This window comes from Bifidobacterium sp. W8103, assembly GCF_016100775.1.
In the GTDB taxonomy this organism is placed as follows: Bacteria; Actinomycetota; Actinomycetes; order Actinomycetales; family Bifidobacteriaceae; genus Bombiscardovia; species Bombiscardovia choladohabitans.
On the sequence record NZ_JACFRV010000002.1, the window covers coordinates 288070 to 330421 of the forward strand.

Here is a 42352-nt window from a genome sequence, read left to right on the forward strand (position 1 = left end):
CTACAGGCTTTGCATACTGATAATCCTGCACGCGTCGAACCTGGTCGATTTTGACACTATCGGACTGGTCCACTGATACGGATGCATGGAATTGCACCTTGATCCGCGAGCCCACTCCCCCGGCTATCTGAATGGCATTCTGCAGGCTATCCGGATCCCCGATGGCCTTGACGACATAGGGACTGTGCAGCTTGGCGTGGTCGCACTGCACGCCGGTGCGGGTATCCAGCAGATAGGTGTTGGTGACCACCCGGACATCGTTGAAGGATATGACCTCGGCCCCGGCATTGCGCAACTCCTCGATCAGGTTGAACATGGTCGAGGCATCCACGCGGTCGCTGTCCTCAGTGACCATTACGACCACTCCCCTGCCCTGGGCCGGCAGCCGTCCGGACAGGATGCCGCTGCTCTGTTCGTTCTGCTGGGCGATGCGGGCGGCCTCCTTCTGCTTGTCGGCGGCGGACTTGATGGAGGTCAGCTGCTGGTTGAGCTGGCTCTTGCGCTCCTCCAGCTTGTCGACCTGGTTGCTGGTCTCGTCCAGCACCCGCACCAGCTCTTCCTCGGACAGGCTCTGGTAGGAGGACTGATTATTGCGCACCTGGACCGCGTACCCGAAGCCCAGCAGGGCGCACATAAGGGCCACCAGGACGCTGGTGACCAGCCTGACCCTGGTGGCGTTGGAGTTGAGTGTGCGCAGAGGCCGCCGACGAACCACCGGGAAAGCACCGGTCTGCGTGTCGTCGGATGGAGCCCTGACCCGTCCAGGCCGCCTGGGCGGAATGCTCTCGGGCATCTGTTCATCGCGCTTTTTCCTGAGGGTGTGTCTCATGTGCTCACCCCTTGAAAATGAACCGTCGGATAGCGGAGACGTTGGAGAAGATGCGGATACCCAGGACCACGATGACGGCCGTGGACAGCTGGGAGCCCACACCCAGCTGGTTGCCGAGGAAGACCAGAAGAGTGGCGGTGATCACGTTGGAGATGAAGGAGACCACGAAGACCCGGTCCGAGAAGCTGCGCTCGAAGTAGGAACGGACCGCGCCCATCAACGCGTCCAGGGCCGCCACCACCATGATGGGCAGGTAGGGCTGCAGGACGATGGGAATGTCGGGCTTGAGGAAGATGCCCGCCACCACACCTAGGATCAGGCCGAGAATTGCCGACATGTCAATGACTCCTTCCGGCATAGGACAGATTGGGCAGACCTACAGCGTTCAGGTTCAGGCGCCGCTGCTTGGTCACATTGACGGTGATGTTCGCATTCTTCAGGTCACGCAGGCGAGTCTGCAGATCGCTGCGAGCCATCAGATCAGACAGAGCACTCTGGTCGCCGATGGCCTCGATCTTGTAGGGTGCCTCGATGGAGGCAGTCCCCACCAGGATGGTCTGACCGGCCGTGCGCACGGAGGTCTGCGTTCCTATTCTATTGCCGTTGATGGCGATGGCCTCGGCTCCCGCAGACCAGAGCTTGGTCAGGAACCACTGCAGGTCCTGGTCCGTGACCAGTTTGATCTGATCAGCGTTGTCCCGGGAATCCTTGGAGGCTATCGGGTTGGCCAGGGTGATGACGATGCCCTGTCCCTGCACCTTGCTGGTGCCATTGGTCAGATCGTCGGCGGTCTGGGTGCTGTTCTGGCCTTGGCCGCCCACTTGACCCGACAGTGTGTCGATATTGCCGTTGAGGTCGGAAATCTGCCCGTTGAGGTCGTTGGCACGCTTGCTGACCGCTTCCACCTGGGTTATCAGCTTTTCGCGCACCTTCTGACGTGGGTCCCGGTGCAACACCTGAACTATGCCCGTGCCGGCCAATCCGACCAGCACACAGATGACGAAGACCAGGATCCTGTTGACCCAGACGCTCAGGGGCGACCTGCGCTCAGCAGGCAGCAGGCGGGCATCCTCGAACATGGGATCCATGGGACGGTTGGTCAGATCATCGATCAGCCTCAGGGACTCATCGGCCATGCGCCGACGAATGGACTCCTGGGCGGGCTCGGAGCTCTCCTGATCCACATAGTGACGGTCCAGACCAGCGGTGGAATGTGAAAAAGCCGCCCGGCGGTGAATCAGGGCACGGTCGGGCGGCACGGGGAAGGATTCAGGCGTCATCTGTGGCTCAGTCATGATGGCCGTCCCGACGAAGCAGTCCAATACCTTGACGTGCGTAGATCAACCCCGCCAGCCAGTAAAGCGCCACACCCCAGATGACGGCCGCAAGAGCCACAAGATGGAAGAAGCGGAAGAAGGCCGAAGTGCCCACATCCGCAAAGATAAGGGCAGGTATAGCCAGCATGAGCACGGCCGTCCCGGTCTTGCCAGCGAAGTGGACCGGCAGAGGGCCATAGTCGTGCTGGGCCAGCGCCAGAACCAGCAGGCCCATGAGCACATCCCTCACACCGACCAGGGCCAGAAGCCACCAGGGCAGTATGGAGGCGATGCTCAGGGCAAGGACGGAGCAGAGAATGAGCAGGCGATCGGCAACCGGATCCAGGATCTGCCCCAGCTTGCTGACCTGGTTGAACCTACGGGCAATGATCCCATCCACCCCATCCGACAGGGCCGAAATCAGCATGACCACCAGGGAGATGATCAGATGGCGATTGGCCACCAGGTAGGCAATAAGGGGTATGGAGAGGATACGGAGCATGCTGATCACATTGGGTACCGTGAGAATCACGGACCGCGGCTCAGGGCTGTACCTGCTGCGTGAAATTCGATCGATCAGTGCCATCCGACTACATTCTAGAAGCTTGAAGGGCTGTTACAAGGATGGCACGCGCACCAATCTCATAGAGCCGGTCCATGAGGTTGTTCACCTGGTCCCTGGGGACCATGGCCCTGACAGCCGCCCACTGCTTGTCATGCAGGGAGGAGACCGTCGGGGACTCGTACCCGGGCGTGATGCCTACAGCCATGGCTACACGCTCGACCGGGATGTCGTAATCCATCAGTACATAGCGGCGGGCTGTCAGCACACCCTCCAGTCTACGGGACATGACCGCCAACCGTTCATCATTCGGATCCAGGCGAGGCGACCTGATGAGAATCCCCTCCGACTTCAGAATGGGATCACCGAAGACCCGAAGCCCGGCGTTGCGCAGGGTGGTGCCGGTGGAGACCACATCGGCGATCAGGTCGGCTACTCCCAGCTGAACCGACGACTCCACCGCCCCGTCCAGGTGGATCAGTTCGGCCTTGAGCCCCTTGCTGGTCAGGTAGTCCTCAAGAAGCCGGTCGAAGGTGGTTCCGATCCGCTTGCCGTCCACGTCCGGCAAGGTGCTGATGGAGCTGGTCTCCGGAGCGGCGAATCTGAAGGTGGAAGCGCCGAATCCCAGCTGCGTGACCTCGACGGCACCGGTACCGGAGTTGAGCAGAAGATCACGTCCGGTGATGCCAAGATCGATGGTTCCCAGGCCGACATAGACCGCTATGTCGTTGGGCCTTAAGTAAAAGAGCTGGATGTCGTTGTCGACGTCATCGACCACCAGTTGCCGGTCGTTGGAACGCAGACGATAGCCGGACTCTGACAGCAGCCTCCATGCGGGCTGGGACAACATGCCTTTATTGGGCACCGCGACCTTCAACACGGTAACCTCCTAATTGCGGAAGCGAATCTACAGCGGGATGGGAACTGGGGTCACAGATACCTGTAGACATCCTCCAGGGTGATGCCCCGATCGATCATCATGACCTGGATGTGATACAGCAGCTGGCTCATCTCCTCGGCGGTCCGCTCCTTGCCCTCGTACTCAGCTGCGATCCAGGTCTCTCCGGCCTCTTCATTGATCTTCTTACCGATGAAATGCGTGCCCTTGTCCAGCTCGTCAACGGTCAAGGATCCTTCCGGGCGCTCCTTGGCCTTGGTCGTCAGCTCCTCAAACAACCCGTCGAAGGTCTTCATCTGGCTATCTCCATTCTTCCTGCGAAACCTGTCAGTCCTTGTAGCTTACCTGCGCGGCCTGCCTGATCTGGTCAATGGCCTTGGCCGGGTCGTCAGCACCGTAGACCGCGGAGCCCGCCACCAGAACATCGGCCCCAGCCTTTGCCACTATGGGAGCCGTGGTGGGGCTTACCCCGCCATCCACCTGAATGTGGGTCTTCAGGCCGCGAGCGGTGATCTGGTCACGTAGACGGCGGGTCTTGGGCATCTGATTGTCCAGGAACTTCTGGCCGCCGAAGCCCGGCTCCACGGTCATGACCAGAATCATGTCAAACTCATCGAGAATATCGAAGATCGGCTCCACAGGCTCGGCGGGGCGCACGGCCAGGCAGGCCTTGACCCCCATGTCGTGCAGCTGGCGGGCCAGACGGACCGGGGCATGGACGGCTCCGGTGTGGAAGGTGACGGAGGCGACACCCAGCTTTGCGAATTCAGGGGCCCAACGGTCGGGGTCCTCGATCATCAGATGCACATCCACCGGCAGGTCGGTCACCTGGCAGATGCGCTCCACTACGGGTTCGCCTAGCGTCAGGTTGGGAACGAAATGGTGGTCCATCACATCCACATGGACCATATCGGCATTGGCAATAGCCTTGAGATCCCGCTCCAAGTTGGCGAAATCGGCGGAAAGAATGCTGGGTGCTATCTGAATGCTCATAAAAATTATTCTATGTTGTACGGAAGACCGGTGGCGCCGGTTTGTGGCTCAATTGCACAGGTCCCGACCCTTGGATGGCCGACCCCTGTCCTACTTGCTCCGGGCCTCGGATTCCTGACGCACCTCGAGCTCTGTGATGGTCCTCAGCTTTTCGGACAGCAGGGAGGTCGGCTTGCCCTTGCGCATTATGAGGACGAAGGCTGCAGCCGCCAGGAAGAAGACCGTCATGGAAACCCAGACGTTGATCCTGACCCCGAGGAATTCGTGGGCGAAGTCGATGCGAAGGGCCTCGATCCAGGTGCGCCCCAGGGTGTACCACATGACATAGAGGGCGAAGAGGGATCCGGCCTTGAGCACGTTCACCGCCTTGTGGCCGATCCAGACCAGGAGGGCCGCGCCGATCAGGTTCCAGATCATCTCGTATAGGAATGTGGGCTGAAAGAGGGTGCCGGTCGGGCAGGTGGACCCGTCGTAGCACTGTTCGCTGCTGCCGATGGCGGAACCTGCCGCATCGATCTTCAGGCCCCAGGGCAGCGTGGTGGGAGCCCCGTAGAGCTCCTGATTGAACCAGTTGCCCAGTCGCCCGATGGCCTGGGCAACCAGAAGGGCCGGAGCCACGCTGTCGGCCAGCAGGGCCGTCGGGTAATTCTTGTGACGGCACCAGGCCCAAGCCGCCAGGGCTCCCAGGAGGACGGCACCCCAGATGCCCAGACCCCCACGCCAGATGCGCAGGATGTCCGCTGGGTTGCCATCAGCTCCGAAGTAGCGTTCCGGAGTGGTGATGACGTGGTAGAGCCTTGCGCCGACTATGCCGGCCGGTACCGCGCAGATGGCGATGTCCAGAATCTGGTCGGTCCGGCCACCCTCCTTCTTCCAGCGCCTGGCCGTGATCCAGGCAGCCACGATGATGGCCAGGAGCATGGTCAGCGCATAGAACCTGATGGTGACCGGCCCCAGTTGAAAGCTGGATATTCCCGGCGATGGAATGTAGGCAAGCGTCATAAAGCTCCAATCTAGCCCCTGGGCCTTACAGCCCCATTCACTTCCTGGCCTGGGATATGCCCCAGCGCAGGTCGGAGCAGATCTCGGCCAGGGCCTCCAGAGCCTTTCTGCGGTCCTTCCGCGGCCTGCCCTCGTCATCCAGAAGACAGTGCACCAGGGCCGAGCCGACGATGACCCCATCCGCGTAGGCGCCGACCTGGGAGGCCTGCTGGGCGGTCGAAACCCCGATGCCCACGCACACATACGGAGCTCCCGCATGCCTGACTCTCGCCACCAGGTTCTGAGCCGAGTTGGACATGCTGGTTCGCTCGCCGGTCACGCCCATCCGGGAGGTCGCATAGACGAAGCCCCTGGCGGCTCGGGAGGTGAGTTGCAAACGCGCATCGGTGGAGTCGGGCGAGACCAGATAGACCCGGTCAACGCCATAGCGGTCCGACTGCTCTATCCATTCCCCGGATTCGTCGACGATCAGATCCGGGGTGACCAGCCCGGACCCTCCGGCCTCGGCCATGCGCCGCGCAAAATCGGCTACCCCGTGATGCAGAATCAGATTCCAGTAGCTCATGACCAGAGCACTTGCACCGTCCGCCTGGACCTGGCGGACAGCATCGAAGACACCCTCGACCTTGACACCATTGTCGATGGCGCACTTGCTGGCCGCCTGGATGACCGGACCATCCATGACCGGGTCGCTGTAGGGCAGTCCGATCTCGACGATGTCGACCCCGCTTTTCACCATGACCCGCATGGCCTCCAGCGATGTGGGCACATCGGGGAATCCGTAGGGGAAGTAGCCGATGAAGGCCGGCCTGCCCTGCTGGCGAAGGGCCTGCAGCGTGGATGCCACCGGGCTGGCCGTGCGACTGAATCCCTTGGGCTGTGCGGGCTGGGCCGGCTGGACGGGGGCTTTCTGCCATTGCCATTGCTGGTTGACCATCAACGGGCCTCCTCTTCTGCTTGATCGCTCTTGCCGTGCCCGGCCTGGGCTTCCAGAGCGCTGGCCTCCTGCTCGGACAGGTAGCCGAACCATCTACCCGCCGTGGCCACATCCTTGTCGCCCCTGCCCGAGATGTTGATCAGAATGACAGGATTCCTGATTCCCTTGCGCAGAAGGTCCGTGGCCGCCTTGCTGGCTCCGGCCAAGGCGTGCGAGGACTCCAGGGCAGGGATGATGCCCTCGGTCCGGCAGAGGTCGCTGAAAGCCTGCATGGCCTCCTTGTCGGTCGCATAGTCGTACTTGACCCGGCCCATGTCGTGCAACCAGGCGTGCTCGGGCCCCACCGAGGCGTAATCCAGGCCGGCGGAGATGGAGTAGGTATCCATGGTCTGGCCCTGGTCGTCCTCCAGCAGATAGGACTTGGTCCCCTGGAAGACGCCGACCTGTCCTGTGTCTGGCGACAGGCGGATGGCGTGCTTGCCCGAGCTGGGGCCGTCTCCACCGGCCTCGTATGCGTAGAGGGAGACCCGGGGATCGTCCAGGAAGGTGTTCATGATGCCGATGGCGTTGGAGCCTCCGCCCACGCAGGCCACAACCCCGTCAGGATGGTCGATGCCATATGCGGAAAGCTGTGCGGAGGCCTCTTCGCCGATGATCTTCTGAAAGTCCCTGACTATGGTCGGGAAGGGATGGGGGCCGGCCACCGTGCCCAGCAGATAGTGGGTGGACTCCACGTTGGTCACCCAGTCGCGCAGGGCCTCGTTGATGGCGTCCTTGAGAATTCTGGTCCCGGTGGTCACCTCCACTACTTCGGCCCCCAGCATCCGCATCCTGGCCACGTTCAGGGCCTGCCTGCGGGCGTCGATCTGGCCCATGTAGATCCGGCACTTGAAGCCCAGGAGGGCGCAGACCGTAGCCGTGGCCACGCCGTGCTGACCGGCTCCGGTCTCCGCGATGACGCGTGTCTTGCCCATACGCTTGACCAGGAGCCCTTGGCCCAGGGCGTTGTTGATCTTGTGGGCGCCCGTGTGGTTCAGATCCTCCCTCTTCAGGAATACCCTGACCTGGCTGCCGACCCGATCGCTGATCAGCTTGGCGAAGCTGGGAGCCGGCGTCAGAGCCGAGGGACGCCCCACATAGACCCGGTTGAGCCTGTTCAACTCCTCGCGGAAGGCCGGATCGGCCTTGGCCTCCTTGTAGACGCGCTCCAGCTCGTCAAGGGCACCAACCAGGGCCTCAGGTACGAAACGTCCGCCATATGGGCCGAAATAGGGCCCGTCATGGGTCGACAGGGGCCTGGCCTCGGCGGCCTTGAAGCGGTGACCGGCCTGAACCAGCAAGCGGACGGTGCCCTCCCGGTCCTGGGAGGTGACCAGTCCTTCTCCTATCAGGACCGCATCGGCCCCGGCACGGGCGTACCGCTCCAGCTCGACCGTGCCGAACACTCCGGACTCGGCCACCTTGACCACGTCCTTGGGCAGGTTGGAGGCCAGCCGGGCATACTGGTCGATGTCGACGCTCAGGTCCTTCAGATTCCGGGCGTTGATGCCGATCACCCTGGCGCCGGCCGCAATGGCCCGCTCGATCTCCTGTCGATCATGCGTCTCGACCAGAGCGGTCATGCCCAGTCTCCCGGCCAGGTCGAGCAGGTGCTTGAGACGGGTGTCATCCAAGGCCGCCACAATCAACAGGATCATATCGGCCCCATTGGCCCTGGACTCCCAGACCTGGTAGTCGGAGACAATGAAATTCTTGTTGAGCACGGGAATGCCCACGGCCTGCCTGACCTGCCGCAGATCCTCCAAGGACCCCAGGAAGCGTCTGCCCTCGGTCAGCACCGATATGGCAGAGGCACCCCCGTTGGCATACTGCCGGGCCAGTGCGGCGGGATTTTTGATGTCGGCAAGATACCCCTTGGAGGGCGAGGCGCGCTTGATTTCCGCGATGATCGGAATGCCGACGCTCTCCCTGAGCAGTCGGCCGGCATCCAGGGGTTTGCGCTTCATACTCCTGACCTGTTGCTTGAGGCTTTCCAAGGGAATCTTCTGTACCCGGCCCCTGGCATCCTCCACGGCGCCGGCCACCAGTTCATCCAAGACGGTCATAGAGCCCTTCCCTCCAGTTTCCTGTATATTCCCTGCCACAACCTTAGCGTCTTTCTGCACTGGATTACCCTTCCTCGCTCTGCATTTGTGCCTGCGTACGGTTGCCCTGCACCGCCGGCAAGGGTCCTCCGGCCTCGAAACACGACCTGTGTCCGGTGTGGCAGGCCGCCCCCACCTGGTCTACTTCGATAAGCAGCGCGTCCCCGTCGCAGTCGATGCTGACTCCCTTGACGTATTGGACGTGCCCGGAGGTGTCTCCCTTGCGCCAGTATTCCTGCCTGGAGCGGGACCAGAAGGTGACCCTACCCGTGGTCAGGGTCCGTCTCAAGGCCTCCTCATCCATGTACCCGACCATGAGCACCTGACGGCTGTCATACTGCTGGACCACAGCGGCCACAAGTCCCTTGGCATCCTTCTTGAGCCTGGTCGCTATGCTCGGATCCAAACGTGCTTCCCGGTCCTTCGAAGACTGTGACATTGATCCTCGTTCTCCTGATTTGTTCGACATGACCTTGTCGGTTGATTGTCTATGGTATGGGTATGGTTCCCCGATGGCTGCCGACAGGGCTTACAAATGCCAAGCACCGTGCGGTGCCGAAATTATCTGCGGGATTGGTTCAGGCCTGCCATCGAACCGGATACCCGGCCGTATGAAGCGCCTGCTTGACGTCCTTGATGGAAACCTGGCCAAAATGGAAGACGGAAGCCGCCAGAACCGCGTCGGCCCCGGCCTTGACAGCAGGAGGAAAATCGGCGGCCTTGCCTGCCCCTCCACTGGCGATGAGCGGAAGTGATACGACCTTGCGCACGTCGGCGATCATCTCCAGATCGAAGCCCTGACGGGTGCCGTCCGCATCCATGGAATTGAGGAGTATCTCACCGGCCCCGAGCTCCTGGGCCTGCTTGACCCAATCGATGGCATCGATGCCGGTGGACTGGTGGCCACCCATGGCGGTCACCTCATATCCTGAGGTAATGCCCTGCGCATCAGATCGGCGGGCATCGACCGAAAGGACTAGAACCTGGCGGCCGAACCGCTGGGCGATGTCGCCGATGACCTGCGGATTGGCGATGGCTGCCGTGTTGATGCCGACCTTATCGGCGCCTGACCGCAGGAGGGTATCGACATCCTGCGGGTTGCGCACGCCTCCGCCGACGGTCAGCGGAATGAAGATCTGGTCGGCGGTGCTCTTGACCAGGTCCACCATGGTGGCCCGTCCGCTGCCTGAAGCGGTCACATCCAGGAAGGTCAGTTCGTCAGCTCCCTGGCGGTAGTAGGCCGAAGCCAGTTCGACCGGATCACCCGCATCGCGCAGATTCTTGAAGTGGACGCCTTTGACCACACGGCCCTGGTCGACATCAAGGCAGGGAATGACACGAACCGCTACCGTCATGCGACCTGCCTTCCTGCCTGAACCGATTTGTTTGACTCACGACCTTAGCTTCTGCAGTGTCCGAAGACCATGACATGTCCACACTATGGCATGACCACATTGCATAACGCTGAATCAGGCCTGAAGCTTGACGGCCTTGGCTGCCAGCTGCCCGCAGGCACCGTCGATGTCAGATCCGCGGGTGTCCCTCATGGTTGCAGTGATGCCGGCCTTGTGGAGGATGTCCAGGAAGCGCTGCTCGTCCTCGGGCTTGGATGCAGTCCAGCGAGACCCCTCAATCGGATTCAGGGGTATGGGGTTGACGTGCGCCCAGTCGTCCCCGTAGTGGTTGAGGCGCTTGGCCAGGAGGCGGGCATGCTCGGCCTGGTCGTTGATGCCGCGCATCAGGGCGTACTCGATGCTGACCCGCCTGCCGCTGGCCAGATAGTAGTCGTGGGCCGCGTCCAGGACCTGGGTGGTGTTGAAGCGGCGGTTCATGGGAACCAGCTCGTCGCGCAACTTGTCGCTGGGGGCATGGAGGGAGACGGCCAGACGGACCGGTATTCCCTCTCGGGTCAGCTTGCGAATGCCGGGGACCACGCCGACCGTGGAGACGGTGATGTTCCTGGCTGAGATGCCGAATCCCTTGGGCGGCAGGGCGCTGATCTGCCTGACTGCGGACAGGACAGCCCGGTAGTTGCCCATGGGCTCGCCCATCCCCATGAAGACGATGTTGCTCAGGCGCCCCGGACCTCCGGCAACCTGTCCGGACCGCATCATCCGGGAGGCGGCCCTGACCTGTTCCAGAATCTCGCCGGTCGACATGTTCCTGGTCAACCCAAGCTGACCTGTAGCGCAGAAGGGGCAACCCATGCCGCAGCCGACCTGGCTGGAGATGCAGAGTGTGGCCCTGGAAGGGTAGCGCATGAGCACGGACTCGATCCTGGACCCGTCGAAGAGCTCCCAGAGGGTCTTGATGGTCGTCCCCTGATCCGCCTTCTGAACGGTGACCGGGGTGATCAGCTCAGGAAAGAAGTGGCGTGCGGCCTCTTGGCGGCTGGCCGAGGGAAAGTCCGTGAAGTCGTCCGGGTTGGTGGACAGATGGTTGAAGTAATGGTTGGCCAGCTGCGAGACCCGGAATTTAGGCAGGCCCATTTGAGCGCAGACCTCCTGGCGCTCCTTCAGGTCCATGTCGGTAAAGTGGCGCGGCGGCTTGCCTCGTCGGGCATGGTCGGCCGCCAGAACGTCCCGGAAGGCGCCATCCTTGCCTCCGGGGGTGATGCCGGTCTCAGGCTCGGCACCGGTCAAATCGACATCTGTCATACCTCTACCTCATCCAGTATCAGTCATCCGACCATCAATCCCGGTCACAGGCCGGTGATCAAAAGGACCAGTGTGATAAACGGTGCGGACATGAGGATCGAATCCACCCTGTCCAGCACCCCGCCGTGACCCTTGAGCAGGTGGCCCATGTCCTTTATCCCAAGATCTCGTTTGATCAAGGATGCGCTCAGGTCCCCGAGGGTGCCTGTGGCTCCGACCATGATGCCCATGAGCAGGGCGACCCACCAGATCCGTCCCCAATCCGCCATGGGATAGGTAGCCGCAAAGATGACCAGGGCGCCGAGCAGGCAGCAGAGCATGGAGCCTGCCAGCCCCTCCAGGGACTTGCCGGGAGAGATGCGGGGCGAGATCTTGTGCTTGCCGAAGAGCGAGCCGAAGAGCAGTCCGCCGATATCGCTCAAGGCAGGCAGGAAAATCACCATGAAGGCGTGTGCGGCAGGATGCCCGCCGAAGGTGGTGGGCAGGGTTATCAGACAGGCCAGGAGGGTGATGTAGACAACGGTCAGGAGGGTGACGCCCACATTGGCCAGGCTGCTTGAACGGGGCTCCCCCTCTGCGGTGCCGTAGGATGCATCGGCCATGGTCTGCGCGTCCTTGCCCGACAGCTTGGCGTTCACCGCTTTGACCAGCCGACCGCCCAGGCGATGGTTGCGCGTGGCCGCAAGAGCCCCGACCAGGGCGGTGACCAGAACTCCAGCGGTCATTACCGCCACATGGTCAGGCGCGTAGAAGGAGGCCAGCATGGTGACCGCCGAACAGATCCAGAGCTCGACCACCGGTATATGCAGGCCCGCCGTGGCAAAGTCCACCCTGAGCTCCCAGAGCCCCAGGGTCATGAAGATCACGATCAGGTAGATGAATGCGTCGATGCGCACCAGGATGCAGGCCAGGATGATGACCACCAGAAGCGCGCCGGTGGCCACCGCCTGCGGCATGTTGCGTCCAGTTCGTTTGTTCAGGGTTGCGACGGCATCCTGACCTGCCTTCTCGGCTGAGCTTTCCTTAGTACTCATGAAGTGTGGATCCTCCCGAGGCGGGATCAGACCTCGAGGATCTCCTTCTCCTTGGCATCCAGGAGCTGGTCGATCGTGTCGTTCTTCTGCTTGGTGACGGTCTCCAGCTCCTTCTGCAGCCGGTTGCCCTCGTCCTCGCCCAGGTCGCCATCCTTGACCTTGGCCTCCAGCTCCTCCTTGACCTTGCGCCGGATGTTGCGGACGGCCACCTTGCCCTCCTCGGCCTTGTTCTTGGCCAGCTTGACGTAGTCCCGGCGGCGCTCCTCGGTCAGCTCGGGCATCGTGACCCTGATGACGTTGCCGTCACGGCTGGGGTTGACGCCCAAGTCCGAGTCGCGGATGGCCTTCTCGACTGCGCCTGCCTGTGAGGGATCGAAGGGGGTGACAGCCAGGGTGCGGGGCTCTGGGACGCCGATGGATGCCAAGGACTTGATGGGTGTGGGTGTGCCGTAATACTCCACCATGATGTCGTTGAGGAAGGAGGGGTTGGCACGCCCGGTCCTGATCCCCGAGAAGTTCTCCTTGGTCGCCTCGATGCTCTTGTCCATCTGCCTTCCGGCCTGGTCCACCACTGTGGTCATGATCTGCTCCTTGCTGTATGGACCATCCGCCTGTGCGCGCGAGGTCCGTCATTCTTATACTCTACGGCCATGGGGCCACAGGGGCCAAGCGGCACGGGGTGTGCCCGCTGCCGGTCACAGGGTGCGATCGGGACCGCCGTGGACCAGGGTGCCCAGGCGCCGGCCTTTGAGCGCTCCGGTCACGTTGCCTTCACCCTCCAGTCCGAAGACTCGAATGGGCATGTCGTTGTCACGGGCCATGGACAGGGCTGCCGCATCCATGACGGCCAGATTGTCGACCAGGGCCCGCTGGTAGCTCAGGTTGGTGAACATGCGCGCAGAAGCCTGCTTGTGCGGATCAGCCGTGTACACGCCGTCCACACCGTTCTTGCCCATCAGGACCTCGACACAATGAATCTCCAAGGCCCGCTGGATGGAGACCGTGTCAGTGGAGAAGTAAGGCATGCCTGATCCTGCACCGAAGATGACCACACGCCCCTTCTCCAGGTGGCGGATGGCCTTGAGCGGGATGTAGGGCTCGGCCACCTGGCCCATGGTGATTGCTGTCTGCACCCTGGTGGCCTGACCGTCCTGCTCCAGGAAGTCCTGCAGGGCCAGGCAGTTCATGACCGTGCCCAGCATGCCCATGTAGTCGCCGCGCGAACGCTCGATTCCGGCCTGGCTGAGCTCGGCTCCGCGGAAGAAGTTGCCTCCGCCAACCACGATGGCGACCTGCACGCCGCTCTGCACCGCCTGGACGATCTCCTTGGCCACGCGCTTGACCACCTGCACGTCGATGCCGACCTCGCCTCCCCCGAAGGCCTCTCCGGAGAGCTTGAGCAGCACACGACGAGGCGATGCTGGGTTTTGTGCTGAATCGGATCCGGTCATAAATGCCCTTTCTTCAAACATGATGACGGGCGGAGTACGCCGCCAACCAGAGTATCGAGGCTGGGCGACAACCCCTACCTGAGCAGGCCCTGGGAATTGACCCAGGACAAAGGAAGGGGAGCGACCACGAAGGCCACTCCCCTGCCATCAGTGCCGGCCGTCTGCCCATCCCTCAGACAGGATCGGGCGAGACGACCCACGACATTGCCGGACTACCGACTACTCCTCGTCGCCCTTGCCGACCTCGAGACGGGCGAAGGCCAGAGCCTTGCCGCCAGCCTGCTTGAAGAGGTCGCCAATGGTCTTGGAGGTGTCCTTGACGTACTGCTGCTCCAGCAGGACGGTCTCCTTGAAGAAGGCGTTCAGACGCCCCTCGACGATCTTGGGAATGATCTTCTCGGGCTTGCCTTCGGCCTGGGACTTCTCGGTGGCCACACGACGCTCGGACTCCACCACGTCGGCGGGCACATCCTCGCGGCTGAGCCACTTGGGGCTCATGGCGGAGATCTGCAGGGCCACCTCATGGGCCACCTGGGCGCCGGCCTCATCAGTGGCGATCATGGCCACGATGGAGGGGGGCATCTCCACGGACTTGCGGTGGGCGTAGATCTCCACACGGGGACCTTCGACCCGGGCCACCTGGCCGACCTTGACGTGCTCATGGAAGAGCGCGCCGGCCTCCTCCACAGTCTCCTTGACGGTACCGGACTTGGACGGAGCGGCATCGACCTGCTCGGCGTTGGAGGCATCAGCCTTGGCCACGTCGTCGATGACCTCCTTGCCGAACTCTATGAACTGAGGGGTCTTGGCCACGAAGTCGGTCTCGGAGTTGAGCTCGACGGCATAGCCGATCTGGCCCTGTCCGCCCTCGACGACGGTGGAGGCGATCAGGCCCTCCTGAGCCTTGCGGCCCTCGCGGGCGCCTGCGGCCTGGATGCCGGTGGCGCGGATGATCTCCTTGGCGCGGGCCATGTCGCCCTCGGCCTCGGTCAGGGCCTTCTTGACGTCCATCATGCCGGCGCCGGTCTGATCACGCAGCTCCTTGATCAGTGCAGCGGTGATTTTTGCCATGAAACTCTCCTATCTAGACGCCAGATTCAGGCGGCCTGATCGGCAGCGGGGGTCTCCTGCTGCTCTTGCGCAGGCTGCCCGGCCTGGGAAGCCTGGGCGGCATCCTGGGCCTGCTCCTGCGGCTGTCCGTCCTTGTTCTCCAGCAGGTTCTTCTCCCACTCGGCCATGGGCTGGTCGGAGGCTTCCTCGGTCTTGGCGGCCTTGCCGGAGCGCTCCAGCAGACCGTCGGCCACGGCATCAGCCATGAGCCTGGTCAGCAGCTCGACGCCGCGAATGGCATCGTCGTTGGCGGGAATGGGGTAGGTGACGAGCTCAGGATCCGTGTTGGTGTCCACCAGGGCCACGACCGGGATGCCCAGCTTATTGGCCTCGGAGACCGCCAGGGCCTCCTTGTTGATGTCGACCACGAACAGGGCCGAAGGGGTGCGGCTCATGTTGCGGATGCCGCCCAGCTGACGCTCCAGCTTGTCCTTCTCGCGCCGCAGGAGCAGGAGCTCCTTCTTGGTCAGCCCCGAGCCGTGCACGTCGTCGAAGTCCATCTCCTCCAGCTCCTTCAAGCGGCCGACCCGCTTGGTCACGGTCTGGAAGTTGGTCAGCATGCCGCCCAGCCAGCGCTCGGAGACGTAGGGCATGTTCACCCGGGTGGCCTGGGCCTTGATGGCCTCCTGGGCCTGCTTCTTGGTCCCCACGAAGAGCACGGTGCCGTTGTGGGCCACGGTCTGCTTGATGAAGTCATAGGCCTGGTCAATCAGACCGAGCGACTTGAAGAGGTTGATGATGTGGATGCCGTTGCGCTCCATCAGGATGTACTGCTTCATCTTGGGGTTCCAACGACGGGTCTGATGTCCGAAGTGGACGCCGGCCTTCAGCATTTCGCTCATGGTGATCTGTGCCATGTCCGTACCTTTCATTGTCGGTTATTGCCTGGCCATGTGCACCTGCGTGCAACTCCGGGGAGCCGACCGACACAGGACGTCGCGGACATGGCGCGAATTCGCGGCGTGTGTTCGGGAATACTTTTGGCGCGCCTGCCCACCCGTGACAGCGGACCTGCGCAATGACACGCCGAATTACCATGATACCCGAGGCCAATGACCTCGGGTATCATGTTCACCCTCTGCCTACCTGGCTGATCTCAGCTGCTGCATGGCCTTGCGGCGGACGTCGCTCTCCAGCCGATCCACATAGACATGGCCGTCCAGATGATCGCACTCGTGCTGGATCATCCGTCCCATGATGCCATGGCCTTCGAGGGTCACCGTCTTGCCATCCAGATCGATGCCGTGGGCCCGGGCGTAATCGGCCCGCCTGGTCGGATACCAGAGGTTGGGCAGGGACAGGCATCCCTCTTCGCCATACTGCTCGCCTGAGGTCTTGTCGATGACCGGATTGATGATGTAGCCCACCTTGCCGCCAATATTGTACGAGAAGACGCGCAGGCCCACGCCGATCTGGTTGGCCGACAGGCCTGCCCTGCCGGGATCGTCGACAGTGTCCACCAGATCACGCACCAGACTGCGCACAGCCGGGGTGATGCTGGTCACAGGATCGCAGGGAGTGCGCAAAACCGGATCGGGAACCACTCTGATTGTACGAATCGCCACTGCTTACTCCTCGTCATCCCGGCCGTCGCGGCCGTCCTTCTCGTCCTCTGGGGCCGCTTCCTCCTCCTGGCGGCCATCACGCTTGCGTCCGGTCATGCTGGCCAGGGAATCACTCATGGTGGTCCGTGCCCTGCTGACGATGTCGTTCTCCTTGGCGGCGGGCTTGGCCGGCGTCCTGGGCGCATAGAGGACCTTGTCCACGAGTTCGGCGTACTGGCGGAGCACCTCGGGGCGCACGACCTTCAGACTGGGGGTCAGGGTGCCGTCCTCCTGGCTGAAATCCTTGTCCAGCACCAGGAACTTGCGCACCGACTCGGCACGCGAGACGTTGCAGTTGGCCTTGTCCACATACTGCTGGATGAAGGCATGGATGGCATCGTTACGGCTGGCCTGCTCCATGCTCATGTCAGCGTCCAGACCCTGGGAGGTCAGCCAGGACTTGAGCATACCGGCATCCAGGGTGACCAGGGCACCGACGAAGGGCCTGCCGTCGCCCACGACCACGGCCTGGGAGACAATCGGGCAGGTGCTGATGACATCCTCCAGGGGAGCCGGACTGACGTTCTTGCCACCGGCGGTGATGATGACGTCCTTCTTGCGGCCGGTGATGAAGACGAAGCCCTGATCGTCGATCTGGGCCAGATCACCGGTGTGTAGCCAGCCGTCCTTATCGAGGACGGTGGAATCCAGCTCGGGCTGGTGGTAGTAGCCCATGAAGACGCTGGGACCCTTGACCAGAAGCTCGTCATCGTCGCTCAGCCTGACCGTGATGCCCGAGCCTGGTCGGCCGACCGACCCCACCTCGTTGGCATCCTCGAAGTTGACGATGCAGGGGGCTGCCGTCTCGGTCATCCCGTAGCCCTGGATGAAGGTGATCCCGTCGATTCCGTTGAAGAAGTGGGCCAGGTCGGCGTTCATGGGCGCGCCGCCGCAGGCCAGGTAGCTCAGGTTGGAGCCCAGGGCGGACTCGATTGTGTTGCCGACGGTCTTGGTGTAGAAGGCATGGGCCAGGCGGGTCAGCGGCGAGTGACCGCGCCCCTCCTGCTCATCCTTGGACCATTTGATGAAGTGCCTGGTGGCCTTGGCGAAGACCTTGCCGGCCAGACCTGTGCCCGCCTTCTGAGAGGCGGCGTTGTAGACCTTCTCGAAGACACGGGGCACGCCCAGCAGATAGGTGGGCCGGAAGGTGCGCAGGTCGGTCAGCAGGTGCTTGGCGTTGGAGACGTATCCGACCACACCTTGAGCACCGATGGCCACGTACTGGATGTAGCGGGCGAAGCAATGCGCCAGGGGCAGGAAGAGCATCAGGCGGGAGGGCGCTGCCAGCATGTGGTAGAGCACATCCCAGCCCACGAAGACGATGTGGACGAAATTCCGGTTGGAGAGCATAGCGCCCTTGGGCTCACCGGTGGACCCCGAAGTGTAGACGATGGTGGCCAGATCGTCGGCCTTGACCTGGGCGATGGCCTGGTCCAGGCGCTCGTCGTCGATCCCCTGGCCGAATTCGCTGACTGCGTTCAGGCCCCCGGCCTCGAAGTTGAAGACATACTTGAGCTTGGGCGAGGATCCCCGGACCTGCTCCAGGATCTGCGCATGCTCCGAGTCGCCGGCGAAGGCCAGGACGCAATCCACATCCTGAACGATCTTCTGGGCCTGGCTGGGCGAGTCGGTCTCGTAGATGGGCACCGAGACCGCCCCGATGGCGGCGCAGGCGAAGTCCGTGACCCCCCAGTCATAGCTGGTGGAGGCATAGATGACCACGGTGCTGCCCTTTTCCACGCCCAAGGCCATCATGCCCTTGGCCACGGCGCGAACCCGTGCGGACATCTGCCCGGCCTTGACATCATGCCAGTTTCTGGTCATGGGATCCTGCCACTGGGCAACCAGCTCCTCAGGGTCGCGGGCGGTGCGTTTTGCCAGGAGTGAATAGATGGTGTCCTTGTCCGTCGTCGGGTGTTGAAGCTCGACCGTATATTCACGCAACATACCCACCATCATATGGGTCAACCCGCCAAAGCCGACGCCTAGCCCATGTCGAAGCGCACACAGAGCCAGCGCGAACCGCTTCTGGCGACGATCAGGTTGGCCAGCACCGTGCGCTCGCCGACCAGGAATCCGATGGTGGTTTCGTAACGGTCGCAGTCCACCCGGTAGAGCTCGACCAGTTTAGGAACCAGCGGCAGATAGGCCAGGCCGACATGATCCGACGTGCGGACCATGCCCAGATGCCGATCACGCATAAGCCGGGCCAGCATAGCCAGCCGTTCCATGCAGACGCGGTTGAGCACACGGTCCAGGCCCTTCATCGGTAGACGACCCCGCAGCACATCAAAGACCCTGGATGCCAGGGCGCACAGGTTGACCAGAATTCGCTTGAGATCCCCCGTCAGACCCTCATGCCCGGCCGCATCCGCCGGTCGAACGAAGTTGACGGTTCGCACTGTCAGGTTGATGCCCCCAAGTCCCAGCGGCACCTGAACGCAGGTGGACGGCCACCAGCCGCCGACGTCCTGTCCTGCCGAGTCCCTGATTGCACGATCCCCATCCCAGGTCGGCGCCAGATCCATATACTCCGTCATACTTCTCCCCTCGCACTTCGATGTGCTTGTTTGCTTCCCCCTCTCATGCCGGCGAGGTGCACTGGGTGACCGACGCAACGACAGCGATTACGTCCAGAGTAAGAATGCCCTGAGGCAATGTAAAGGCCGGTTCAGGAATGTGGTCAACCTGAACCGGCCTTGATACGGATTGTGGATAAATACCTGCTCAGCAGCGAGGGGCGGGAGTCACTGCCACGCGGCACTTCTGGAAGTTCTTGACATCCACGTAGCCGGTGGAGGCCATGGCCCGGCGCAGGGCCCCGATCAGGTTCAGGCTGCCATCGGTGCGATCACTGGGTCCGAAGAGTATGCGCTCCAGACTCCCCACCTGGCCGACCTGGACCCTGCGACCCCTGGGCAGCTCAGGGTGATGGGCCTCGGCCCCCCAGTGCATGCCCTGACCGGGAGCCTCCGTGGCCTTGGCCAGGGGCGTGCCCAGCATGACCGCGTCGGCCCCCATGGCCAAGGCCTTGACAAAGGACCCCGAGGTGCCGGTCTCCCCGTCGGCGATGACCTGAACGTAGCGGCCGCCGGATTCGTCCAGGTAGTCACGACGCGCCTCCGCCACATCCGAGATGGCCGTGGCCATAGGAGCCTGAATTCCAATGGTGGCGGAGTCGGTAGAGGAGGCTCCCCCGCCGAACCCGACCAGCACCCCGGCGGCACCCGTGCGCATCAAATGCAGGGCAGCCTGGTAGGTGGCGGCCCCGCCGACGATGACCGGAACGTCCAGGTCATAGATGAACTTCTTCAAATCCAAGGGCTCGTGGCTGGTGGAGACATGCTCGGCCGATACCGCCGTGCCGCGGATCACGAACAGATCCACGCCTGCATCGACCACCGTCGTGTAGAACTCCTGGGTGCGCTGGGGCGACAGGGCCCCGGCCACCGTGACCCCGGCCTTGCGAATCTCCTGCAGACGGCGGGTGATCAGCTCCGCCTTGACCGGTTCCCGGTAGGCCTCCTGAATGACCCCGGTCGCCTGCTCCGGCGAGGCATGGGCTATCCGATCCAGCTGGGGACGCGGGTCCTCGTATCGGGTCCACAGTCCCTCCAGATCGAGCACGCCCAGTCCGCCCAACCGTCCCAGGGCGATGGCCGTCTCGGGGCTGGTCACCGAATCCATGGGCGCCGCCAGCAGTGGCAGGTCGAACTCGTAGGCATCCACCTGCCAGGCCGTGGAGACATCCTGGGGATCCCTGGTCCTTCTTGATGGGAGTATGGAGACATCATCGAGCGTGTAGGCCACCGTAGCCTTCTTGCCGAGACCGATTTCGATTTCCTGTGTCATGTCTGCCAGCCTAGCGCCTCATGATGACGCTCCGGCTTGCTACGAACGGGTTACGAGCCAGGGAACAGAGAGTAACAAACTTGGGATAGAACTGTTCGCGAGCGCAACTGCGGCACCGGGAGCAGGATCCGGCCCCCGACCCGCCCACTGTTAGGAGGCCGCCATGGAGAAGATCGCCGTGAAGGGACGCATCGTCGAGCTCGACGGTGACGAGATGACCCGGGTCATCTGGAAAATGATCAAGGAACGGCTGATTCTGCCCTATCTGGATGTGGACCTGGACTATTACGATCTGGGCATCCGCAACAGGAACGCCACCGACGACAAGATAACCGTGCAGGCGGCCCAGGCCATTCAGCGCGAGCATGTGGGCGTCAAGTGCGCCACCATAACCCCGGACGAGGCCCGTGTGAAGGAATTCGGTCTCAAGCGCATGTGGAAGTCGCCCAACGGCACCATCCGCAACATTCTTGGCGGAACCATCTTCCGCGAGCCCATCGTCATCGACAACATCCCCCGGCTGGTTCCCGGATGGTCCAAGCCCATCGTGGTGGCCCGCCATGCCTTTGGCGACCAATACCAGGCCACTGATTTCACCGTGCCCGGGCCGGGAAAACTGAGCGTCACCTTCACCCCCGAGGACGGGAGCGCCCCGGTGACCCGGGAAGTGACCGTCTACCCGGGTCCGGGCGTGGCCCAGGTGCAGTTCAACCTTGACGACTCCATCCGCGACTTTGCACGCTCCTGCTTCAACTATGCCCTGCAAAGGCGCTACCCGGTCTACCTGAGCACCAAGAACACCATCCTCAAGGCCTACGACGGCCGGTTCAAGGATATCTTCGCCCAGGTCTACGAGCAGGAGTACCGGAGCCGGTTCGAGCAGGAGGGGCTGACCTACCAGCATCGGCTGATCGATGACATGGTGGCCTCCTCGCTCAAGTGGCAGGGCGGCTATGTCTGGGCCTGCAAGAACTACGACGGCGATGTCCAGTCCGATGCGATAGCTCAAGGGTTCGGGTCCCTTGGCCTCATGACCTCCATGTTGATGACGGCCGACGGGCAGACGGTGGAGGCCGAGGCCGCCCATGGGACCGTGACCAGGCATTACCGGCGTTGGCTCAAGGGGGAAACCACCTCCACCAACCCGATCGCCTCCATTTTCGCCTGGACCGGCGGACTCAAACAGCGGGCGCGGCTGGATGATACGCCCAAGGTGGCCCAGTTCGCACAAACCCTGGAGTCAGTGGTCATCGAGACCGTGCGCTCCGGCCGCATGACCAAGGATCTGGCCAGCCTGGTCGGTCCTGACCAGCCCTGGCTCGACACCGAAGGGTTCATGGATGCCCTGGATCAGGCCCTTGCCGCGCATATGGCTTCAGCTGCGACAGAGGCCACAGAACACAAGGCGGACTAACCGATTGGACAGGGTATCATTCCCTGGCCAGAACAGGCCGCTGATCTGTCCGGTTCGGCCTTGACCGTCTGCCACTTGGCGAGAAGCTTGTGCGCAAAAGCGGGGAGACTCCATACGCTCCTGCCCGAGAGCCCATACAATGGTTGCTCGGGACCCGGCCAGAGTCGGGCTCTGTCGGAACGAAGGAGCGAATGTGAAGAAGACCGGCTTTGCACGGCATCTGTCCGGCTTGCTGGCCCTGCTGGCATGCCTGGTCATGGTGGCATCGGCAGGCGCCTGCGATCCGGCCATGGGCGGGGGGAAACAATACCCGAGCGCCCCGCAGAGCCCGGCGACCTCCACGACAGCTGCCGAAGTGCCCGGTCGGGTGGCCATTTTCACTCCCTCTGACGGCATCACCCTGTCCCAGCACACGCCCATCAACAAGTGGGCCGCCCTGGTTCCAGAGCTCAAGGCGGCACTGACCAAGGAGCATCTTTCCGGTAAGCGCATCGATGCCTACACCAGCGGGAATCTGGAGGACCAAAGCAAGGAACTGCAGGATTATGTGGTCAACCGCCTTTCGGAGCGCAAGGCCGGGAAGACCTCAGAACCGACCACACTGGTGGTGGCACCCATGACCTCGCCAGACTCCATTACCCGCCAGTATGGCGACTACATCAGCAAGTCGCTGGATGCCGATGCCGAAGACAAGGCGAGCGCACGCCTGGTCTCGTCTCTGCGCCTTGCTGCGGGCGCGGGCATGCATGTGGTGCTGCTGGCCAATCAGGTGCCGGGCATTCACCCGGATCTGTTCGTGCAGTTGTCCGATGCTCGGGCCATTGGGCAGATGCAGGCGAACAAGTTGGCCAGCAAGCTGGAGCTGGACAAGGCCAGCAAGAACAACCCCTGCCGCATCGAGGTTCTGCTGCCCAACCGCACAGCCGAGACATCCTCCTCTGATGCGTCATCCTCGGATACATCCTCTGCTGACGAGGATGCTGAAACCGGCCAGGCCGATCAGGAACGACATGAGGAACAGGATGAGCAGAGTTCTTTCCCCGCACAGGCCTTCGTCGGAATCTGGCAGGTGCTGGGTCCCTACTTCAAGGATGGGCGGGCTGTCAGCCCCTCAGGGCGTCTGAAGGCGGACAGCACCGAGAAGGACTGGCAGGCGGTCGCCTTTGACCCAGGCAAGGATGCCTCAGCTACAGGCAAAGAGCTGGCGACCCGCCTGTCCATGAACGATGACACCAAGACCCATACCGAGGTGGACGGCATTCTGGCCATGAACGACTTCATTGTTTCCGGTGTGGTCTCCGAGCTCGGGGATCTGGGTTATCGGGGTACGTCAGCGGACGTCAACCCGGAGATCTCCATATCAGGCATTGTCGGATCCATGGCCGGCCGCCAGGATCTGCATCGGCAGCGGGTGCCCAAACCCGCCCAGAGCCCTGCAACCCAGAATCCGACGGGGTCGGATGCGGATCCTTCACAGCAGACCACGGGCAAGACCGAAGGTTCCACGCCCTCGGACGACCACCCTGCCTGGCCCATAATCAGCGGATATGGCGCCTACGTAGACAACATCCCTCAAATCGTTGACGGACGTCAGTGGATGACCGGTCTGGAGGACAGGCTGGGGATCGCAGCTGATATCGCCAAGGCCTGCGTCGGCCTCAACAGCCAAGGCAAAGTGCCGGCCATGGATACGGTCCAGACCATCGACCAGAACGGCAAACAGTTGCGTCGCCTATCAAGACCCCTGGTCGCGGTCTCGGCCTCCAACCTCAAAGCGGCGCTGATCGATACAGGCTACATCAAGCCAGCCGACGCGGGTCTCTGAGCATAGATCTCCTGCTCGATCCGGTCCTCATACCGCTTGAGAACCTCCTGACGGCGGGGCTTGTATGATGCGGTCAGCAATCCGTTTTCACGAGTGAAGTCCTGGTCCAGAATCAGATAGCGACGGATGCCCTCGGCCCGGGATACCTGAGCGTTGGCCGCGTCCACGGCACGGTCGACCTCGGTGCGGATGATGGGGTTCTCCCCAGCTGCAGCTGCATCTTTCAGGGGCTCGGCGCCCTGGTCCCGCAGCCAGCGGTCGACCTGATCGGGATTGAGGGTGATCAGGGCCGAGATGAATGGCCTGCGGTCCCCGATGACCATGCAGTGGCTGATGATGGGCGAACGTTCGACAGCCGTCTCCAGCAGCGCCGGCGAGATGTTCTTGCCACCGGCAGTGATGATGATTTCCTTGCGTCGGCCGGTCAGCCGAACGAACCCATCATCGTCCAGACTGCCCAGATCGCCGGTCAGCAGCCAGCCGTCGCGAATCTGCCTGGTGGTGATTTCGGGATGGTTGTGGTAGCCCATGCAGACGTCGGGGCCCTTGACGCATAGCTGGCCCTCCTGATCGATGCCCACGGTGATGCCGGGCATGGGCAGGCCGATGGTGCCCAGCCGGTAGCCCTTGGTGGGGTTGACCGTCACCGGACCCATGGTCTCGGTCATGCCGTAGCCCTCCAGCAGGGGCAGGCCTATGCCGTTGAAGAAGTCCGCAATGTCCCTGTCCAGGGGGGCTCCGCCCGAAATGGCATACTTGACCCGGCCGCCCAGTGCCTCCAGGATGGGATCGTAGACGGTGCCCGTATACATGAGGTGCTTGGTCTTCAGCGACATGGGAACCCGGCTGCCGGTCTGCTGATGACGGGACCACTGCCTGGCCACTCCTGCGGCATCCAGGAAAATTCTGCCCCTGGCACCGGTGCCGGCCCGCTGGGAGGCGGCGTTATAGATCTTCTCGAAGATTCGGGGCACAGCCAGGATGAACGTAGGTTTGAAGGTCTGCATGTCCTGGAGCAGACTGCGGATGGACCCGGTTAGCCCCAAGGTGAGATCCGTAGCGATGGCGAAGAACTGCAGGCAACGGGCGAAGGCGTGGGCCAGGGGCAGGCAGAGCAGAAGCCGTCTGCCCTCACCAAGGCAGATGTCAGGGACTGCCTGAGCGCCCGACCGCACTGTGAAGACGATGTTGCTGTGGCTGAGCTCTATGCCCTTGGGCTTGCCCGTGGAGCCTGATGTGTAGACGATGGTGGCCAGGTCGGACCCATGTACCGAGTCGGCCCGGGCTTGGAAGTCCGCCTGGTCCACCGCCCGTCCGTAGGCGGTCATGGTGGTCAGCGCTCCCCTGGTAATCACATACAGGTCGTTCAGATAGGCGCACTGGGAACGAACCGCATCCACCCGGGCCCTCATGTCGTCATCCTCCAGAAAGGCCATGCCCACATGGGAGTCGTTGAAGATGCGCCGGATCTGATCGGGCGAGTCTGTCTCGTAGACCGGCACCGTCACCGCTCCAATGGCCAGGATGGCCATGTCCAGGGCAGTCCACTCCCATCGGGTGTGCGAGAGGATGGCCACCGAATCGCCACGCCCGACACCCCGGGCCATAAGCCCCTTGGCCAGCGCGACAACACGGTCCCGGAACTCACGGGCCGTGATGGTGCTCCACTCACGTCCGCTTCGGTATTCGATCAAGGGACTGTCCCCCAGGCGCTCCACCCTGTCTTCGAGCAGGGAAAAGACGCTTGCATCAGCATCTATCGGCTCCTCAAGCGGACGCGTGAATTCTTGCTGCATGTTCTGCATGACCACTCCCTGCTGAAACGGCGTTATGCATAACGATTCTAACCGCTCCCCCGGGCTGGCGATATACCCGGTCTGCAAACGCGCGAGTCCTGCAAGCGAAACCCACATTCCTACAGGGGCTTGAGACGAATGCGATGCCATCCGACCCTGGCACCGGGATCCAGATAACGGCCTTGACCGTCTTTCAGGCCCCAGTGCAGACACTCCTGGGCACAGTGGTCGGAGGCTCCCTGCACCCTTCCCCAGACTGTACCGGTCTGCAGCCGGGTCCCTACCGGCAGAGAGCTCTGTGCAGGTTCATAGGTGGAGACCAGGTCGCCGTGACGTATGGAGACCACGTCCTTGCCCGCTACGGAGCCTGCAAAGTCGATGACACCGTCTGCCGGTGCACGGATACTGCTGCCTTGCTCCGCCGCCAAATCCATCCCGCGATGACCGCTCAGCCATGGACGATCCGGAGGATCAAAGGGACTCATAACCTGCGGTGCGGTCTTACCGCCAGGCAGAGGTTCAAGGGGCCACAGCCAACCCCGGCGACAGGCTGTGGTCGACGAGGCAACTCGACCCTTCTGCGCCGGAGCTGCAGCCGAAGGCAGGATCGGCGCAGGCTGAGCCGTGACGGTTGCCGTAGGCCCCGCAGCCGACAGGACCAGTGCCAGTATCAACACCAGCAGGGTCCCGGGAAACCAGGGGGGCCGACAGCCGGAAGGCATGATGGGCATCCGGCCGGTAACCCGCCTGATGCCCTTGTTCTTATGGTCACGCGCACAGGCCATGGTCGCACCTTCATTCCGTCAACGTGGACGCCCGATTGAGCGTCCACCATCATGATGGATTGAATGCCAAAGCCACGTGAACCGGAAGGAGGCATGTGGTCGAATATGTGATCGTCCACATCCACATGGACCGTAAAGGCACCGTAATCGAAAATCCCCTATGGGTTCCCCAACCTAGATGCCTTTGGCGGCCTGTTTAAGCCAGATGTATGACCGTCCAGGAGACGGGAGGCAGTTGAAGGTCCAAGGTGTCCCCATCCATCCTGAAGTCTTTCCGGGCATGCATGACGACTCGTTCCTGGTCTTCAAGCGTGTTGCGTGCCGAGGGGTCGTCCTCGTGCAGGGTACTGACCGTGGCCTGCCGATGTCGATCCTGCTCGGGCAGGGCGATGCTGAAATCAACAGAACGGTCAAGGCTGCGGTTGACCGCGAAAATGCTGAGGGAGCCATCGGCACCTCTGACGGCCACTGAATCGGTCATCGGCACCTGGCCATAGCGGGATGTCTCATAGGTGTCGCCGCTCTGCAGGCTCTTGAGCACGCTGGCGCCCCGCGCATAACGGGCGGTCAGGGCGAAGGGGTAGAAAATGGTCTGTCTCCAGGCCGGGCCGCCGGGCTCGGTCATGATGGGGGCAATGACGTTGACCAGCTGGGCCAGGCTGGCCGCATGAACGACGTCGGCATGCCTGAGCAGGGTGATCAGCAGGTCGCCCACCACCACGGCATCCGCCGCCGAATAGACATCCTCCAGGAGCGGCGCGCCTACGGGCCAATTGCCGATGCCTTCGGGCGATCTGCTGGCCTCAGCATCCTGGTACCAGACATTCCACTCGTCGAAGGAGATGAAAACCTGATGATCACTGCCCAGCCGGGCACGCGAGGCGGCGATGGTGGCCGCCACGTCGGTGATGAAACCGTCCATGTCCACGCCTGAAGCCAGGAAGCTGGCCATGTCCCCATCCTTGGGCGCGTAATAGGCATGGCATGAGAGGAAGTTCACATTGTCGAAGCAGCGCTCCAGCACGGTGCGCTCCCAGAGGCCGAAGGTGGGCATGGTGTGCGATGAGGATCCGCAGACAACCAAATCCAAGTCCGGGTCGATCATCCGCATGGCCACAGCCGTCCGGTTGGCCAGATCGGCGTATTCCTCAGCACTCTTGTGACCGATCTGCCAGTCGCCGTCCATCTCGTTGCCCAGGCACCACATCCTGATGTTGAAGGGGCGATCATGGCCGTTGGCACGACGGCGTTCCGACAGCTCGGTGCCCGAGGGGACATTGCAGTATTCGAGCAGGTCCAGGGCCTCCTGCATGCCCCTGGTGCCCAGGTTGACGGCCTCCATGAGCTCGTTGCCGCCCAGCTTGTCCAGCCAGTCGCGCATCTCGTGCAGGCCGAACTCGTTGCTTTCGCCGGAGTGCCAGGCCAGGTCGAGACGACGGGGACGGCTTTCGCGCGGTCCCACGCCATCCTCCCAACGATAACCCGAGACGAAGTTGCCGCCCGGATATCGGATGGTGGTCACGCCCAGTTCCTTGACCAGATCCATGACATCCCGGCGAAAACCCTGTTCGTCTGCTGTCGGATGACCCGGCTCATAGATGCCCGAGTAGATTCCCCTGCCCAGGTGCTCCACGAAGGATCCGAAGAGGCGATCGTCAATGGGCGTGGACTCCTGCTCCTCATCCACCCTGAACTGTGCCCTGCCCCTGTGATTCTGCTGCCCTTGCGTCACTGTCCGACTCCTTCGTTCTGACTGTATCATCCATGATTCTCGTCCATGTTGAAACTATGGAACATCTGAATAGTACAACGTTGTGAATTCGGCGAGCCACCCGTCTGTCGCCCCATGCGGCACAGAGCAATCACAAATATGCTTGTCCCAGTATCCAACGACAGGCTACATAATCACCTCACACGAGAGATGAGAATATTCAAAACAAGCCGGCAGCATCAGTCCTTGAGCCAGGAAACATCTCATCAATTCAGTCGGTTGAGCATCCCGACACCCATATTTGCAACAACCGGGAGCATTCGAGATAGGTGGAGGGGGGGGGGGGCGTTTGCTTGGCAGATTGCACAATGCAAAGAAACCTGGCAGATAAAGAAAACCGCCGGAAGACCGGCGGTTGAGAGCTCCCGCAGCTGGGCTTGAACCAGCGACATTTCGATTAACAGTCGAACGCTCTGCCAACTGAGCTATGCGGGAATGTCCCGTTCAACTCTCGCTGAACACAATTACCATACTATAGTCAGAACTCTCGTATCCGACAACTTGGCGTGTCGATTACATGAGGATCCTGTCCAGGGGCATGGCCGAATCAATGGAGAAGTCGGGAGCAGAGGGAGCCCGTCCCGCCTGGACCAGATTGACGCCCAGCATGGCCACCATGGCGCCGTTGTCCGTGCACAGGTTGATTTTCGGAATGCGAACCTTGATGCCCTCCTGCTCGCCGAACTCTTCAAGCTTGCCGCGCAGCTGCGAGTTGGCCGAGAACCCGCCGCCGACAATCAGGGTATCCGTGTCGAATCTGTGGCAGGCGGCCATGGCCTTGCGGGAGAGGACGGTGGCCACGGAATCAGCCAGAGAGGCGCAGACATCATCCACGGGAATGTCGAGCCCGGCCTGCTGTCTGCGCTCGACCCATCGAGCCACGGCGGTCTTGACCCCGGAAAAGCTGAAATCATAGGGATGCTCTGCTCCGGCCCGGCCCTTGGTCAGCCCCTGGGGCACGGCGATGGCGTGAGGGTCGCCCACCCGGGCGTGGCGGTCGATGTGGGGGCCGCCGGGATAGGGGAAGCCCAGCAGACGTGCGATCTTGTCGAAGCACTCCCCCGCCGCGTCATCCAGGGTGGTGCCCACCACCTGAACCGATTTCGCCAGATCATCCACATGCAGCAATGAGGTGTGGCCGCCGGAGACGATCAGGGCCAGGGCATTTTCAGGGAAAGGTCCGAATTGGAGCTGGGTGACCGCTATATGGCCGATGACATGGTTGATGCCATATAGAGGCTTTTTCGCTGCCCAGGCCAGCGCCTTGGCACCGGAAACGCCTACGGCCAGGCAACCAGCCAGTCCGGGACCAGCCGAGACCGCTATGGCATCCACTTGGGACAGGTCCATATCCGCATCATTCAGGGCCTTGGAGACGACCGGTACAAAGGACTCAGCGTGTGCCCGCGAGGCGATCTCAGGGATGACGCCCCCATAGCGGGCGTGCTCGTTCATGGAGGAGGCCACCACGTTGGACAGCAGCCGGTTGCCCTGCACCAGGGCGGCCGCGGTCTCGTCGCAGGTGGATTCGATGCCAAGCACCAGAGGCTCACTCATGGTCGATGATCCTTTCCTGTCCTTCTAAAAACTTGCTGCCGACAAATCCCACCGGACCCGGCCCGACCGAGCTCAAAGGTCTGGTCATAGCCCAGGCATCCACGTCTTGAGGCTGATAGTAGCCCTTGGATAGACCCGTCCTTGAGAAACCGAATTTTTTGTAGAGGCCAATGGCCGCCGGGTTGTCTATGCGCACTTTCAGGTTCATGCCTTGCAGACCTTCATGATCTGCTCCGGCAATAAGCCTGGCCAGCAGGGATCCTGCAATACCGCGATGCCGGGCTTCCGGCAGCACCCCGATGGTCATCAGCTCGGCATCCCTTTCGCCCGACCAATAACCTCCGTAGCCCAGGACGGTTCCCTGGTCCTCCCATACCAGGTAGGTGCGGGAGGGCGCAGACAACTCAAACCGCAGCTCCTGCCGGCTCCAGGCCTGGTCGCCGAAGATGTTCGTCTCCAAGTCGACAAGTTGGTCCAGGTCCCCCAAGGCCGCCCTGCGAATCATGACTGGACAGCCACGTGCTTGAGCGGATTGGGCACCGAAACGTCCGGCCGACGAAGGTAAAGCGGTTCCACCGGGTCGATCAGCCCCTGCCGGGCACGTCTGCATGCACAAGCTGCCATCAGAGCTGTCCCCTGGGTCCGATCCTCCAGGAAGGATCCTTCGTCCAGTATCACCCGTATATCCGGATGCTTATCCAGACGCTCCCACTGGTCAGCGTAGCGACCGGCTCCGTGGCCGCTGATGACCAGAGTGACAGGGCCCTGATCCGCAGACCCACTCTTTTCCACAATGGCCGTGACTCTCTCACAGATGGCAGCTGGATAGTCGATGCTCATTTCGGTCAGCGGCCGGGCCGGGGCTTCCACGTCTCCAAAGTCGCCGAAGAGACGGTAATAGAGCTGCCGACGTCGAGCATCGTTGACGGCCAGAACCAGCAGCCGGGCATGGCCTTGGCCCTGCTGCTTGAACCGGCTATAAGCACAGCGGGCCTGCGGCTCCAGGATGTCCTGTCCCAGCAGACGGGCACCTGTGGCAAAAGCCAGGGCTTTAGCGGTGACGATGCCTGCCCGCAGACCGGTGAAAGGTGCAGGGCCCAGTCCCACCACTATGGTCCTCAGATCGTCTGCAGACAGCCCGGCCTGGTCCATGACCTTGGCGATGTTGACCTGGAGGCGTTCCACATGCGAGCGCGAGTCGGTCTCGATGCAAGGCTCCCGCCCCGGCAATCCCACAGTCGAGCCATATGAGGTATCGATCACCAAAAGGGGCGTATCGCTCCCGCTCATGCCGTCATCGCCTTTCTCAACTGCTTCAGTCTGGTGGCCCACCAAGGACCCACTCCACGCAGACGTACCATACGCTGACCCTGGGAGCTGGGTGGCGCGTCAGGATCTTCCCGAGGATCCACGGGTCGGGAGATGCTCACTTCCAGACGTTGATCGGCCAGTGCCGAGGCCATCTGCTCACCCCATTCCATCAGGATGATGGTGCTTTGGCCCGGATCCTCCAACTCCTCGTCCAGACCGAGGGACTCCAGCTCGTCCAGGAGCCGATCCACGGCATCTTCGCCAGGCAGATAGTCCTGTCCGCCCAGCCTATAGGCATCCACATGGATCAGGGTGACCGGCGAGCCGTCGGACAGATGGCCATGCAGCTCTCTTGCAATGGTGAACGTGGGCGAGACCACAGGACCGTCCACTCCAAGTCCGCTGCCCAGCCCCTGGGCCAGCGTGGTCTTGCCCGCCCCCAGAGGTCCGGACAGGAGGATCACATCCCCGCCTTGCAAACATGAAGCCAGGTTTCTGCCCAGGCGCCGCATGTCCTCGCCCGTTGGCACGGCCAGCTCAAATCCATCCTTTTGCCCGGCACTGTCCTGCAGGCTCATGCCAACGTCCTTCCCTTGGCGGCGATCAGCTCCACTGCCCGTTCCAGAGCATAGCGGGCGTCGCCGCTGCTGGTCTTGCTGACCTCATCAGCGTGTGCCAAGGCCTCGATGCAGGCCGCCAGACCGGAGGAGGTCCATCCATGCAGCTGTCGCTTTGCCTCACGCAACTGCCAGTAGGCGGCCTTGGCCTCGGCTGTCGTGATGGATCCCGATTCGATGGCCGCCTCCTTACCCAGCGTCCGCAGCTTCAGGGCCAGTACTCCGATAAGTGATACTGGCTCGTTGCCCTGCTCCAGAGCTGAACGTAGGGCGACGACGGCTTGGGCCGGCCTGCCGGCAAGGGCCCTGTCCGCCACGGCGAATCCCGACACAGCCGGGTTATCGGTCAAATATCGGTTGACGATCTCCAAGGTCATGGGATCCTGGTCAAAATCGAAGCAGAGCTGGGAGCACATGGCGGCAAGTTCCGGAGTGCGCTCACCCAGGACATCCACCAGACGCTGGGCCGCCCTCGGCTGGATGCGACGCTGATGGGCTTTGAATTGCCCATAGACGAAATCGACCTTGTCATCGAACTTCTTCAGATCCGGCATACGCTCCATGACTGCCCCTGCACGTTCCATCTGGTCCAGAAGCCTGCGGCCCCGGTTGCCCCCGTCATGACGCGCGATGACAATGCTGGATTCGGAACCTACCGGCTCGTGGCAGAAGTCCACCAGGGCCTGAGTCAAGGCCTCATCGGCCGCCTGCAGATCATCCAGAAGAACCACGGCCGTCTGACTGAGCAGGGAGGGTCCGATCGCCTCCTGAAAGGCATAAGCGTCGCAGTCTGCCGCATCCATCTCTATGTATTCGCTGTCCGGGTGGGCGGCACATGCCTGTGCGCACAGGTCCTTGACGCGCTGACCGTTGAGGAAGGGATCGCCGCCGACCACCAGATGGACGGAAGGGTTCTCCTGCTGAGCTTTGGTCATGCCTCAAATCTCCCTTTATCACTGGACATTACCCCGGTCGTTTTTTGAAGACCAACTGTGCAAGAAGGCCATAGGTCTGCCGTAGCCAGACCTTGATTGACCCCCAAGCCGATGGCCGAAAGGGAACCCCTGAATCCTCGTCTGCCACGGCTGACCATGAACGGTCCCACTTCCGGGTACGGATGAGTCGAACCAGCCGATGATCGATCACGACCATGAGACCCAGACCAAGCAGACAGGCGCTGCCGACTGGCCCCGAAGGCCAGGCCGCCGGAGCAGCCGCCTCGCCCAGCCATGTGGCGGCAAAAGCCATGACCCCGGTACCCAAGGAGGTCAACCGGGCCAGCAAGAGCCCCAATGGAGGCCAGAGCCAGGAGGTGAGCAGCGCAAGCAGGCCGGACACGGTGGCAGCGTCGACCACAGGAGTGACCAGCAGGTTGGCCAGCGGGGCCAGCAGAGGTAGTCCGGGACTCATCAGCACCTGCACGGGCAGAGTCCCGGCCTGTGCGCACAGTGTCGTGGCCAATGGACGTGCCAGTAATGCCGGCAGATGGTTTTCAAGGAGGGCCGTCAAACGCCGGTTACCCAGACCTATGCCAAGCACGGCACCACAGGAGAGTGCGAAGCCGAAGCTTGAAGCCATGGAAGGCCGCAGGATCAGGACCAGCAGCACGCACCAGGACAAGGTATTCAAGGACTGTGCAGGACGGCAGACAGCAAGGGCCAGCGCCGAAAGAAGCCCCATGGCCTGAGCTCGCAAAACTGAATCCCCTGGGACCATCAGCATGCCCAAGCCCAGATAGGCGGCAGACAAAACCAGGGCCATCAGCAGGGGAGGCGAGCGCAGGGACCGCATGATCGAAACCAACAGTGAGGCCAGGATCATGAAGTGCCCGCCGGAGACCGCCATCAGATGAAGGATGCCTGATGCCCGGAAATCCTGGGTCAGACGGGCGGCATAGGCGGGCTCCACTGCCGGTCTGCCAAGGGACCAGCCCGAACCGGGCAGGGCCTGGTTGCCCAGGATGCCCATGGTCAATCCCGGCACCAGGATCCGCCCCTGATCGTCCAGCTTGCCGGTCTGTTCGAGAAAGGCATTTTGCATACGAACTATCAAGCGTCTACCAGGTCCTGGCGGCCTGACTTGTTTCAAGCCATCCTCCACGGTCAGCCAGGGCATGGGACGGCCGTAAACGGAGGGCCCCAAGAGGCCACGCGCACGATACAGTCCGCCCTGCTGCAGCAGGCATGACCGGCCACGGGCGAAGAGCACAATCCGTTCATCGGAAGGCATGCGCACACCGGCCACAGTCACCCGGTGCAGCCTTAATTCCACCTGACAGTCCCATCCTCGCCGAGAGGATGCGCTCATAGGTCCTAGAGCCCGACCACGCACCTCGGCCATCGCCTTTCCCTGACGGATCTGACGTGCTGCCGGCCCGCTGCGCACCGACTCATGACCTACCGCGGCAGCCAATGCTGCAGTCAGAGCCACGGCAGCCAGGACGGCCAGCGTCGGCAGCCTACGAGAATCAAACCAAGTGGACACCAAGCGATGGGGCCGATGAAAAAACTGACTCCTGCGATTGGGGACCTCTCTGGCGACCAAGCAGACGAGCTTGACGGCAAGCAGGACCAGTGCAAGGAGTAATGGAAGCGCCAGGACAAGCGGCATCATCCAGACCGTCATACCCATGCCTCCACCGGCCGTACCTCCACCGGCCATGCCGCCTCTGGATTCCCCCACCGATTTGGGCCAGTCACCGCCCTTGGCTGATCCTGCCGCCGATTCGCCCATGCTCAGGTCCAGAAGCCAGGGGACCAGCAGGGCAACCGCCCAGGCCAGACAAGCAGCGGGGAGCATCCGAAGATTGCGGCTGCCGTTCTCCCGATCAACCTCATCGTGAGCCCCATTGTGGACTCTTGAACGACCGGCCATCATTGCGCCACCAAATATGGACGTAATCGGGCCAGGGTCTTGGCACCGATGCCGGGGACATCCAGGAGCTGGTCTACCGAGGTGTAGCGGCCGCCGATGGCACGCCGATGTTCCAATATTTTTGCAGCCTTGACCGGACCGATCCCCTTGACATTCTCCAGATCCTGCTGGCTGGCGCTATTGAGATTCACGCGCCCCGTCTGATCAGCCGTCCCTGAGGAGGCACTGGAGGACGGAGCAGCAGCAGGGACGTTACCGGCCTTTTCGGCAGATTGGGCTGAGCCAGAAACCACAGGATCGGCCTGCTCACTGCCCGCTTCACCCTGAGTATCACGACTGTGATCGTTTCCCGAGGCCTGCTTGCCATGGTGTGCAGCGCTGTTCACATTACTGTCCGCAGAAGCCGACGACCTGGCCTCGGATCCATCGACAGCCACTCCTGTGGCCAGGGCCCGTCCCTGCTGGGCCAGCAGGGTCAGACTTAGGGCAAGAGCCGCAACCAGAATAAGGATGGCCATCAAGGCCTGAAGCGGCGTAAACGACCAGACAGGCCGATTCCGTCGGACCTGTGACTTGGCCGTGCCTTCGGCTGATTGCTCCGACCGAATCGATTGATTCAGCGATTGATTCATGGCCAGTGCCTGGAGGGGCGGCGCCGGCGGCTGGGTGATGTTGATGTTCATGAGCCCAGCCTGACACGAAAGAGCCCCCCGACATGAAGGTCGGGGGGCTATGTGGTCGAAGGTCACCACCCGTCCACAGCCTGGCTGCGGGCAGTTCAGTGTCAGGCTGGCACGACCGAAACGATCTTAGGGGCCTTGACAATGACCTTCCGTGGCTCCTTGCCGCCCAGCCGCTCCTGGACGGCGGGCAGTGCCAGAGCCATGGCCTTGAGCTGGTCGGGCGCGATGTCGGGGCTGACCTGCAACTTGCCGCGGACCTTGCCCTTGACCTGGACCACGGCGGTGACCGTGTCCTCGCCAAGATAGCGATCATCCCAGGTCGGCCACTGGGCATGCGCCAGGGACTCCTTGTGGCCCAGACGGCTCCAGAGCTCCTCGCAGATGTGGGGGGCGATGGGCGAGAGCATGAGCACCAAGGGCTCGATGGCTGCCCTGGGCGTCGGGTTCAGCCCGGTCAGATGGTTGTTGAGCACGATCATCCTGGCGATGGCCGTGTTGGGCCGCATGGCCTCCATCTCCACCGTTACGTCGTGGATGGTGGTATTGAGCAGCTTCAGGGTCTTCTGGTCGGGTTCGCCCTCGTCCAGGACCACCTCGCCGGTCTGCTCGTCCACCACGTTGCGCCAGAGCCGCTGCAGGAAGCGCATGCCACCCACCACGTTGCGCGTGTTCCAGGGCCTGGACTCGTCCAGGGGACCCATGCTCATCTCGTAGAGGCGGAAGGTGTCGGCCCCATAGGTGCGGTACATATCGTCCGGGGTGATGATGTTCTTGAGGCTCTTGCCCATCTTGCCGAACTCGCGGTTGACCGACTGCCCCTGCCAGGTGTAGCTGACCTTGCCGCCCTCCTCATGCTCCTCCACCTCGGCGGCAGGCACGTACTGACCGCGCTGGTCCGTGTAGGCGTAGGCCTGGATCATCCCCTGGTTGAAAAGCTTGTGGAAGGGCTCCTTGGACGAGACGTATCCCAGATCATAGAGGACCTTGTGCCAGAAGCGGGCATAGAGCAGGTGCAGCACCGCGTGCTCCACGCCACCCACGTAGAGGTCGACACCGCCTGACTCCCCGGCCGTGGCGTTGTGCTTGGGTCCCAGCCAGTAGTCGTATTCCTCCGGATCGACCATGTGCCGGTCGTCCTTGGGATCGATGTAACGCATGTAGTACCAGCAGGATCCGGCCCAGTTGGGCATGGTGTTGGTGTCCCTGTGGTAGACCTTGGGGCCGTCGCCCAGGTCCAGGGTCACGTTCACCCAGTCCTGGTTGCGGCTCAGCGGTGCCTCGGGGCTGGACTGGGCATCCTCGGGGTCGAAGGTCTTGGGCGAGTAGTCGGGCACGTCCGGCAGGGCCACCGGCAGCTGGTCGTCGGGCAGCAGGTGGGGCAGGCCCTGGTCGTCATAGACCACCGGGAAAGGCTCGCCCCAGTAACGCTGACGGGAGAAGAGCCAGTCGCGCAGCCGGTAGGAGACCGTCCCATGGCCCACCCCGGCCGATTCCAGCCAGGCAGTGACCTTCTCGATGGCCTGGTCAACCCGCAGGCCGTCCAGGCTGAGAGGATCGCCAGCGGCCTGGGTGACCTGGACCGAAGAGTTGACCACAATGCCGTCGTGAGAGACAAAAGGCGCCTTGCCCCGGTAGTCGTCCAATGTCTGCCCGGACTCAGGCAGAGGGCTGACCGTGTAGACGACGGGCAGGCCATACTTGACGGCGAAGTCGTAATCGCGCTGATCACCGCCAGGCACAGCCATGATGGCTCCGGTGCCGTAGTCCATCAGCACATAGTCGGCGGTGAAGATGGGCAGCTTGGCCCCGGTGATGGGGTTGAGAGCGTACAGCCCGGTAAACAGGCCTGTCTTGGCCCCGCCCTCGTCCACGCGATCCTTGGCGGTTTTGGCCTCGGCGGCCCTGCGATAGGCCTGCACGCCCTCCGCAGGATTGGCATAGCCGCCCTTCCACTGCTCAGGCACATCCTCAGGCCACTCCTGGGGCAGGTGCTGCAGCAGGTCGTGCTCGGGAGAGACCACGGCGAAGGTGGCGCCGAAAAGCGTATCGGGACGGGTGGTGTAGACCTCCATGGTCTGATCGCCGTCAGGGCTGGGCACGGTGAAGTCCACCGAAGCCCCGTGCGACTCCCCGATCCAGTTGCGCTGCATGAGCTTGACCTTTTCGGGCCAGTCCAGAATGTCCAGATCCTCCAGAAGCCGGTGGCCATAGGCGGTGATGCGCATGGACCACTGCTTGAGCTCACGCTGGTAGACCGGGTAGTTGCCGCGCTCGGAGCGGCCCTCTGCGGTCACCTCCTCGTTGGCCAGGACCGTGCCCAGCCCGGGGCACCAGTTGACCGGCGAGCGCGAGATGTAGGCCAGGCGGAAGTCGTTGAGCACCTCGGAACGCTCGGCCTCATCCAGGTCCTCCCATGAGGCGTCGGCATGGCCAGGGATGGCCTTGCTGCCGGACTTGAAGGCTTCGACCAGCTCGCTGATGGGCCTGGCCGCGCCCGTCCCCCCGTCGGCACGGCGGTAGTCGGGGTCGTACCAGGACTCGTAGATGCGCGAGAAGATCCACTGGGTCCAGCGCACGTAGTCCGTATCGATGGTGGCGAAGGAGCGGCGGTCGTCAAAGCTGAGCCCCAGCCGATGCAGCTGCCAGCGCATGTTGGCGATGTTCTGCTCGGTGGTGACCCGGGGATGCTGGCCGGTCTGGACCGCATACTGCTCGGCGGGCAGGCCGAAGGCATCGTAGCCCATGGCGTGCAGGACGTTCTCGCCCTTCATCCGGTGGTAGCGGCTGACCACGTCGGTGGCGATGTAGCCCAGGGGGTGGCCCACATGCAGGCCCTTGCCCGAGGGATAGGGAAACATGTCGATGACGAAGTAGGGACTGCGGCCCCCAGCATGATCGCCCTGGGCATCGGTCAAGTCGCCCTTGGTGTTGGCGGCCCAGAAGGTGCCCTCCTTGTCCCAGCGCTGCTGCCAGTGCTCCTCGATGGTCTGAGCCATGGCGGCATCGTAGCGGAACTTGGGCTGATCGGATTCCTGGGTCTGCTGATGATCCCTGTCTTCATTCGCGTTCATATGGTGAATTATCGCCATTCACATGGACACGGCCGAGCCAGTGTCCAGCATCCGTCATCCTGGCGGAAGCCTTGCTCAGCGATCGCCGGGCCGCAGCGTGCGGGCGGCGGCATCAATGGAATAGCCGATGGACCTGGAGGCCCGGCCCAGGGCGGCCTTGAAGGATCCGTCCCGCATCATCCTCTTCAGGGCCTGGTCGATGACGCCCACCAGCTCCGGATCCCCGTGGGGGACGCCGATGCCGTAATGTTCGTTGGAGAAGGGCTTGCCGACCAGGCGCAGCTGGCCGCCGCCGCGAACATGAGCCAGGCCGGCCAAGGCAAAATCGTCGCCGCTGGCGGCATCCGTGTCCCCGCTGAGCAGGGCTGTGACGCACTCGGGGAACTCCTCCCGCTCCTGGACCTGGGCTTGAGGGGCCAGCGAGCGCATCAGGGCCCCGGAGGTGGATCCCGCTGCCACGCAGACCCGCTTCTGGGCCAGATCCTCCACCCCGGCGATGTCATTCTGTGTTCGACGAACCAGCAGGTCCTGCCCTGCAGCCAGGTAGGGTCCGGCGAAATCCACCAGCTTCTGCCGATCCTGGGTGATGGAGTAGCCGGCCACGACCATGTCCACCTGGCCTTGTTCGAGCATGCGCTCGCGGTCTGCAGGCTTCACCTGGCGGAAGACGATCTGCGACTCGGCGTATCCCAGCTCGTGGACCACGTACTGGGCCACATCCACATCCAGACCCCGGTACTGGCCTGACTGGGCGAATCCAAGCCCGGGCTGGTCGAAGGAGATGCCCACGCTGATCTTGGGCCCGATGGAACCCGCCCGGTAGCGATCCTCCTGGCGGCCGCACCCGCTCAGGGGCACTGCCAGAACCAGTGCCAGCAGAGCCGCCGCAATCCTGCGTGCAAACATGATCGGCCCCTACTTGAACATTCTCGAGCGCGTCAGGAACCAGGTCACCAAGGCGGTCACCAGACCCGAAAGAATCACCACGACCGCGAACCCCCAGGGTTTGTCGGTGAAGGGCATGCCGAACATGCCCTGGTTGAAGTTCATGCCATACATGGAGAAGATCAGCGTGGGCACCGACAGGCTGATGGAGATGATGGTGAAGATCCTCATCACATTGTTGACGTTGTTGGAGACGATGGAGGCGAAGGCGTCGGTCATGTTCGAAAGCACGCTTGAGTAGATGTTGGCCATCTCGATAGCCTGCTTGTTCTCCGTGATCACGTCGCCCAGAAGGTCCTCGTCGTCCGGGTAGCGCTTGATCCGCTCCAGCCCGGTCAGCTTCTCCAGGACGATCTCGTTGGACTTGAGGCTGGTGGCGAAGTAGACCAAGGTCTTGTTGAGCTCCAGCAGCATAAGAATTTCGCGGTTCTGCATGGAGTGGCGCAGCTTGAGCTCCAGCCGGTCCGACTCGCGGTCGATGATGCGCAGGTAGCGCAGGTAGAGGGTGGCGTTGCGGTAGAGGATCTGCAGGATGAAGCGGGACTTCATGAAGGTGTTGAAACCCCGGATGGTGCCCTCCATAAAAGGATGGAGCAGGACGGTGTCCTGCATGCAGACGGTGACAATCAGATCCTCGGTGACGATGATGGACAGGGGGATGGTCTCGTAGTAGTCCCGCCCGTCGCGTTCCTCGGCGCGGGGAATATCGACGATGACCATGGTGTACTCGTCCTCAACGTCCACACGCGAGCGCTCCTCATCGTCCAAGGGGGCACGCAGGTCAGCAAGGTCGATACCGGTGGTCTGGGAGACGTTGGCCAGCTCGACATCGGTGGGCGCCGATAAGCATATCCATGAGCCCTTGGAAGCCTTGCCGATCTGCTCGATCTGCCCGTTCATGGTGCTGAATACTCTCATCATCGCCATCACCGCCTCTCGTGCTCGAACCTGGCCGACGTTTCTGGCCGAACCGATAGTAGCAGACAACCAGTTACCGCCGTGTTCAATTCCGCAGGGTAGTCCCCGGTCATCCCCGCCATGGCCGCAGGACGGCGGGTTGGATTTTGGAGGCGTCGAAGCGAAAATGCCCGGTGATGGGACGGTGGCCCGGCGAGCCCAGGTAGTCGTTCTCCCTGTCGCGCTGGCCCATGTTGTGCAGAAGCAGGGGAATGCCACGGCTGTCCCTTCTATCGGAGGCCATGCCGATGTGCCAGGAGGTGTCGAAGATGACGATGTCGCCCTGCTGCCACTGGTCGGTGGCCGCAGTGTCGTTGGTCAGACGCTGGGCATGCCGGGACAGGAATACGCCGAGGACGTTGGTCCGCCTGAAGTCGATGTTCGGATCCGGGCTGTTGATCACTCCGGCATAGGCCCCAGGAGACGAGGCGATATCGGCATCGACCATGGTCTTCAGATCGTAGCCGGCCTGCCGGAAGGCCCTCCAGATCTCGTCGGTGCAGGCGCCGCGGTCATCGGGAGGATAGCCGCCCTGGTAGTAGCCGCTGTCATAATGAGGATGGCGGCGGGCCTCCTGATGGGCTCCACGCACCATGGCCGTGTAGTCATCCACGCCGTCATGGTTGTAGTCTACAGGCGAGGTCAGAGGCGAATGGGCCGCGGTCTGCTCTGGAGAATATCCAGGAGGGCCGTGAGAAGCGGTCCTGGGGCCGTTTGCGGAGGAGTTTTGATTGTCTGAATGGCGAGCAGGCCCGACGCCCACCAGCCTGCCAGCCAAGGCCAAGGAGCCCGCCACAATCAATGCAAGCGCCAACAGGACGGCCGCCCACCGCAGAACCGTTGTCCGTCGATGGCTGCGGCCTCTGTTGTTTCGCTCTGTCGGCATGGCGGTCACCTCATCCGGTTGCGCAGGGGCCTGCCATCCATGAACCGATGAAGGTTATCCAGGCAGATTTCCCGAACCTTGTCCATGTTGGAGGGCAGGTAGGCTCCCCCGGCCACATGCGGGGTGAGCAGGCAGCGTGGTTGCCTCCAGAGCGGGTGGTCTTCAGGCAGGGGCTCCGGTTCAGTCACATCCAGCCCTGCACCGAAAATGCCGTCCTTATCCAGGGCTTGGGCCAGAGCCATGCAGTCCACGGCATCTCCCCTGCCCGCGTTGATCAGCACGGCGGTGGACTTCATCAATGCAAGACGATGGTCATCGATGATGTGCCGGGTCTGCGGCGTTGAAGGCAGGGCCAGAGCCACTACGCCCATCTCAGGCAGCAGGGCATCCAGATCATCAAAACCAGCCAGACGGTCGAACCCCTCCACCGGCTGGTCGGGATGGCGCCTGATGCCGATGGTCCGAGCGCCTACGGCCTTTGCCAGACGAGCGAAGGAGGCTCCGATATCCCCTGTGCCTAAAACCAGGACCTGGCAGCCATGCGGCGAAAGGACGGCCCCGCGAGGTTCCCAACGGCCCAAACGCTGATTGTCCCGGTAGGCCGGCAGGTCCTTCATCAGAGCCCACATCATGGCGAACATGTGCTCGGAGACCGACTGCCCGTAAGCGCCTGAGGCACTGGTCAACATGGCGCCCGGAGGCAGAACCCCCGGTTTCATGTAGGCATCCACACCCGCGCTGCTGGTCTGCAGCCAGACCAGGTTACGGCAGGCAACCACCTGCTCGGCCGGCGGATTACCCAAAATGATCGTGGCCTCCGATCGGAGGGATTCAGGGACATCGATGAGCCAATGCATGCTCTGCCGCATGTCCGTGTCGACAATGAACTCCTGACGAACGCCTGGAGCCGCCTGGAGGAATTCCTGTCGTTCACTCTGGTCCAAGGGCAGGCAGTTGATGATGAGCTGGTCCCCAGGATGGTTCTCGTTCCGCTTTTCAACCCGCACTTCCGCATCGTTTTTGCCGGTCATGGTCCGCCGCCTTTCCGTTGCTGCCGACCCCCTTGGTCGCCCCTTGTTCATCATGCTAGCGCACTTGCAAGCTCAGGAATGCCTCAAGACCATTCGAGGATAAAATCCATCAAATAGCTCACAATCCCTGCAATTCCGGGGCAACACACTGAGTTGCTCCATTCGCCAATCCCGGTGTACTATAAGCAAGGCTTCACCAAGCAAGGCAAGCACGGGGCTATGGCGCAGCTGGTAGCGCGTCTCCATGGCATGGAGAAGGTCGGGGGTTCGAATCCCCCTAGCTCCACAGATAGGATCCCGAGGTCACCTCGGGATCTTTTTATATTCGTTGGGCTTGCAAACGCCAGATCGGGGCCTATAGGAACTAAACGCGTTGTTTTAGGTTCTGTGTGTGGGTTTGGTTGTGTGTTGGTCAGAGTGTGGTGTTGGGGTATCTGACT

The 42352-nt window shown here is 62.4% G+C and carries 39 protein-coding genes and 2 tRNA genes (1 of these 41 cut by a window edge); 3 read left to right on the forward strand and 38 right to left on the reverse strand.

Features of this window, described 5'->3' with window-relative positions:
- The 22 genes from H3U90_RS07990 to H3U90_RS08095 form a co-directional block, all read right to left on the reverse strand.
- Positions 1–829, reverse strand: partial view of a DUF881 domain-containing protein gene (locus H3U90_RS07990; RefSeq protein ID WP_198177822.1) — the 5' portion only. 5 nt of this gene lie to the left of the window's left edge; only the first 829 of its 834 coding nucleotides appear in the window; the start codon lies at positions 827–829; the stop codon falls past the left edge of the window.
- A gap of 4 nt (positions 830–833) precedes the next feature.
- Entirely contained in the window at positions 834–1166 is a 333-nt protein-coding gene (locus H3U90_RS07995) for a small basic family protein (RefSeq protein ID WP_015021764.1), read from the reverse strand.
- A gap of 1 nt (position 1167) precedes the next feature.
- A complete protein-coding gene (locus H3U90_RS08000) occupies positions 1168–2124 on the reverse strand; it encodes a DUF881 domain-containing protein (RefSeq protein WP_198177823.1) in 957 nt (318 codons plus the stop codon).
- Positions 2117–2731, reverse strand: a complete 615-nt coding sequence (locus tag H3U90_RS08005) for a CDP-alcohol phosphatidyltransferase family protein (RefSeq protein WP_198177824.1) — start codon at positions 2729–2731, stop codon at positions 2117–2119. The genes H3U90_RS08000 and H3U90_RS08005 overlap by 8 nt, the downstream gene beginning before the upstream one ends.
- A gap of 4 nt (positions 2732–2735) precedes the next feature.
- Positions 2736–3587, reverse strand: a complete 852-nt coding sequence (gene hisG, locus H3U90_RS08010) for an ATP phosphoribosyltransferase (protein ID WP_198177825.1) — start codon at positions 3585–3587, stop codon at positions 2736–2738.
- 50 nt (positions 3588–3637) lie between these two features.
- Positions 3638–3901: a phosphoribosyl-ATP diphosphatase gene (locus H3U90_RS08015; protein ID WP_046322855.1), complete on the reverse strand. Its 264-nt coding sequence runs from the start codon at positions 3899–3901 to the stop codon at positions 3638–3640.
- Between the two features lie 31 nt (positions 3902–3932).
- Positions 3933–4598 carry a ribulose-phosphate 3-epimerase gene (gene rpe, locus H3U90_RS08020; protein ID WP_198177826.1) on the reverse strand — a complete coding sequence of 222 codons (666 nt, stop codon included), beginning with the start codon at positions 4596–4598 and terminating at the stop codon, positions 3933–3935.
- Between the two features lie 90 nt (positions 4599–4688).
- Positions 4689–5600 (reverse strand): prolipoprotein diacylglyceryl transferase, encoded by a 912-nt coding sequence (gene lgt / locus H3U90_RS08025; protein ID WP_198177827.1) that lies wholly within the window; start codon positions 5598–5600, stop codon positions 4689–4691.
- Positions 5601–5637: 37 nt separating this feature from the next.
- Positions 5638–6537, reverse strand: a complete 900-nt coding sequence (gene trpA, locus H3U90_RS08030) for a tryptophan synthase subunit alpha (protein WP_198177828.1) — start codon at positions 6535–6537, stop codon at positions 5638–5640.
- Positions 6537–8642 carry a tryptophan synthase subunit beta gene (gene trpB / locus H3U90_RS08035; protein ID WP_198177829.1) on the reverse strand — a complete coding sequence of 702 codons (2106 nt, stop codon included), beginning with the start codon at positions 8640–8642 and terminating at the stop codon, positions 6537–6539. The genes trpA and trpB overlap by 1 nt, the downstream gene beginning before the upstream one ends.
- Positions 8643–8706: 64 nt before the next feature.
- Positions 8707–9120, reverse strand: coding sequence for a phosphoribosyl-AMP cyclohydrolase (gene hisI / locus H3U90_RS08040; protein ID WP_198177830.1), 414 nt, complete (start codon positions 9118–9120; stop codon positions 8707–8709).
- 139 nt (positions 9121–9259) lie between these two features.
- Positions 9260–10036, reverse strand: coding sequence for an imidazole glycerol phosphate synthase subunit HisF (gene hisF / locus H3U90_RS08045; RefSeq protein ID WP_198177831.1), 777 nt, complete (start codon positions 10034–10036; stop codon positions 9260–9262).
- Between the two features lie 114 nt (positions 10037–10150).
- A complete protein-coding gene (rlmN, locus tag H3U90_RS08050; protein WP_198177832.1) occupies positions 10151–11338 on the reverse strand; it encodes a 23S rRNA (adenine(2503)-C(2))-methyltransferase RlmN in 1188 nt (395 codons plus the stop codon).
- A 44-nt stretch (positions 11339–11382) separates the two neighbouring features.
- Positions 11383–12372 carry a phosphatidate cytidylyltransferase gene (locus H3U90_RS08055; RefSeq protein WP_198177833.1) on the reverse strand — a complete coding sequence of 330 codons (990 nt, stop codon included), beginning with the start codon at positions 12370–12372 and terminating at the stop codon, positions 11383–11385.
- A gap of 26 nt (positions 12373–12398) precedes the next feature.
- On the reverse strand, positions 12399–12953 hold the full coding sequence (frr, locus tag H3U90_RS08060; RefSeq protein ID WP_110412761.1) for a ribosome recycling factor: 555 nt from the start codon (positions 12951–12953) through the stop codon (positions 12399–12401).
- Between the two features lie 114 nt (positions 12954–13067).
- A complete protein-coding gene (pyrH, locus tag H3U90_RS08065) occupies positions 13068–13823 on the reverse strand; it encodes a UMP kinase (protein WP_198177834.1) in 756 nt (251 codons plus the stop codon).
- 219 nt (positions 13824–14042) lie between these two features.
- Positions 14043–14894, reverse strand: a complete 852-nt coding sequence (tsf, locus tag H3U90_RS08070; RefSeq protein WP_198177835.1) for a translation elongation factor Ts — start codon at positions 14892–14894, stop codon at positions 14043–14045.
- Positions 14895–14920: 26 nt separating this feature from the next.
- A complete protein-coding gene (gene rpsB, locus H3U90_RS08075; RefSeq protein WP_198177836.1) occupies positions 14921–15790 on the reverse strand; it encodes a 30S ribosomal protein S2 in 870 nt (289 codons plus the stop codon).
- Positions 15791–16015: 225 nt separating this feature from the next.
- Positions 16016–16498, reverse strand: coding sequence for a peptide deformylase (locus H3U90_RS08080; RefSeq protein ID WP_015021747.1), 483 nt, complete (start codon positions 16496–16498; stop codon positions 16016–16018).
- 3 nt (positions 16499–16501) lie between these two features.
- On the reverse strand, positions 16502–18484 hold the full coding sequence (locus H3U90_RS08085; protein ID WP_198177837.1) for an AMP-dependent synthetase/ligase: 1983 nt from the start codon (positions 18482–18484) through the stop codon (positions 16502–16504).
- A 38-nt stretch (positions 18485–18522) separates the two neighbouring features.
- Positions 18523–19077: a hypothetical protein gene (locus H3U90_RS08090; RefSeq protein ID WP_198177838.1), complete on the reverse strand. Its 555-nt coding sequence runs from the start codon at positions 19075–19077 to the stop codon at positions 18523–18525.
- Positions 19078–19264: 187 nt separating this feature from the next.
- Positions 19265–20389, reverse strand: coding sequence for a GuaB3 family IMP dehydrogenase-related protein (locus H3U90_RS08095; RefSeq protein ID WP_198177839.1), 1125 nt, complete (start codon positions 20387–20389; stop codon positions 19265–19267).
- A 163-nt stretch (positions 20390–20552) separates the two neighbouring features.
- Between H3U90_RS08095 and H3U90_RS08100 the strand changes: the two genes are divergently transcribed.
- Together H3U90_RS08100 and H3U90_RS08105 are read left to right on the forward strand one after the other, a co-directional pair.
- Positions 20553–21803 (forward strand): NADP-dependent isocitrate dehydrogenase, encoded by a 1251-nt coding sequence (locus tag H3U90_RS08100; RefSeq protein WP_198177840.1) that lies wholly within the window; start codon positions 20553–20555, stop codon positions 21801–21803.
- Between the two features lie 256 nt (positions 21804–22059).
- The gene (locus H3U90_RS08105; RefSeq protein ID WP_198177873.1) at positions 22060–23628 is read left to right on the forward strand and encodes a hypothetical protein; all 1569 of its coding nucleotides are present in this window, start codon (positions 22060–22062) and stop codon (positions 23626–23628) included.
- Here the strand turns inward: H3U90_RS08105 and H3U90_RS08110 are convergent.
- The 16 genes from H3U90_RS08110 to H3U90_RS08185 all read right to left on the reverse strand — a co-directional run bounded on the left by H3U90_RS08110 (position 23598) and on the right by H3U90_RS08185 (position 41912).
- Positions 23598–25424 (reverse strand): AMP-dependent synthetase/ligase, encoded by a 1827-nt coding sequence (locus H3U90_RS08110; RefSeq protein ID WP_198177872.1) that lies wholly within the window; start codon positions 25422–25424, stop codon positions 23598–23600. The genes H3U90_RS08105 and H3U90_RS08110 overlap by 31 nt on opposite strands.
- Before the next feature lie 119 nt (positions 25425–25543).
- A complete protein-coding gene (locus H3U90_RS08115; RefSeq protein WP_198177841.1) occupies positions 25544–26209 on the reverse strand; it encodes a M23 family metallopeptidase in 666 nt (221 codons plus the stop codon).
- A 196-nt stretch (positions 26210–26405) separates the two neighbouring features.
- Complete coding sequence (gene arfA / locus H3U90_RS08120; protein ID WP_415873750.1) at positions 26406–27941, reverse strand: arabinosylfuranosidase ArfA; 1536 nt, start codon at positions 27939–27941, stop codon at positions 26406–26408.
- A gap of 401 nt (positions 27942–28342) precedes the next feature.
- Positions 28343–28415 (reverse strand) — tRNA-Asn (locus tag H3U90_RS08125).
- A 78-nt stretch (positions 28416–28493) separates the two neighbouring features.
- Positions 28494–29537 carry a tRNA (adenosine(37)-N6)-threonylcarbamoyltransferase complex transferase subunit TsaD gene (gene tsaD / locus H3U90_RS08130; RefSeq protein ID WP_198177843.1) on the reverse strand — a complete coding sequence of 348 codons (1044 nt, stop codon included), beginning with the start codon at positions 29535–29537 and terminating at the stop codon, positions 28494–28496.
- On the reverse strand, positions 29530–30042 hold the full coding sequence (gene rimI, locus H3U90_RS08135; protein WP_198177844.1) for a ribosomal protein S18-alanine N-acetyltransferase: 513 nt from the start codon (positions 30040–30042) through the stop codon (positions 29530–29532). Before rimI ends, tsaD begins: the two co-directional genes overlap by 8 nt.
- Positions 30039–30827 carry a tRNA (adenosine(37)-N6)-threonylcarbamoyltransferase complex dimerization subunit type 1 TsaB gene (tsaB, locus tag H3U90_RS08140; protein WP_198177845.1) on the reverse strand — a complete coding sequence of 263 codons (789 nt, stop codon included), beginning with the start codon at positions 30825–30827 and terminating at the stop codon, positions 30039–30041. Before tsaB ends, rimI begins: the two co-directional genes overlap by 4 nt.
- A complete protein-coding gene (gene tsaE, locus H3U90_RS08145; protein ID WP_198177846.1) occupies positions 30824–31426 on the reverse strand; it encodes a tRNA (adenosine(37)-N6)-threonylcarbamoyltransferase complex ATPase subunit type 1 TsaE in 603 nt (200 codons plus the stop codon). Before tsaE ends, tsaB begins: the two co-directional genes overlap by 4 nt.
- The gene (gene holA, locus H3U90_RS08150; protein WP_198177847.1) at positions 31423–32400 is read right to left on the reverse strand and encodes a DNA polymerase III subunit delta; all 978 of its coding nucleotides are present in this window, start codon (positions 32398–32400) and stop codon (positions 31423–31425) included. The genes tsaE and holA overlap by 4 nt, the downstream gene beginning before the upstream one ends.
- A 28-nt stretch (positions 32401–32428) precedes the next feature.
- Positions 32429–34342, reverse strand: coding sequence for a ComEC/Rec2 family competence protein (locus H3U90_RS08155; RefSeq protein ID WP_198177848.1), 1914 nt, complete (start codon positions 34340–34342; stop codon positions 32429–32431).
- Complete coding sequence (locus H3U90_RS08160) at positions 34339–35022, reverse strand: ComEA family DNA-binding protein (protein ID WP_198177849.1); 684 nt, start codon at positions 35020–35022, stop codon at positions 34339–34341. The genes H3U90_RS08155 and H3U90_RS08160 overlap by 4 nt, the downstream gene beginning before the upstream one ends.
- 101 nt (positions 35023–35123) lie before the next feature.
- Positions 35124–38093: a leucine--tRNA ligase gene (leuS, locus tag H3U90_RS08165; RefSeq protein WP_198177850.1), complete on the reverse strand. Its 2970-nt coding sequence runs from the start codon at positions 38091–38093 to the stop codon at positions 35124–35126.
- 75 nt (positions 38094–38168) lie between these two features.
- Positions 38169–38999 carry a glutamate ABC transporter substrate-binding protein gene (locus tag H3U90_RS08170; RefSeq protein ID WP_198177851.1) on the reverse strand — a complete coding sequence of 277 codons (831 nt, stop codon included), beginning with the start codon at positions 38997–38999 and terminating at the stop codon, positions 38169–38171.
- Positions 39000–39008: 9 nt separating this feature from the next.
- Positions 39009–39959, reverse strand: a complete 951-nt coding sequence (locus H3U90_RS08175; protein WP_024627661.1) for a magnesium transporter CorA family protein — start codon at positions 39957–39959, stop codon at positions 39009–39011.
- Between the two features lie 106 nt (positions 39960–40065).
- Complete coding sequence (locus H3U90_RS08180) at positions 40066–40881, reverse strand: DUF1287 domain-containing protein (protein WP_198177852.1); 816 nt, start codon at positions 40879–40881, stop codon at positions 40066–40068.
- Between the two features lie 5 nt (positions 40882–40886).
- Positions 40887–41912, reverse strand: a complete 1026-nt coding sequence (locus H3U90_RS08185; protein ID WP_232340666.1) for a D-2-hydroxyacid dehydrogenase — start codon at positions 41910–41912, stop codon at positions 40887–40889.
- Between the two features lie 213 nt (positions 41913–42125).
- Between H3U90_RS08185 and H3U90_RS08190 the strand changes: the two genes are divergently transcribed.
- Positions 42126–42198, forward strand: a tRNA-Ala gene (locus tag H3U90_RS08190).
- Positions 42199–42352: the final 154 nt, after the last annotated feature.

Bases quoted from the DNA above. Each gene is read 5' to 3' on its own strand.
- H3U90_RS07995 (WP_015021764.1), bottom strand. From the start codon at position 1,166: ATGTCGGCAATTCTCGGCCTGATCCTAGGTGTGGTGGCGGGCATCTTC.
- H3U90_RS08000 (WP_198177823.1), bottom strand. From the start codon at position 2,124: ATGACTGAGCCACAGATGACGCCTGAATCCTTCCCCGTGCCGCCCGAC.
- H3U90_RS08005 (WP_198177824.1), bottom strand. From the start codon at position 2,731: ATGGCACTGATCGATCGAATTTCACGCAGCAGGTACAGCCCTGAGCCG.
- H3U90_RS08015 (WP_046322855.1), bottom strand. From the start codon at position 3,901: ATGAAGACCTTCGACGGGTTGTTTGAGGAGCTGACGACCAAGGCCAAG.
- rpe (WP_198177826.1), bottom strand. From the start codon at position 4,598: ATGAGCATTCAGATAGCACCCAGCATTCTTTCCGCCGATTTCGCCAAC.
- lgt (WP_198177827.1), bottom strand. From the start codon at position 5,600: ATGACGCTTGCCTACATTCCATCGCCGGGAATATCCAGCTTTCAACTG.
- trpA (WP_198177828.1), bottom strand. From the start codon at position 6,537: ATGGTCAACCAGCAATGGCAATGGCAGAAAGCCCCCGTCCAGCCGGCC.
- trpB (WP_198177829.1), bottom strand. From the start codon at position 8,642: ATGACCGTCTTGGATGAACTGGTGGCCGGCGCCGTGGAGGATGCCAGG.
- hisI (WP_198177830.1), bottom strand. From the start codon at position 9,120: ATGTCACAGTCTTCGAAGGACCGGGAAGCACGTTTGGATCCGAGCATA.
- hisF (WP_198177831.1), bottom strand. From the start codon at position 10,036: ATGACGGTAGCGGTTCGTGTCATTCCCTGCCTTGATGTCGACCAGGGC.
- rlmN (WP_198177832.1), bottom strand. From the start codon at position 11,338: ATGACAGATGTCGATTTGACCGGTGCCGAGCCTGAGACCGGCATCACC.
- H3U90_RS08055 (WP_198177833.1), bottom strand. From the start codon at position 12,372: ATGAGTACTAAGGAAAGCTCAGCCGAGAAGGCAGGTCAGGATGCCGTC.
- frr (WP_110412761.1), bottom strand. From the start codon at position 12,953: ATGACCACAGTGGTGGACCAGGCCGGAAGGCAGATGGACAAGAGCATC.
- pyrH (WP_198177834.1), bottom strand. From the start codon at position 13,823: ATGACCGGATCCGATTCAGCACAAAACCCAGCATCGCCTCGTCGTGTG.
- tsf (WP_198177835.1), bottom strand. From the start codon at position 14,894: ATGGCAAAAATCACCGCTGCACTGATCAAGGAGCTGCGTGATCAGACC.
- rpsB (WP_198177836.1), bottom strand. From the start codon at position 15,790: ATGGCACAGATCACCATGAGCGAAATGCTGAAGGCCGGCGTCCACTTC.
- H3U90_RS08085 (WP_198177837.1), bottom strand. From the start codon at position 18,484: ATGTTGCGTGAATATACGGTCGAGCTTCAACACCCGACGACGGACAAG.
- H3U90_RS08090 (WP_198177838.1), bottom strand. From the start codon at position 19,077: ATGACGGAGTATATGGATCTGGCGCCGACCTGGGATGGGGATCGTGCA.
- H3U90_RS08095 (WP_198177839.1), bottom strand. From the start codon at position 20,389: ATGACACAGGAAATCGAAATCGGTCTCGGCAAGAAGGCTACGGTGGCC.
- H3U90_RS08100 (WP_198177840.1), top strand. From the start codon at position 20,553: ATGGAGAAGATCGCCGTGAAGGGACGCATCGTCGAGCTCGACGGTGAC.
- H3U90_RS08105 (WP_198177873.1), top strand. From the start codon at position 22,060: ATGGTGGCATCGGCAGGCGCCTGCGATCCGGCCATGGGCGGGGGGAAA.
- H3U90_RS08110 (WP_198177872.1), bottom strand. From the start codon at position 25,424: ATGCAGCAAGAATTCACGCGTCCGCTTGAGGAGCCGATAGATGCTGAT.
- H3U90_RS08115 (WP_198177841.1), bottom strand. From the start codon at position 26,209: ATGGCCTGTGCGCGTGACCATAAGAACAAGGGCATCAGGCGGGTTACC.
- tsaD (WP_198177843.1), bottom strand. From the start codon at position 29,537: ATGAGTGAGCCTCTGGTGCTTGGCATCGAATCCACCTGCGACGAGACC.
- rimI (WP_198177844.1), bottom strand. From the start codon at position 30,042: ATGATTCGCAGGGCGGCCTTGGGGGACCTGGACCAACTTGTCGACTTG.
- tsaB (WP_198177845.1), bottom strand. From the start codon at position 30,827: ATGAGCGGGAGCGATACGCCCCTTTTGGTGATCGATACCTCATATGGC.
- tsaE (WP_198177846.1), bottom strand. From the start codon at position 31,426: ATGAGCCTGCAGGACAGTGCCGGGCAAAAGGATGGATTTGAGCTGGCC.
- holA (WP_198177847.1), bottom strand. From the start codon at position 32,400: ATGACCAAAGCTCAGCAGGAGAACCCTTCCGTCCATCTGGTGGTCGGC.
- H3U90_RS08155 (WP_198177848.1), bottom strand. From the start codon at position 34,342: ATGATGGCCGGTCGTTCAAGAGTCCACAATGGGGCTCACGATGAGGTT.
- H3U90_RS08160 (WP_198177849.1), bottom strand. From the start codon at position 35,022: ATGAACATCAACATCACCCAGCCGCCGGCGCCGCCCCTCCAGGCACTG.
- leuS (WP_198177850.1), bottom strand. From the start codon at position 38,093: ATGAACGCGAATGAAGACAGGGATCATCAGCAGACCCAGGAATCCGAT.
- H3U90_RS08170 (WP_198177851.1), bottom strand. From the start codon at position 38,999: ATGTTTGCACGCAGGATTGCGGCGGCTCTGCTGGCACTGGTTCTGGCA.
- H3U90_RS08175 (WP_024627661.1), bottom strand. From the start codon at position 39,959: ATGATGAGAGTATTCAGCACCATGAACGGGCAGATCGAGCAGATCGGC.
- H3U90_RS08180 (WP_198177852.1), bottom strand. From the start codon at position 40,881: ATGCCGACAGAGCGAAACAACAGAGGCCGCAGCCATCGACGGACAACG.
- H3U90_RS08185 (WP_232340666.1), bottom strand. From the start codon at position 41,912: ATGACCGGCAAAAACGATGCGGAAGTGCGGGTTGAAAAGCGGAACGAG.